We start from the raw sequence: 53,117 nt of genomic DNA, 5'->3' as shown, positions 1-53,117 counted from the left end.
GACAGCCAGCGTCCACTTCGGACGATGTCCTTCCTCGTCGGGTATCCCGCACCGGTCGCGCCGCGTCCTGGCGGTCTCGGTGACCGCCTCCACGTCGACCTCGATCTCGGCCCGCTCGCCGGCCGCGGCGGCTCGTGGCGCGTTCTTCAGTGTCTTGCGTCGCTTGGCTTTAGCCGCCTTGACCGCAGCCGGACCGGCCTTGGAGGTGTCCCAGGACTCCGGCAGGAACAACCGCCAGCCCAGCGGACAGGAGGCGGTGTCGGTGACCGCGTGCACACTGACCCCGATCTGGCAGTTGGCGACCTTGCCCAGGGTCCCGGAGTACTGCCGGGCCACACCCGGTGAACTCGTGCCGTCTTTGGGGAAGCCGCTGTCGTCGACCGCCCAGGCCACCGGACCGATCGCCTCCACCGCACGCCGGGCCAGTCGCACTCGCACCGCGTCGGTGTCCCAGGTCGAGGTGGTCACGAACTGCTGCAGCCCTTGGTGATCCACTCCCAGACGTTCCGCCATCGGCTGCATCGACTTGCGCTGCCCGTCCAGCAGCAACCCACGCAGATACGTCTCACCCTTGGCCCGTTGATCGGACCGGGCCAAGGGCTCGAACACCTCCGCCGCGAAGGCCTCCAGGCGTTGCCGCACATGAGCAAGCTCATCAGGGGTCACCGGGACAGTGAATCGCCCAGCCTGTCCCGCGCCCCTACGACACGCCGAGACCTAACAAAGCACTACTAGCGGGTGAGACGGTGCCGCGCGGCCGCGAGGTACGTCGCCGCCGGCATGCCCGCGAACAACTGCAGCTCCTGCGGCACCACGGTTTCCTCGTCGAGGAAGCGCAACGCGGGCTCTGCCGTGCGGTAGCGGAACAACGCGCCGAACGCCCGCTCCAGCTGCGCCGGTTCGCGGGTGACGACGTCGAGCAGCACGCCGTCGAACAGCCTGAACCTCGCCGGTGCCCGCGGCAGGTCGAACGGGTGGCCGTGCCGCCGCATCGACTCCGCGATCGCCGCGCTGTCCCGCTGCACGCGCTCGTAGGCGAAGCCCGTCGAGGCTTTCAGCAGCCCGCCCCGTGCGCCGATCGTCAGCACGTGGTCGTGCTGCCGCGTTGGCGGTGCCGCGCGCAACGGCAGGACCGCGTGTTCTTCCCGGTCGATCTCGTAGTGGCCCGTGCCGGCGACCTCCTCCAGGTATTCGGCGAGCGCCTCTTTCTGCGCGGTCTCGTCCGGTGGCGTTCCCGCAGCGACGAAGGAGGTGTGCTCGACCAACGCGTGATGAGCGTCGTCGGGCAGCACGTAGACGAAGCTCGCCCCGTGCGCCTGCGAGGTGCGGAAGTCGAACAGCGTCGGGATCTCCGGGTCGAACGCCGCTCGTTCGCTCGCCACCCGCCAGCCGCGGAACACGAGCTCGCCGTCGGGTGGCGACTCCTCCTCCGGCCCGATCACGCTGTCGAACACCCACCTGGCGCGCAGGAAACGTCCGTCCACGGTCAGTCCGCCGTCGGTGAAACCGTCGACGTGTCCGTGCTCGTACGTGAAGTGCCGCAGCGGATCGGTGTACCTCCGGACCACAGCGGCGAGGTCGGCGCCCCGCACAACGCGGTAGCGGTACCTGCCGAGCCGCAGCACGGTGGTGCGGCCGTTCACGTGCACACGGATCTTGTCGAACCACCTGCTGGCCGCCGCGTCGAGCAGACCAGGCCTCGAACTCCACGACGCCCACGTCGTGGTGTCCAGCGGACGACTGCCGTCATCGATCACGACCACGGGATGCCGGTGGTCCGCGACAGCGAGGTGCGCCGCGAGACTCAGCCCGCTCATCCCTCCGCCGGCGATCACGATGCGCGTCATCCCACCACTCTCATCGCCGGCCGGTCGCACGGGAAACGGCATTGCGCCCGCCGATGTGAGGACCTTCGTCCCTGCGCGCGCCAACGCCGTTGTCGCACCGTTGAGCCATGAGCACCAAGCAGACGACCAGCACGTGGACGACCTGGTTCCTCTGGGTGACCGCCGGCGAGTTCGCCGGTTTCCTCGCCCCCGCGATCACCGGCGCGCTGACGTCGTACGAACCGTTGCTCGTTCTCGCGGGCATCACCGAGGGCGCGGTGCTCGGTGCGGCGCAGTGGCTCGTCCTGCGCCGCTCCCTTCGCGAGCTCAAGCCGGGAGACTGGATCGGCGTCACCGCCTTGGCGGCGGGGTTCGCCTGGGCCGTCGCCATGCTCGCCGTGCACTACGGCGAACCACTTCGCACGTTGCCGCTCGGGGTGCTGCTTCCGCTCGCGACGGTGGCCGGCGCGGGAGTCCTGCTGTCCATCGGCATCGGCCAGTGGCTCGTGCTCCGCCACCACGTCGGCCGGGCGTTCACGTGGGTGTGGGCCAACGCGGTGGCCTGGTGCGGCGGGCTGATCGTGTTCACGGCGTTCACCACTCCCCTGTGGCAACCCGGCCAGCAGACCGCGCTCATCGTCGGAATCGGCGCCGTAGGCGGTCTGCTGATGGCGGCCACGATGGCCGCGATCACCGGCGCCGCTCTGGTCCGCCTCCTGGCCCGGAAGCTGACATGACTGCCGCGCCGGCCACCGCCGCGACCGCCCGGCTGAGGCCGCTGTGGACGAGCCTGGCCACCTGGTCGCTGGCGGGCGTGCTCGTGGCCGCCACGCTCTACGGACTGCTCTCCGAACGCGCCTACCGGCTGGACCGCGTGCTGCAGCTCGAATCGATGGCCCAGGACGTTCTCACCCTGGCGATCGTCCCGGTGTTCGTCTGGGCGGGCCACCGCGGTCGCACGGGCTCGCTACCAGCACACCTGCTGTGGCTCGGGCTGCTCGGCTACGTCGCCTACACCTACGTCATCTACGCCTTCGGGGTGCCGCACAACTCGACGTTCCTCCTCTACGTGGTCGCGGTGATGTTTTCGCTGGCCGCACTCGTCGACGGCATCCCGCGCATCGAGGTTCGCCGGGTATCGCTCGGCCGACACGTGCGCACGGGCTGGTTCCTGATCGTCATCGGTGTCGCGTTCGCCGGCCTGTGGCTCTCCGACATCGTGCCCAGCATCGGCGGCGGCCTTCCCGCCACGATCGGGATCGGTGAGCTGCCGTACCCGGTCTACGTGCTCGACCTGGCGATCGCACTGCCCGCGATCACCGCCACCGGTGTCGCGCTCGTCCGAGGTCACGTGGCCGCACCGGTGCTCGGTGCCGTCGTGCTCATCAAGATTCTGACGCTCGGCCTCGCCATCTGGGCCATGGCGATCGCGTTGCTCCTCCACGACCAACGTCCCGACTGGCCGGTCGCGGGCTTGTTCGCCGTCGTGATCGCCGTCTGCACAACGATCCTGTGGCGCGGCGTCCGGCAACTCGCCGACCCGGCTCCGGGCTGGCTGCGCCCCGCGCTCTGGGAGTGACCCGGGACCTTCGGCGCCCGCACGACAGGTCCGCGGCCCCTGCGTACCGGCGACCACGACGAGAAGCATGAAGCCGGGACGAACCCCTGACGCAGCAGAGGAAGGCGCAGCTTCGATGACGGCGACAGCGCAACTCACGACCAACACCGCCTGGCGCGGATTCCGGGACGGGCCGTGGTGCGACCAGATCGACGTGCGCGGATTCATCCAAGCCAACTACTCCCCCTACGACGGCGACGCCGGGTTCCTGGCCGGCCCGACGCCGCGCACGACCGCGTTGTGGCGGCGGCTCAGCGAGATGTTCGTCGAGGAACGCGCCCGCGGCGTCCACGACGTCGACGCGCACACGCCGTCGTCGATCACCGCGCACGAACCCGGCTACATCGACCGCGACCACGAGATCGTCGTGGGACTGCAGACCGACGCTCCGCTCAAGCGCGCGATCATGCCCCAGGGCGGGCTGCGCATCGTCGAGTCCGGTCTCAGGACCTACGGCTACGAGCTCGATCCTCAGGTGCGGGAAATCTTCACCCGCTACCGCAAGACCCACAACGACGGTGTCTTCGACGCCTACACCGCCGAGATCCTCCGCGCCCGCAAGGCAGGCATCATCACCGGGCTCCCCGACGCCTACGGGCGCGGCCGGATCATCGGTGACTACCGCCGTGTTCCGCTCTACGGCATCGATCGGCTGGTCGCCGCGAAGAAGGCAGAACGCGCGGCCCTCGACGAACTGTGGTCCACCGAGGACGTGATCAGGGATCGCGAGGAGGTCGCCGAGCAGCTCCGTGCGCTCGAAGAGCTCCGGCAGATGGCCGCTTCCCACGGTTTCGACATCTCAGGGCCGGCCACCACTGGCCGCGAAGCCGTTCAGTGGCTCTACTTCGCCTATCTCGCCGCGGTGAAGGAGCAGAACGGTGCCGCCATGTCGCTGGGCCGCACCTCGACGTTCCTCGACGTCTACCTCCAGCGCGACCTCGACGAGGGCCGGCTGACCGAGAGCGGGGCTCAGGAACTCGTCGACGACCTCGTGATCAAGCTGCGGATCGTGCGGTTCCTCCGCACACCGGAGTACGACCAGCTGTTCTCCGGCGACCCGACGTGGGTCACCGAGTCCATCGGCGGCATGGGCTGCGACGGTCGCCCGCTGGTCACCCGCACGAGCTTCAGGTTCCTCCAGACCCTGAACAACCTCGGCCCCGCGCCCGAGCCCAACCTGACCGTGCTCTGGTCCCCGCGCCTGCCGGAGGGCTTCAAACGGTTCTGCGCCAAGGTCTCCATCGACACGAGCTCCATCCAGTACGAGAACGACGAGCTGATCCGGCCGCATTTCAACGACGACACCGCCATCGCCTGCTGCGTCTCCGCCATGCGCGTCGGCAAGCAGATGCAGTTGTTCGGAGCCCGGGTCAACCTCGCCAAGGCCCTGCTCTACGCGATCAACGGCGGCCGTGACGAGGTGTCCGGCGTGCAGGTGACGCCGGCCTTCCCACCGATCTCCTCCGAGTACCTCGACCCCGCCGAGGTCCGCGCCGCGTTCGACCGGATGACCGACTGGCTGGCCAAGACCTACGTCGAAGCGCTGAACATCATCCACTTCATGCACGACAAGTACGCCTACGAACGCATCGAGATGGCGCTGCACGACCACCCCGTCCAACGCCTGCTCGGCTGCGGCATCGCCGGGCTCTCGGTCGTGGCCGACAGCCTCTCGGCGATCGAACACGCCCGCGTGCGCGTGATCCGCGACGAGACCGGCCTCGCCGTCGACTACGCCGTCGAAGGTGACTTCCCGAAGTACGGCAACAACGACGACCGCGCCGACGCCATCGCGGTGGAACTCGTCGAGTCCTTCATGAAGAAGGTCCGGCGGCATCCCGCTCACCGCGGCGCCGTGCACACCCAGTCCGTCCTCACGATCACGTCGAACGTCGTCTACGGCAAGCACACCGGCAACACCCCCGACGGCCGGCGCGCGGGCGAACCGTTCGCACCCGGCGCCAACCCGATGAACGGCCGCGACAAGCACGGCCTCGTCGCTGCGGCCCTGTCCGTCGCCAAACTCCCCTACGAGCAGGCGCAGGACGGTATTTCGCTGACCGCGAGCATCACACCGGCCGGCCTCGGACAGACCGCGGACGAGCAGGTGACCAACCTCGTCGGCGTGCTCGACGCGTACACCGACGCCGGCGGCTTCCACCTCAACGCCAACGTCCTCAACCGCGAAACCCTGCTCGACGCCATGGCACACCCGGAAAACCACCCGCAGCTCACGATCCGGGTGTCGGGCTACGCGGTGAACTTCATCCGGCTCACGCCCGAACAGCAACGCGACGTCATCAACCGCACCTTCCACGAGTCGCTGTGAGCACCACCGGCTCCGTCCACTCCTGGGACGTCTCGACCGCGGTCGACGGACCGGGCACCCGTTTCGTGCTCTTCCTGAGCGGGTGCCCGCTGCGTTGCCTGTACTGCCAGAACCCCGACACCTGGCACATGCGCGACGGCCACCGCATGACCGTCGACGACGTGACGGCGGAGATGGCCAAGTACCGCCGGTTCATCGAGGTCGCCGGCGGCGGCATGACCATCAGCGGCGGAGAACCGTTGCTGCAGACCGACTTCACGGCCGCCGTGTTCCACCGCGCCAAGGAACTCGGCTTTCACACCGCCCTCGACACCTCAGGATTCCTCGGCGCGCGAGCGACCGATGAGCTCCTCTCCGACACCGACCTCGTGCTGCTCGACATCAAGTCCTGGGACCCGGTCGTCTACCGGCACGTCACCGGCGGCGAGGTCACACCGACGCTGGAGTTCGCCCGCAGGTTGTCGGCCGCGGGCAAGCCGATGTGGATCCGGTTCGTCCTCGTTCCCGGCCACACCGACGCGGTCGACAACGTCGAGGGCATCGCGTCTTTCGTCAGCACCCTCGACACCGTTGAGCGCGTGGAGGTCCTCCCGTTCCACAAACTCGGCGCGCCGAAGTACGCCGGGCTCGGCATCCCGTTTCCCCTGGAGAACGTGCCCACGCCGGACACCGCGCTGATCCAGCGGGTTCGCCACCAGTTCTCCTCCTGCGGAGTGCCGGTGCACTGACGTCCGACGACGAGGAGTTCCGTTGATCGACCGGGCAAGTTCCGACGACGTGATGTCGCTGGACTCGGGCATGCAGGTCGGCGCGGTGATCGTGCTCGAACGAGATCCCGGCACTGTCGAATCCCTGCTCGCGGAACGCATCCGCACTGTTCCGCGACTGCGCCGGCGGCTGGTCGCGACACCGTTCGGATGCGGCCGTCCCATCTGGGTCGACGACACCGAGTTCGACATCGCCAAGCACGTGCACCAGGTGGTCTGCCCCGATCCCGGCGATGAGGCAGCGCTGCTTGGCATCGCCTCTTCCTTGGTGACCCGTCCGTTGCCCCTCTCGTCACCGCTCTGGTCCGCGACGCTGGTCACCGGACTGGCGGAGAACAGAGCGGCGCTGGTCCTGGTGTTCCACCACGTGCTGTCCGACGGCATCGGCGGCCTCGCCGTGCTGGCCAACCTGGTCGACGGAGCACCTCCCACCGAGACCGCGGCGTTTCCCGCTCCCGCGCCCACCCGCCGTGAGCTGGCCGCGGACGCGTGGCTGAGGCTGCCTCGGCACTTCTCGCTTCCCGGACTGCAGCGGCCGTCACTCGGCGCGCGCAGCTCCCTGAACCAACCGACCGGTCCACGACGGCAGCAGACCATGGCACGAGCGAGCGTCTCCCGGTTGCACACCGCCGCACACCGCTGCGGAGGCACGGTCAACGACGCCTTGCTCACCGCGGTCACGGGCGCGCTGGGCACGGTGCTGGCCAAACGCGGTGAGAACATCGAGGAACTGGTCGTCTCGATTCCCGTCTCGACGCGCCGCTCGACCACAGCCGCTCACCTCGGCAACAGCACCGGCGTCATGCCCGTCGCGCTGCCGACCGGGGGTGATCACTGGTCACGACTGACCCGCATCGCCGCCATCACCAGGTCGCACAAGAAATCAGTCACGTCAGCCACCCCGATCTTCCGCGCGTTGAAGGCGTTCGGAGTGGCGGACTGGTTCATGAACCACCAGCGCATGGTGAACACCGTCGTGACCAACGTGCACGGGCCCGATCACCCCATGCACCTGGGCGGCGCGACGATCACCGGCCTCATCCCGTTGTCCGCCACCACCGGCAACGTGACCGTGGCGTTCGCAGCCCTCTCCTACAACGACACGTTCACCGTCACGGTGGTCGCCGACCCCGATCACGTACCCGACCTGCCCGAACTGACCCAGGCACTGGAGGTGGAACTCGACCTGCTCGGAATCCCCGCCTCGCCCTGACGGCGCCGGGCAGAGGGGGCTTGACGCGTTGGCTAATCATGATAGCTTTTAGCTAATCCCATTAGCCAAGCGACCGCGTGGAGACAGTGATGACCGAGTTCCTGAACGTCGACGGCGGGACGATCGCGTACGAGGTGACCGGCACCGGGCCTCTGGTCGTTCTCGCCCACGGCATGGGAGACAGCCGCAAGGCCTACCGGTTCCTCGCCCCCGCGCTGGTAGAAGCAGGATTCCGGGTCGCCGCAACGGATCTGCGCGGCCACGGCGAGTCCAGTGCCGGCTGGTCCTCCTGCACCCGCACCGATCTCGCGCAGGACCTGATCGCCCTGGTGAAGCACCTCGGCGGGCCCGCCGTGCTCGTCGGCCACTCCATCTCCGGCGGCGCGGTCACGATCGCCGCGGCGAAGGCACCGGAACTGGTCACCGCACTGGTCGAACTCGCGCCGTTCACCCGCAAGCAGCAGGTTCGGCTGTCCGACTTGCGGGTGAGCGGCTACCGCCGCGGCATGACTCGCCTGCTGGGCACCGCCGTTCTCGGCAGCACCAACCAGTGGGCCAAGTACCTGGACATCGCCTACCCCGGCGCCAAGCCGGCGGACTGGGACGCCCGGCTGGCGGAGATCACCGCGATGCTGAGCGAGCCCGCACGCATGAAGGTCCTCCAGGCGATGGGCAAGACCTCCCCCGCCGACGCCGGCGAGCAGCTGGCCAACGTCACCTGCCCGGTACTCGTCGTCCAGGGAACGCAGGATCCCGACTGGGCCTCGCCGCAGGCGGAGGGTGAGGCCGTCATCGCCGATCTCCCGGCCGGCCTGGGCAAGCTGGAGATGATCGAGGGTGCCGGGCACTACCCGCACGTCCAGTTCCCCCAGCAGACTCTCGCCGCGATCCTGACGTTCCTGGCCGATGTCCGTGCCTAGGTCGGGCCTGCAGACGGACACGATCACCGCAGCCGGTGCCGCACTGGCCGACGAGATCGGCTTCACCGAGCTGACCATGGGCAGGCTGGCGGAACGACTCGGAGTGCGCACCCCGTCCCTGTACAAGCACATCGCCGGCCAGGACGACCTCAACCGCCGGATCGCGGCCCTGGCCCACACCGAGATCGCCGACGCCATCGGCACGGCCACCCAGGGCCGCGCGGGACGCGACGCGCTGGCAGCCGCCGCACACGCGCTCCGCGACTTCGTGCTCACCCACCCCGGCCGCTACGCCGCCACTCTCGGGCTGACCCCGATCGGTCCCGGCGACCCGGTCGCGATCGCCGCCTCACGCGGACTCGGTCCCTTCGAAGCCGTCCTCCGGGGATACGACATCTCTCCGGAGACGATGACCCACGCACTGCGTGCGCTGCGCAGCCTCTTCCACGGCTTCGCGGACCTCCAGGCCACCGGCGGCTTCCAGTGGTCCACCGACGTCGGCGAGAGCTTCGAGTGGCTCATCGACCTGATCGACCAAGGCCTCCGCCAAGCCGCGTGACAGGTCCGGCCGACGTCATCCGGAGTGCGTTCCACCGACCCAGCCGGGCGTCAGGGGAAGCCGGCCGGATCGGTGTGCGGCACGCTGGTCGACCACCCACTGTTCGATCTTGTCGACAGACCGGGAGACGGGCTCGTCGGTGGTGTCGACGACGTGGGTGCTCCACCGCGGATCGCCTGCTGTCCAGTCGATCCAGCGGTGCCAGGCCATGTCCGGGGCACTGCCGTTGGTGATGGCCTCGGGGAGGTGCCGAGGATCTCGGGCGTGTCCGCGGTGCCAGGCGGCCCAGCCCAGGAACGCGTCGACCGCCTTGGAGTCCCACCGGCCGGAGTCGCGGTGAGCGAGCCGGGCACGCCGGATCTCGTCGTCCACATCGACCAGACAGAGCGCGATCCCGTCCACCTCCGGTGCGGAGGGAGCCGCCAGGACCTCGCCCAGTGGGGACTGTCCGGTCAGCAGCAGGTCCAGTCCGCGTTCCTGGTACTCGAGTGCGCGGCGCACCCACAGCTCGGTGTTGCGGTGGCGCCAGTGCGGGTCGGGGTCCCGCGGCACACCGACCTCGTCGAAATCGTGGACGACGACGTCGCGGAGCCGGTCTGCCACGGCAAAGGCGAGTGTGGACTTGCCCGAACAACTCGACCCCGTCAACTTCAGCAGCACATCGCCAGGGTTACACGGTCTGGGCGCTCGGCACACCCGACTTTCCCGTGTCGACGCCACCGGTGTAGCCGAGCCGTCCCTTGGTGACGACGATGACGACGAGGCTCAGCACGCCGAGGCCGAGCACGGGGCCCCAGAGCAGTTCTTCGCCGGCATCGGGGAAGAACTCGGCGAAGGCGACGGACTGGAAGTTGTTGATCGAGCAGTGCAGCAGCATGACCAGGGGCAGGCTCTGGCGTCCCTTGTTGTAGACCAGGGTGATCAGGAAGCTCATCTCCATGGCCATGACGGCGAAGCGGACGAGCGTTTCGGCGGTGACGTCGGGGCCTCCCCAGGGGGTGAGGAACAGCGGCAGGTGCCAGATGATCCACAGGGTGCCGAGGACGAACGTGGCGATCATCGGCTGGTGGCGCTGCTGGAGGCGGCTGAGGGCGAAGTCACGCCAGCCGGGTTCCTCGGCGAGGCCGGTCGTGAAGAACTGCAGCACCAGCATCGGCACGTAGACGGCCAGCAGCATCAGCGAGGGCGCCCGGAAGCCTTCGCCGTCCGTCACCGCCAGAGTGCCGAGCAGCACTGCCACGGGGACGGCGAACAGAGCGAACGCGTACCACAGGACGCCGGCGCGGAACTGGAAGAGCCGCTTGCGCCACCGCCGGAGACCTTCGCGGCCCTCGGTAACGGCGGTGACGGTGAACGCGGCGGTCAGCGGGCCGAGGTACGCGCCGGGCAGGATCGCGGTGAGCTGGTTGCCCATCAACAGGTCCGGGTACCGGAACTGCAGGACGCCGAACCCGTCCAGCGACAGGATGTAGGGCACCCAGGCCAGCCAGCTGATGCCGTTGGCCAGGGTGAAGAACGTGATCAGCGGGAAGCGCTGGACCAGCGCCTGCCAGCCGCTGGAAGCGATGCGGCCCGAGTCCGCGACAGGGATCGAAGTCATGGTCGGAAGACTAGGAATCGATCTTGCCGGAGTCAGTGCAGTCAAGGGCCGTTCTCGGGGTGGAGCCTGCTCTACCGCGCGTCTCGCTTGGTGAACGTGATCACGGTGACCGCGAACGTGATCACGAGCCACGCAGCCATCACCGCACCCCCTTCCCCCGCGGAGAGGACACCCGGCCGGTAGAGGCTCGCCCCCGCGCGGTCCGGGAGGTACTCGGCGACGTCCGTGGCCGCCGCCAGCAGTGGGGACACCACGAACACCAACGTCACCAACGTCGCGACGGCGCCGACGACGCTGCGCAGCAACACGGCGACGGCGAGGGCGAGGAGTCCGATCACGACCAGGTAGACGGTGGTGCCGGGTAGCGCGGCGCCAGGCTCCTCAGCGGCCACTGTGGACAGTGCGACGGTGAGCAGCGTCGTCGGGGTGGCGACGGCGAGGTAGGCGAGGACCTTTACGGACAACAACAATGGCCGGTTCGGGACACTCAACAGGCTGGTGCGGAGCTGGCTTCCGCTGTACTCACCCGCCGCGGTCAGGATGCCGAGCAGGATGAGGCCGAGCCGGCCGTACTCCACCGCGCGGAATCCCGCTGCCAGAGCCAGAGCCGGTGTGGCGAGGACCGTGATCGCAACAGTGCTGTGCACCGCAGGCAGTGTGGCCAGCTTGCGCAGCTCGGCAGCGAAGACGTGGCGAAGGGCGTTGCTCATGATGCCTCCCGCTCACGCGTCGCGGCGGACGAAGGTGACCACGCCCACCACCAGACCGAGCACGGTCCACGCCGTCAGCACAATTGCTCCCACCACCGGTGGAAGTTGTTCTGTGAACGCGGTTCCGCGTGCGAACAGGGGCATTCCGGCGGCGTCGGGGAGGAACTTCGCCCACGACGTGACCTTGGACAGCAGGAGTGACACGGACACCAGCGAGCCGTTGACGATGAGCACGATCAGGGGGACGACGCCGCTGCGCGTGATGGTGGTGACAGCGAAGGCGATCAGCGCCGTGCAGACGCAGTAGAAGACGGCGCCGGGCAGTCGCCAGCCGAGTTCGCCGACGACCTGCCACGGCGAACGCCCGAACTGGCCGAGCAGTGCCTGCCCCACGGCGATCCCCGTGAAGATCGTGGCGGACGAGAGCAGCACGGTCACGAGCGTGAGCGCACCGGCCTTCGCCACGAGCAGCGAGCCTCGCCGGGGGACGCTGGTCAGCGTGGCCAGGATCTGCCTGCCGCCACCGACATCGCCCGCATTGGCGGTGTACTCGCTGCTCATGATGACGACACCGAGCACGATGCCGGCGATCACCGCGAACATCACGGCCTCGAACCCGCCCTCGGCGACGGCCCGGTGGTCCAGCAGACTGGTGTCACCCGCGGCGAGACGGGTGCGCAGGGAGTTCCCGTTCAGCGCGGCTATCGCCGGTGCCGCGACGAAGCACAGTCCCGCGGCGACGAGCGACGCGCGGAGCGAGACGAGTTTGCGCAGCTCGGCACTCAGGTGCCTCATCGGTCCTCCCCGCCGGTGAGCGCGAAGAAGGCGTCCTCCAGGGACGCGTGTCCCTCACTCACCTCAGCTGTTGTTCCACTGTGGACGATCGAGCCGTTGTTGATCACAACCAGGTCGTCGGCGGTGCTCGCCAACTCGGTCATCAGGTGACTCGACAGCAGCACAGTCCGGCCGTCCGCCGCGAAGGACCGCAGAAACTCGCGCAACCAGCGAATGCCATGTGGGTCAAGACCGTTCACCGGCTCGTCCAGCACCAGCACCTCCGGTTCACCCAGCAAGGCGGTGGCCAGTCCCAGTCGCTGGTTCATGCCCAGTGAGAACCCGCCAACCCGCTTGCGGCCGATGTCGCCGAGTCCGACGAGGTCCAGCACCTCCGGCACGCGAGTCCTCGAGATGCCGTTGCTCGCCGCCACCCACGACAGGTGCCCGCGCGCGGTCCGCGACGGGTGTGCGCCACTGCCTTCCAGCAGCGAACCCACGGTTCGCAGCGGGTTCCGCCACGCCCGGTACGGCTTGCCGCCGATGAGTGCGGTGCCCGAATCGGCCGAGTCGAGACCGAGCAGGATGCGCAGAGTGGACGACTTGCCGGCGCCGTTGGGACCGAGGAAACCGGTGACGCGCCCGGCTCTCGCGGTGAAGCTGACACCCCGCACGGCCACCTTCTGGCCGTGCCGCTTGACCAGGTGGGAGACTTCGATCATGTCCCCAGCCTGCGGGCGCACCGTGCCGGAGTGCATCAGCCAAAGGTTGACACCTATCGCCGGAGCGTGTGCACGAACCCGGACTCGTAGGCGAGGATCACCAACTGGGTGCGGTCACGGACGCCCAGTTTGTCGAAGAGGCGGCTCAGGTACGTCTTCACCGTGGCCCTGCTGAGAAACAGCGCGGTGGCGATCTCGTCGTTCGACATGCCCTCCACGACCGCCGCCACCACGTCGTGTTCGCGGTCGGTCAACTCCGCGAAGCGCGCCAAGTCGGGTTCCGCGCGGTGCCGCTTGGCGAACTCCGCGATCACCCGGCCTGTGACCTCGGGCGCCAGCAGCGAATGTCCGTTGTGGACGGTCTGGATCGCCTGCAGGATCTCCTCCGGACCGGCGTTCTTCAGCAGAAACCCGGAGGCACCGGCGCGCAACGCCTCGTAGACGTACTCGTCGAGGTCGAACGTCGTCAGGATCAGCACCCGCACCGCTGCCGGCGGCGCGCACACCACACGGGTGGCCTCGAGTCCGTCCAGCACCGGCATTCGGACGTCCATCAGCACCACGTCGGGGCACAGCCGGTGCACGGCGCTGATCGCTTCCGCGCCGTCACGCACCTCGCCGACCAGCACGAGCGATCCGTCGGAGGCGACCAGCTCGCACAACGAACCACGCAGCACCTCGTCGTCCTCGGCGACGAGGACCCTGATCCGCCCGCTCACGCGCCCGGCTCCGGAAGCACCGCGCGCAGCGTGAATCCGCCCTGCTCGCGTACACCGAACGTCAGCTCTCCACCGAGTGATTCCACCCGTTCCCGCAGCCCGATCAGCCCGAACCCCTTCTCGTGGTGACGTGTCTCGACCAGTGTTCCACCATCGTCGATGACCTCGACGATCACCGTGCCGTCCATCGCGTCCACGGTCACCTGGCAACGGCAGCCCGGGGCGTGCCGGGCCGCGTTCGTCAGCCCCTCCTGCACGATCCGGTACACCGCCAGCCCGGTGCCGGTCGGCAAGCCGTCCGCGCCGCGCACGGTGAGAGCCACCTCGATGCCGGCGGCGCGCATCCGCTGGGCCAAGGCGGCGAGGTCCTTCATTCCTGGCTGTGGCCGCCGTTCGGCAGGCGTGCCGGGGTCTCTGACCGTGCCGAGCACCGCACGCAGATCGGCCATCGCGTCCTTGCTCGCCCGCTCGATGCGGGTCAGCCGGTTCCGCAGCTTCTCCGCGTCACCCGCGTCGACGTGGGCTGACACCCCGGCGGTCACCGCGATCGTGCCGAGCGAGTGTGACACGACGTCGTGCACTTCCCGCGCCACCCGCAACCGTTCCTCCAGCACCGCACGAGCGCTCTCGGCCCGTCCGGCGTGCGCGGCCTCCTGGCGCTCCCGCCGGACCGCCTCACCGAGCCGCCAGGTGCCGGCCAGGACCAGCAGGCTCACGATGACGTACCGCAGGACGTCCTGCCGTTCGGTGACCCCGATCGACAGCATTGCGGCCACTGTCAATCCGAGTGCGACCGACGTGGCCCGCGACATCCTGGAACTGCCGTGCGCGACCGCCACCGGGTACAGCGTCCACGCCGCGGCCACGAACGGATCCCAGGTCACGCCGAGAAGCGCTCCCGCCAGGGTCGTCGCCGCGACCATCCCGAACGCCACGACCGGCCACCGCGACCGGAGCAGCACCCCGGCGACGACCAACACGGCCAATGCACTCGGCGGTGCGCCGCGAGGCAGCCAGAACACCAGTACACAGAGCCCCGCGACTCCCGCGTCGACCAGCAGCCTGGAGAACACCACCCGACCGAGCTTACGGAGCGACGGATGTGCCGGGGGCCTCACAGTCACAGGCGTCGACAGCGACTGTGAGGCCCCTCAGGCCCTACTTCACCGCGTAGGCCCTGGTGATCGTCTCCGTCACCGAGTTGCCCAGGACGTCGGTGGCCGTCGCGCGCAACGACGCGAAGCCCGCCGGTCCCGCGGGAATCTCCAGCTTCCCTCCGGAGACCTCGACACGGCGCCACGTGACGCCGTCGTCGAAGGAAACCTCCACGCCGATCGACCGCACACGCGCGGCCTGTGCACCGGGCTGATGTGCGACGGACACCGTGCCGCTCACCGCACCGTGCGCGGTGTTGCGATCGTCGAGGTTCAGCGCGTACCTGATGTCGAGCAACGGCAACGCCGTCCGCTCAGCCGTGCTGGACCGCGAGTGGAACCTCCACTCCGAGCGCACCGCGGGAGACAGTGCCGGGTCGAGGTTTCCGAGCGGCCGCTTGGCCTCGGCGGTGAGGGTGAACCACCCCGGACCGGAAGGCACCTCGTACGTCCCGAGCGCGGGCCGGTCACCGCGGGCTATCTCCTTGCCGTTGCGCGACAACACGGTCGTCCCGGTGTGCAACGGGGTGAAGAAGCTGGCGGTGGCGGGATCGCTGTCGGAGAACATCGGGATCGTCAGGCTGATCCGGTCGCGCGTGCGGTACGCCCACGGCAGCGGTTTGCCGTCCTGTCGCGAGATCGGCGGCGTGGTCAGCTCCGGCCCGAACGGCGCGGCGAAGACGCGGGAGGTCCGCTTCTCCCCCGCCTCGAGCTGCACCGGCAACGTGATCTCCGCGTGCAACTGGTCCTCGTTGTCCAGGTGTGCGCCGGTGTCGGCCAACTGCACCCCGACACCGGGCGTGATGTAGTCGGTGCGGCGCTGCGGCCACTTCGACTCCACCTCCGCCCCCGCACGCATCAGCCCGAGACTCCATGACGCGAACCCGAAGCGGTACGTCCTCGGCGGCATGGTGTCGATCAGCCTGCGTTCGATCCGGCCGAGGCCCGCCCTGGCGAACTTGAAGTCGTACCCGCCGGGCAGACCACCCTTGACCTCTCGACCGAGGAAGTAGGACACCGGGCTGTTCGCGCGCACGGACAGCGTGGCCTGCACGGTCCGTTGCGCCATCAGATCCTGCACGCGGCGCAGCTCCGCCGCGTTGTAGACGAGGCCGGTCGGCAACTCGGGTTCGGCGTCCGGGTCGGAGTCGCTGGTGGGCATGAAGAAGGAGAGCACCGCCCGCGCGCCCTTCTGCTTCAGCAGCTTCACGCCGTCCATCAGCTGCTCCCCCGGCGGGTACACCGGGTCGTCCCAGTTCTTCGGTGTGATCACCGCGATCGCGCCGGAAACGTCACCGGCGGCCTCGATCGACGCCCGGTCCGCCTCACCGACGCCGACCAGCCGGCCGGTGTGCGTGCCGGTGAAGTCGTTGGTCCACGGGAAGTACGTGTCCCCGAGCTCGAAGCCTCCGGTCCCGGTCACCGTCGTCAGCGCCCACGGGTGGTTCCAGTAGCTGAGGCTCGTCAACGTCAGGCCGCGCATCCGAGGGCCCGCGACGCTGTACAGGCGGGCGCTTTCCCTGGGCACACCACCGCGCAGAATGCCCGCGAACTCCATCGGCCCGGACTCGTCGGGGTCGGACATGAGCCCGATCCCGCCACCGAGCTGCGGCCGCGCGTCCGGGTCGTCCACGCCGACCGTGATCGGCTTTCCGGCTGCGGTGTTCGCGTCGACGTTGGTGTCCTTGGAGATCTCCACGCGCTGGGCGAACATCGTGTCGTTGCCCGCCGTGTCCACGATGAGCCCGAACACCCGGTACGGGCCGTTCGCCACGGTGAGGGTCACCGAGTCTGTTGAGGTGGAAGTGAAGTCCGCGTACGCCTGGCCGGTGCGTTCGTTCTGCGCGATGACCAGCGCCTGGAACGTCTCGCCGGACCTCGGTGGGACCTTCACGGTCAACGTCCGCCGCTCGCCGTTGAACTGGCCGGTCACCGGAGTGTTCAGCACCACGTCGCCGCCACGCGCGCGCAGAACTCCGGTGACATCGCCCGCCGGTTGCGCGGACGGACGCGCGGTCACGGTGACCACCGCCGAACCGCCTGCCGGAACGGTCACCGACTTCGCCACCGAGAGAACGTCCTCGCGGTCGACTTCCAGGTCCAGCGCGAGAGTGACCGGAGTGCTCCCGGAGTTGACGTAGGTGATCTCGCGGGTCGCCTCGGCCGTGCCCCACACCGCGCCGAACCCGGCCACTCCCTCGGCCCGCACCTGTTGCGCGACAACGCGGGCGATGTCGAGCCGGCCCGCGCCCTGGGCCAGCGTGGAGATGCCCGGCAGGCGCTGGGACGACCCGATCAGGGCGCTCTTGATCTGCTCGCCGGTCCAGTCCGGGTGTTGCTGCGCGAGGATCGCGGCGGCACCGGCGACGTGCGGGGACGCCATCGAGGTGCCGGAGAGCTGCGCGTACCTGTCGCCCACCGCGTACTCCGGGAACGTTCCGGCAGCCCGCGCCGCGACGATGTCCGTGCCCGGCGCGGCGATCTCCGGTTTCAGCCCGAAGTCACCTCGCCTCGGTCCCTGGCTGGAGGTGGTGCTCAGCTCGTCCCGCTTGGTCACGTTGGCCACGGTGAGCGCCCGGTCCGCGGCAGCGGGCGAGCTCACGGACTCACGCGCGCCGTTGTTGCCCGCCGCGACGACGAACAACGCGCCACTGGACTCGGAGAGCTGGTTCACCGCTTGGGACATCAGATCCGTGCCGTCGGTGACGCTGCCGCCGATGCTCATGTTGATCACGTCGGCGCCCTGCTCGACGGCCCACCGCATGCCGTTGAGGATCCAGTCCTCCCTGCCGCCGTACTGGCCGAGCACCTTGCCGACCAGCAGCCGGGCGCCGGGTGCGACGCCCTGGTAGCGCCCCTGCGACGCCGCGCCGCTGCCCGCGATGGTGGCGGCCACGTGGGTGCCGTGCCCGTCCGTGTCCTGCACGCCCTCACCGGTGAAGTCCGCGGAAGAGTCCACAACGGACTTCAGATCCGGGTGTTCCCGGTCGTACCCGCTGTCCAGCACCGCGACCTTCACCCCGTCGCCGCGCAACCCCGACTGCCACGCCTTCGGAGCGCCGATCTGCCGCACGCTCTCGTCGAGCACGGGCCGGACGCGGCCGTTGAGCCAGATCTTCTCCTGTGCGGCCGCGACACCGGCCGAGCCGCGCTCACGCCAGCGTTGCGCCGCCTCGGTCTTCGGGATGTCGACCGCCGTGACGCCCGCAGTCAGGATTCGCGCGACGGAGTTCGTCACGATCGTCGGCACGGTGGGCTCGTGCCGGTCGTCGTAGTCCTGCTGGACGAGCCCGGTCACGTCGAACAGCCGCTGGTCCAGCTTGCCCGCCTCGAGATCCGCGACGGCGTCCTCCGGCACCACGTGGTCGTGGCCGTCGAGCCGGTAGCGCCAGGTGCGCAGTCGCTCCCGGCCTTTCGCCATCCGCACGGACGAGACCCGGTCACCCGCCACGACCACCTGGTCGCCGGTGATCAGCGTGACGACTCCAGGCGTGGCCGCGGCTTGCGGCGCACCCTCACTCGCCGTCGCTGGCGTCGCCACCACGACGGAGAGCAGGAGCGCGGCCGCCAACGCCGCGCTTCGTTTTCTGTACATGCGCATCCTTCGAGCGGGATCGATGAGTCCCCGAACGTAGGGGCGCGCGCCGCACCGTGTCTGCGATCTTCATGACCTCTTCACAACCGGGATTTTCGCCGCTCACAACGAAATCGAGTCGCCGGTCCGGGGCACGGCCCTGGTCATCACTCGCCGCGCGATGGCCAGGGCGAGGCGCTTCGGTGCCAGCTTGCCGAACACGAAGGCGGTCAGCTTGTTCGCGTAGCCGTCGACGACGGACGGTCGATTGCCTGACAGAGCGCGGAACACGGTGGTCGCGACCGCCTCGGCGGTCCGCGTGCCGCGAGCGTTCATCGGCGTCTTCGTGGGACCGGGGCTGACCGCCACCACCCGGACTCCAGTGCCCCGGGTCTCCGCCCACAGCGCCTGGGTGAACGAGAGGACGTACGCCTTGGTCGCCGCGTACACCGCCAGGTGCGGCGCGGGCACGTACGCCCCGGTGCTCGCGATGTTGACGACAGCCCCGTGTCCGCGGGCGACCATCGCGGGCATCAGGAGAGCGGTGAGTTCGGTCAACGCGGTGACGTTGACGTCGATCAAGGACCGGTACCGGGCCGGGTCACCGTCGAGCACCGGCCCTCGCACGCTGACCCCGGCGTTGTTGACCAGCACCTCCACCTCGATCTCCTCGTCGGCCAACGTCTTCGCCAGCCGCGTCGGCGCGTCCGCGGTGGCGAGGTCGAGAGGGAGGGCGCGCACGGTCACTCCGTGGCGCCGGCTCAGCCGCGCGGCCTCTTCCTCGAGCTTGTCGGCACTGCGGGCGACCAGGACGAGGTGCACGCCGTGGGCGGCCAGCCGTTCGGCGATCGCCGACCCGATGCCGGTGGAGGCACCGGTGACGACGGCGAACCTGTCGCGCATCTGCGCTGCTGTGATCATGACATCGACGCTAAACCTTGACGTCCATGTCAAGGTCAAGGTGGACTGGGGCATGCGCATCGGAGAGTTGAGCAAGGCGACCGGCGTCAGCAGCCGGGCACTGCGCTACTACGAACAACAGGGCCTGCTCTCCAGTGAGCGCCAGCCCAACGGGTACCGCGAGTACGCTCCCGAGTCGATCAAGATCGTCGCGTTCATCCAGGACCTGTTCCAGGCCGGCCTGTCCTCCGACGTGGTCCGCGAGATCCTGCCCTGCGCCCGAGACGAGCACCCGCCCGGCGACTGCGCCGCACTCCTGACGCGCGTCCGGCAGGTCCGTGACGAACTCGTGCGACAGGAACAACACATCGCCGAGCGTCGCCGGCGACTGGACGCCTATCTCAACGAGGGCTACGAGGTACCGAGGCGCAGCTTCACTTGACCCGTGCGGAAACCTCGTCCAGTGCGGCCGTCTCCTCCGCGGTGAGCTCGAACTCCGCCGACGCCAGCAACGCCGAGACCTGTTCGACGGTACGTGCGCTCGCGATCGGGGCCACGACACCAGGACGCCCGCGCAACCAGGCGATCGCCACCGTCGACATGTCCACTCCCCTGGCGGACGCGATGTCCTCGACCGCCTTCACCACAGCGAGCCCTTCCTCGGTGAAGTACCGGCTGGCGACAACGCGACGGACGATCTCGCCGAACTCCTGCCTGTTCCTGCGGTTCTTGCCGGTGAGGAAAGCGCCGATCAGCTGGAAGTACGGCAAAGCCTTGCGATGAACGCCGACCTGGCGGTACTTCCCGGTGAGGAAACCGCTCGCCAGGGCGAAGTACGGCACCGCCACCATCCCCTCGTCGGCCAGCACGGGAGCGATCTCGCGCTCGTAGCGGCGACGCGTCACGAGGTTGTAGTCCGGCTGCACGACCGTCGGCGGCTCGTACCCCTCACGGCGGGCGATGTCGAGCCACTCCTTGATCCTCGGCGCGGTGTAGTTCGACAAGGCGACCACACGGATCTTGCCCGCCTTGTGCAGCGCGTCGAACGCACCGGCGGTCTCGGCAAGTGGCGTCTTGGGGTCGTCGAAGTGCGCGTAGTAGACATCGATGTGGTCGGTCCCCAGCCGGACCAGCGAGGCCTCCAGGGCCGCCTTGACGTTACCGGCGGCCAGGCCCTTGAACTCGGGGTGCCGGCTCACCTTGGTACCGATGACCAGGCTGTCGCGATTGCCGCGGGCGGCCAGCCAGGAACCGATGATCGTCTCGGATTCTCCACCGGAGTTGCCCGGCACGTCCGCGGTGTAGCTGTCCGCGGTGTCGATGAAGTTCCCACCACCGGCGACGAACGCGTCCAGCACCCGGTGTGAGCCCTTCTCGTCACTGGTCCAGCCGAACGTGTTCCCACCGAGGACCAGCGGGAACACTTCGAAGCCGGAGCGGCCGAGCCGTGCCATTGAAGATCCTTCCGTTGGGAACAAGGAAATCGGGCGTCCCCGAAGAACTTCTTGACCTTGACGCCAACGTCATACCTTAACGTTCGAGGCATGACGTCCGCGCCCTTGAGAAGAAGTGCCTTGGCTGCCCGATGACCGCGCTGGCGGCAGTCCACGGCGTCCTTCCCCCGCACACCTACGCTCAGGCCCAGATCACCGACCAGCTGACGCGAATGTTCCAGCCCGACAAGGCATCGCGTGCCCTGCTGAACCGCTTCCACGCCAGCACGCGGGTCGCCACCCGTCACCTGGCCCTGCCGATCGAGGAGTACGTCGGGCTCGACGGCTTCACCGCCGCGAACGACGCCTTCCTGACCGCGGCGGTGGACCTCGGCTGTGATGCGGTGCTGGGTGCCCTGTCCGCGGCCGGGCTCGAGCCGGCCGACGTGGACGTCGTGATGTCCACGACCACCACCGGAATCGCGGTGCCTTCCCTCGACGCCCGCATCGCGACGCGGATCGGCATGCGGGCCGACGTCAAACGGGTACCGCTCCTCGGACTCGGCTGCGTCGGCGGCGCGGCCGGGGTGGCCCGCCTGCACGACATCCTCCTCGGCGCACCCGGTTCCGCAGTGGTGCTGGTGGCCGTGGAGCTGAGCTCGCTGACCCTGCAGCGCCAGGACCTCAGCGCCGCCAACATGATCGCCTCCGGCCCGTTCGGCGACGGCGCCGCCGCCGTGGTGGCGGTCGGCGTGGATCACCCCCTCGCCGCGACAGGCCCTCACGTCGTGGACACCGCGAGCCACCTGTACCCGGGTTCCGAACGGGCGATGGGCTGGGACGTCGGCAGCACGGGGTTCCGGATGGTCCTCGGCCCGGAAGTGCCAGGCCTCGTGCGGGCGCACCTGGCCGACGACGTGCGCGACCTCCTGTCACCGCACGCGTTGGCGATCGACGACATCTCCCACTGGATCTGCCACCCCGGCGGGCCGAAGGTGATCGACGCCGTCCAGGAGGCGCTCGGCCTGGACCACGACCACCTCGCGATGACGTGGAACTCGCTCAACCGGGTCGGCAACCTGTCGTCCGCCTCGGTGCTGCACGTGTTCGCCGACACGCTCACCCAACGACCCCCGAGGTCCGGGGACTGGGGTGTGCTGATGGCGATGGGACCCGGCTTCTGCTCGGAACTGGTGCTGCTGCGCTGGTGAGGCCCGCTGTCGGCACTACCGGTCGAGCAGTTCCAGGAACCGCTCGAGCATCATGCTCTGGTACTCCTCCTGGCTCCACCCGCAGTCCCGCACCAGCAACGTGTAGGTGCTGTGCTGGGCGGTGACCCAGCACAGGTCGACCGTGCGGTCGACGTCGTCGGGAAGCCGGCAGAGTCCCCACTCCACCAGGCGGTGGATCAGGCGGCGGCCTTCCTCCCGCATGTCCTCGATCCTCTTGCGGTAGGCGACCGCGAGCGCCGGGTCGGTGTTCGCGCCCTCCACGAAGGCCGACCACATGCCGGCGCTGCGCTGGTTGGCGTCCGTCAGCGTCGCGGAGACGAGCGCGAGAGCGTCGGCGAGCGTTCCTCCCAGCGGTGGCGTGGCGAGTTCCGGACGTGCGTACAGAGCTGTGCCGTCGGTCGTTCCGCTCAACGTGATCTCCAGCGCCCGGAGGAACACGTCGGACTTGCCCCCAACCGTGTAGATCGTGTCCATGGAGACGCCGGCGACGGTGGCGAGCTGGCGCATCGACGTCGCCGCATACCCCTGTTCGGAGAAGAGAGGTATCGCGGCCAGGCAGATCTGGACTTTCGTCTGCTCAGCCCGGTTCTCCCGCGATGGCGAGCGATAGGTGCGGGCCACATCTCTCCTTTCGCCCCTTACGAGATAGTCTAAGGCGAAATTGACCGGAACACCGTTCTGTCGAATTCAGGAGAGAGCAACTCGTGAGTCGTGTTGTCGTGGCCGCCAGTCCGCTGGCGGGCCACACGTTCCCGATGATCCAGATCGCCGGCGAGCTCGTCACCGCCGGACATGACGTCACCTTCGTCGGCGGTGAGCGGTTCGCCGACCACGTCGCGCAGGTGGGTGCCACCCTGCGGCCCCTGACCGGGAAGGCCGCCTACGACGACCGCCGGATGGCCGAGTTCTTCCCTGAGCGGTCCACGCTCTCCCCCGGTCCCGAGATGCTCACCTGGGACATCTCGCACGTCTTCGGCGACGCCATCCCCGACCAGCACGCGCTGATTCAGGAGTTGCTGGCCGAGGACCCGGACGCGGTGGTCGTCGCCGAACTGATGTTCCTCGGCGGTCTGCCGTCGCTGCACGGTGCCGGTGTCCGGCCGCGTCGCTGGATCGGCGTCGGCATCTCGCCGCTCTACTACCCCAGTGACGACACCACGCCGTTCGGCCCGGCGCCGGCTGTTCCGGGTAGCGACCAGGTGGAGGCGAACCGCGCGATGAACGCCGGGCTCGCGGCCGCGCTGTCCGGTGCGGCCGAGTACCTGCAGCGCGTGGTCGACGGCCTGGGCGCGACCGGGTTCACGATGCCGAACTACTTCTCCACGATGTACACCGAGCCGGACGACGTGCTGCAGCTGACCGTGCCGGAGTTCGAGTTCCCCCGCTCCGACCTGCCGGAGAACCTGGTGCGGTTCGTCGGGCCGCTGCCGCCGGTCGCCCCGGAGGGCTGGACCGAACCCGCCTGGTGGCCCGAGCTGGACGGCGACCGCCCGGTCGTCGTGGTGACGCAGGGCACGCTGGCCAACGACGACCTCTCCGAACTGGTCGAGCCGGCGCTGGCCGCGTTCGACGGCGAAGACATGCTGGTGGTCGCGGCGTTAGGACGCCCGCCCGTCGCGCTGAAGTGGCCCGTGCCGGCGAACGCCGTCATCGAGGAGTTCGTGCCGTTCGACCGGTTGTTGCCGCGTGCGGACGTGTTCGTCACCAACGGCGGCTACGGCGCCACGCAGCAGGCGCTCGCCGCGGGCGTTCCGGTCGTGGTGGCAGGCCAGACCGAGGACAAACCCGCGATCGCCGCACGGGTCGGATTACTCGGCCTCGGCATCGACCTGCGAACCCAGCGTCCGGCGCCGGACGAGGTGGCCGGCGCCGTCCGGCAGATCCTGACGACACCGTCCTATCGGGACAGGGCCGCCGAACTCTCACGGGCGTACGAGAAGGTCGACGGTCTGCGGCTGATCACGGACGTCGTCGCGGAAGCGTTCCGGAAGTGAGAGGCAGGCGGGCGAGGCCATCCGGTCTCGCCCGCCGCACAGCGTTCGCTTCTCGGTTCAGCACTGCTGTTCCCACTCGAGTTCCTCCCAGCGCCTGGCGGCGATGGCCTCGCGGGTTCCGACGGCCAGGTTCAACGTGAACAGGGTCTCGTCGACACCGTTTCCCGCGATTTGGACCAGCAACACGAGCCCGTCCTGGTCGGGCGGCACCTGCCATTGCCTCGAGAACCCACCGATCTGCGCGACGGCGTTTGGTGCGGGTCCACTGTGGATGCTGTTCAGGACCGCCTCCACGAAGCCTTCCAGAACCTCGTCGCGGCCCGGTGCGCTGTCGCCGAACGCACTCGTCGCCGGGGCGCAGTCCCAGTCGTGGTCGATGGTCAACCCGGCCACCGCGTACAACGAGTGCGGTTCGTGGGGGACGATTTCCTGGTCGTCCATGTCCGCCGGCGGAACGCGCTCTGTCGTGGGGATCCCCGCGGGAACGTGGAGCACCGCGGAGCGCTCGGGTTCGTACCGGAAGCTGGTGAAGAACACCAGGTGCCCGTCCGGCGGCAGGTCGATGTCGAGCCAGCCGCCGGGCAGGGCCGCGCAGTCCACGGCCAACGCGAACGGTTCCGCCCCGGCCGGCCATTCGACGCCCTCCGGCAGCGAAGGCAGTCCACCTGTTCGCCCGGCAGGACGACCTGGCGACTCGATGCCGCTCGGCAGGTCCTCGTGCCGCACCAGGAGAACAGAAGGACGCAGCAGCCCGCTCAACTCCTGCGCCACGCCAGGGGGAACGCCGTGCCGTTCGGCCAGTCCTGCGATGACGTGCTCACCGACGAAGCTCACTGCGTGATCTTGCCAGTTGCGTGATCACGCGGTCCACGTCCTCCGCACTTCTGTCCACTTGGGACTGAACCGGGCCTCGCGGCGTTTCCCCGCCGGCGAGCTGTCGCACGGACCCGATGCGAACCCGTCCCTGTTATCGCTAACAGCGCTCGTGCCGAGCAGTCGCCCGACTACGGACCCGGACCGTTCGAGGCCGAATACCACCATTCAGCAGAGGTCCAGCCGCCGATAGAGGCAACTTTCCGGAAAGAAGGTCTTGAGCTGCACGGACGGGCACTGTTAGCGTTCACACCCCCTCGACCCCACGATGGAGTGGACCGATGAACACTGCTGTTCCGAGGCGGTTCGTCCGCAGACTGGCTGTGGTCGCGTTGGCGGTCGCCACCGCATTCGCAGGCCTGGTGGTGGTGATGCCGACGGCGCACGCGTCGCCGGCCGTGCAGTTCACGAACTCGTTGGCGGAACAGCGGGCGGACCCGCACGTCTTCAAGCACACCGACGGCTTCTACTACTTCACCGCGACGGTGCCGGAGTACGACCGGATCGTGCTGCGCCGTGCGACCACGATCCAGGGACTGGCGAGCGCGCCGGAGACGGTGATCTGGCGCAAGCACGCCACCGGCGAGATGGGCGCGCACATCTGGGCGCCGGAGATCCACTTCATCAACGGCAAGTGGTACGTCTACTTCACCGCCGGGCGGTCCGACGACAAGTGGCGCATCCGCATGTACGTGCTGGAGACCGCCGATCCCAACCCGCTCACCGGTACCTGGGTGGAGCGCGGGCGGATCGTCACGCCGTGGGACACGTTCTCGCTCGACGAGACCACGTTCGTGGCGAACGGCGTGCGGTACCTGAGCTGGGCGCAGGCCGAACCCGGCGGTGACTCCAGCATCTACCTCGCGCGGATGGGCGCCGACCCGTGGACGATCACCGGGACGGTGACGAAGCTGACGGCGCCGACGCTGACCTGGGAAACCCGCGGGGCCAGGGTCAACGAGGGACCGGCGGTGATCCAGCGCGACGGCCGGATCTTCCTGACCTACTCCGCCAGCGCGACCGACGCGAACTACTGCCTCGGCATGCTCTCCGCGTCGTCGACGGCCGACCTGCTCAACCCGTCGTCGTGGACCAAGAGTCAGAACCCGGTGTTCGCCAGCAACTCCGCGACGAGCCAGTACGGCCCCGGCCACAACTCGTTCACGGTGTCCGAGGACGGGCAGAGCGACATCCTCGTCTACCACGACCGCGGCTACCGCGACATCGCCGGTGACCCGCTCGCCAATCCCGACCGCCGCACCCGCGCGCAAAAGGTCTACTGGAACGCCGACGGCACGCCGAACTTCGGCATCCCGGTCGCCGACGGCGTCACCCCGGTGCGGCTCAAGTCGTACAACTTCCCGGACCGGTTCGTGCGGCACTGGGAGTACCGGGCCAAGGTCGAGGCAGGCGTCAACCCGTTGGCGGACTCGCAGTTCCGGATCGTGACCGGCCTCAACGGCTCCGGCACGGTGTCGCTGGAGTCGACCAACTTCCCCGGCTACTACCTGCGGCACCGCAACTACGAGTTCTGGGTCGAACGCAACGACGGCAGCGCGCTGTTCCGCAACGACGCCAGCTTCTTCCAGCGCGCGGGCCTGGCCGACAGTTCGGCGGTGTCGTTCGAGTCGCAGAACTTCCCCGGCCGCTACCTGCGCCACAACGGCACCACCGTCAACCTGACCACCGCGACCGACACCGTCGCCCGCGCCGACTCCACGTTCATCCTGGAGTGACGGTCCGCCTGTCGTAACCGAACCTCGGTGGCCGGGCGGTGGTCAGCCCGGCCACCGCCCTCCCGCGCCCTGGTGGTGCGACGTTGCCGGTGGAACTCGCGGTCAGGCGGGCGCATCGTGGTGCCCTGCTGAGCGTGAACCACGCCGCCACCGTTGCGTGACGCCGCCACTGGACCGTGGAGCCGGTCAAGCCTGTCCCCGTGTCGTGCAACGCGGTCGTGCGAGCCCGCACGAGTCCGAAACCCTGCGGCCCCCGGAGTGATCATGATGTCTTCCCGGCCCCGTCCAGCCTCGCGGCGTCTGCTGTCGCTCGTCGCGAGCTTCCTCGTAGCGCTGTCGTCGGTCCTGATCGGCCAGGGTGTCGCAGTCGCGGCGCCCGGCCCGTCGTTCGTCAACCCCGTCGTGCCTCTGCCGAACAGCGCGGACCCCACACTGGTCACCTACAACGGCGCGTACTACTACGTCGCGACGACGTGGACGTCGGACGTCGTGATGCGCAAGTCGACCACGATCGCCGCCCTGCGCAGCGCGCCGGAGCAGCGGGTCTTCACGGCGACCCAGAACGACGGCTGCTGCACGATGTGGGCGCCGCACCTCGAGCAGATCAACAACCGTTGGTACATCTACTACTCGGTGCAGCCGAAGGCGGGGTTCGGCGAGCGCCGCACGCACGTCCTGGAGAGCGCGGGCAGTGACCCGTTGGGGCCGTACACCTACCGCGGCATCCTCAACCTGATGCCCAACGGCGGCTGGGCGATCGACGGCGCGGTGCTCAAGCTCAACGGCGTCAACTACTTCCACTTCTCCGCGTTCGGCTCGGACGGTCTGCAGTCGCTGTTCATCGCACCGATGGACACGCCGTGGTCGGTCTCGGCGTTCGGCACCCGCATCTCCGCGCCCACGCTGGCCTGGGAGCGGCAGGAGGGCAACGTCAACGAGGGGTCGTTCGCGTTGCAGCGCAACGGCCGCACGTTCCTGACCTACTCGGCCAGCGCGTGCTGGGGCCCCAACTACAAGCTGGGCATGCTGGAGTACACGGGCGGCGACCCGCTGGCAGCGAGCTCCTGGTCGAAGTTCCAGAACCCGATCTTCGAGCGCAACGACGCGAACGGCGTGTTCGGCCCCGGCCACCACTCGTTCTTCACCTCGCCGGACGGCTCCGAGACGTGGATCGCCTACCACGCCAACGACTCGGCGTCGCAGGGCTGCGGCACGACCCGCACCACCCGCGTCCAGAAGATCTCGTGGAACGCCGACGGCACGCCGAACCTCGGCACCCCGGTCTCCACCTCCACCGTGCTGCAAGGCCCCTCGGGTGAGACCGGCGGTCCGGTGGCACGTGTGCACATCAAAAACCGGCACAGCGCGTTGTGCCTGGACGACTACAACTTCGGCCTCAAGCCCGGCGCCGAGGTCCGGCAGTGGACCTGCAACACCGCGGCCGTGCAGGACTGGTACCTCACGCCGAAGGGCGACGGTTACTACGAGATCTTCAACGGCTACAACGGATTGTGCTTGGACAACAAGGACTTCGCGACCGCTCCGGGCTCGCCGGTGCAGCAGTACACGTGCAACGGCCTCGCGGTCCAGCAGTGGCGGCTGAGTACCACCAACGGCCGCACCACGCTGGTCAACAAGCACAGCGGGCTGTGCCTGGACAACTACAACTGGGGCACGCAGCCCGGCGCCGAGGTCCGGCAGTGGACCTGCAACGGCCTGGCCGTCCAGCAGTGGGACCTCGCCTGATGCGGACACGGCAGCACGGATCGCGAGAGGAAACGATCATGGTGAGACTTCTCCGGCTGGCCGTCTGCTGGCTCGTCGCAACAGGGCTCGCGGTGAGCGTCGGCGCCGCTCCCGCACAGGCAGCCGATGCCGCCTACGTCATGGGGTACTTCAAGGAGTCGCAGAACGGCTCGGGCAACGTCAACGCCGTCCACCTCGCCGTCAGCGACGACGGTCTGGAGTGGACTCCGCTCAACGACAACAACGCCGTCCTCACACCGACCGCGGGCACCAAGGGCATCCGCGACCCGTTCATCACCCGGCTCAACAACGGCACGTGGGTCGTGCTCGCGACCGACATCCCGGTCGGCGGCTCGTTCACCAAACCCAACCAGAACATCCACGTCTGGACCTCCCCGGATCTGGTGAACTGGTCGGCCGACCGGCTGCTCAACGTCAACTCGACCAACACCACCTCCTTCAGCTGGGCGCCCGCGCTCCACTGGGACCCCTCGCGCAACGCCTACGGCATCACGTTCTCCACCGTCCCTCCAGGCGGCTCGCACGCGGTGATCTCCGTCGCCTACACCACCGACTTCGTCACCGCGACCACGCCGGTCGTGTTCTTCGACCCCGGCACGTCCGTCATCGACTCCCACGTGATCACCAACGTCAACGGGATGAACTACCTGTACTACCGCAACGACGCGACGACCGGGATCATCGGCGCCCGCTCGACGTCGCTGCAGCCGGGCAGCTTCACCCGCTACAGCGGCGCGATCGGCGACAACCGGTGCACCGAGGCGCCGACGCTGGTCAAGTCGCTGACCGCGGGCCAGTGGTGGCTGTGGGCCGACACCTACTGCCCCAACGCCAAGTTCGACCTGTGGGAGGGCGACCTCGCCGCGGCGACGTGGACGAAGGTCGGCCGCCAGTCCTACACCGCGCCGTTGAACGGCAAGCACAACACGATCCACCCGATCTCCGCGGCCGACCGCGACCGCCTGCTCGCCCGCTACGGCGGCACGAGCTGGAACCGGGTCAAGTCGCTCAACTTCCCCGGCCGCTACGTCAGGCACGCGGACTCCGTCGGCCGCATCGACGAGCTGCCGTTCGAGCCGTACCAGGACTCGCAGTGGCGGCTGCGGGCCGGCCTCTCCGATCCGAACGCGGTGTCGTTCGAGTCGGTCAACAAGCCCGGCTACTTCCTGCGGCACCAGGGTTTCGAGGTCAAGCTCATGCAGAACGACGGGACCTCGATCTTCGCCGCCGACGCCACGTTCACCGAGGTCGCCGGCCTCGCTGACGCCTCCTGGTCGTCGTTCCGCTCGGTCAACTACCCGACCCGCTACCTGCGGCACTCGGCCTACGTGCTGCGCATCGACGAGATCACGACCGCGACCGGCCGTGCCGACGCGACCTTCCGCGTCGTGTACTGACACCACGAACGCCGGTCAGCGCTGCCGCCGTCCGGTGGCAGCGCTGACCGGCACAGATGATCAATCCGACTGCGGGCGGCGGGACCGAGCGGAGCCGATTGAGACGCGATCTGGCGTGGAAGCGCTTCCCTGCTAGCTTCGAGTGAGAGTGAATCACTCGAAACGGAGCAGCCTATGCCGGCTCTTTGGGGTGTCTCGTTCGATGCCGCGGCCATGTCCGGCGTGGTGGTCGAGTTTCTCAAAACCGCCAGATCCTTCGCTGACCAGGGCTATCGCGTTCATCTCGACCTCGGCTACGACATCAAGGCCGACAAGGGAAGATTCTTCGAGCCGTATCGGAACGAACGCGTGCCGGACTGGGTCACGCTCGACCGCGTCGACGGCATTGCGCGCATTGCGGGATATGACCAGGAATTCGTTGCGGCGACACTGGAAGCCGTGCGCCGCGACGAGGTGCCCGAGACCGATCGCATCGCCGAAGAACTCGCCGACGCGATCGTGCGCACCTGGGAAGACCGCGGTGTCGCACTCGTCGTGGTCGAGAACGGCACGTTGCCGGAGAACGTCGCGTACACGAAAGCGCTCTACCTGGCGATCGCCAGGTACGGTGCGGCGCACGAGCTCGGCCGCTACGTGCTGTGGCGCGACCACGACCTGATGTGGCAGAGCGAGCCGGCCAAGTACGGCAGCTTCCCCTACCCCGCCACGCCTCCGATGGTGAACTCGCCGCACATCCACTACTTCGCGTTGCACGAGGACGCGAGACGGCGCACGCTGGAGTGGATGCCGCAGCTGCGCAACCTCGACCTGCTGCCGAACACCTTCACCGAACCGAGCCGCCCTGCCCGGCCTGATTTCCTCGCCCACCACGGCATCGCGCCGGGCACCAGGATCATCGCCAGGTTCACGCGGATCATTCCGCAGAAGCGTCTCGATCGCGACCTGCACCTGGCGGCCCAGTTGCCGGGCACCTGTCTGTTCATCGCCGGCGACACCGAGGAGGATCCGGCCGAGACCAGGAAACTCCGTGCGCTCGCCGAAGAGCTCCGGGTGCATGTCGTCTTCGGGGGCGTGCTGGAGCCGTGCGAGTCGGCCGGTCCGGGGTTCTCGGTGCGCGACCTGCTGGCACACGCCGACGTCGTGTCCTTCCTGACGTCGTACGACTACGAGAGCTTCGGCAATCCCATCGGCGAGGCGATCGCGGCCGGCGTGCCGTACATCACGAGCCGCTACGCCCTGTACGACACGGTGTACGCGGGCTACGAGGCCCCGGTGCTCGACATCCTGTCCCACGACCTGCCGACGCCCGAGTTCGTCCGGCAGGTCCACGAGCTCATGACGAACGCGGAGAGGCGGGCGGACGTGGTGGCGCACAACAGGCGGGTCGGCACGCACAGCCGCGAGACCGCGAACGACCTGGTGGGCAGGTTGTTCCCGCCCGCGATGGGGCCCGACGTCCGGCTCAGCGTGGTGCTGCCGGTGTTCGACGAGGCCGCGAACATCGAGGACGTGCTGCTGTCCCTGCGCGACCAGCAGGACATCGATCCCGGCAGCTACGAGATCGTGCTGGTGGACAACAACTCCACGGACGACACGGTCGAGATCGCGCGCAGGTTCGCCGAGCGCTCGCCGGTCGCCGTCCACGTGATCAGCGAACGCGAGCAGGGGGTGGCATGTGCGCGCCGAGCCGGCATGGAGTTCGCGGTGCGCAGAAGCCGCAACCGCAAGGACCCCGGCGAGCGCTTCTACCTGGTGTCGGCTGACGCGGACTGCCGGGTCGACGGCCGTTGGCTCACCGAACTTCTCGCTGTCATGGAGAGGGACAAGGCCGCGATCGGTGTGTGCGACTACTACTACAACGCCGAGCACTTCGTTGGCAGGCCAAGACTTTGGAACGCCATCCAGCGCACGTTGCGGTGCCGCGCGGTGACCTTCTCGTTGTTCGGCGGGTTTCCCGACGGCAAGGGCTTCGCGGTCGAGCGCGAAGCCTACGAGGACGTCGGTGGCATCGAGATCTTCTACCAGCTGCGGAACGGCAGGTTCGTCAACCACCTGTCCGACGACTGGGACTTCGGCATCAAGGTCGCGAGCTCCGGTCACGACATCACCTACGCTCCGAAGTCGCGGGTCGAGATCAACCCGCGGCGCGTGAACCACGCGATCGACGAGGTCATCTCCGGCCGCGCGTACGGCAACGACGGCATCATCGTCATGCGAGACATCCGGCCCGAGGCGCCGCCGACGACCGCCGACCTCACCGAGGCGGAGGCGCAGCAGGCCTGGGAGTTCTCGATCAAGGACTTCACCCCGAAGAACACGATCCTCCCCGTGCTGCTGACCCCGTCCCTGCTGGACGAGGACGCCGTGATCGCGTTCTTCGGCGAGGGCCTGGCGGCCAGGCTGCGCACGCGGATCGCGGAGATCAAGACCGAGATGAGCGTCGTCGACTTCCTGCCCATCCACTCCTACAAGACGCCGTCGTACCGGCTCTACTTCGAGTTCTCCGACGAGATCTTCGCCCGGCTGCGCGCCACCGTCGGCGAGGACATCGGCTACCCACCGCCGCTGCCGGAGTGCTTCGACGCGGTGCCGGAGGACAGGTTCGCCGAGTTCGTGAAGTACTACTGCGAGGACCGCGAGTCCGGGGAGGCGCACAACTACTTCGGCAACGGAGGCGTGTTCTGATGGACAGTGTTCTGACGCACGAAGAACCGAGGGTGTGGGCGGCCCTGCAAAACCCCGCCAACGCACACCTGCTCGACTACGTCACCGAGGACCCGTTCGGGGCGCACGTGTTCCCCGGCAACGTCCCCGGCTACCGCGTCGACGACTTCCTCACCGATCTGAGCGACCAACTCACGGGGACGGCACCGATCCACCTCTGGTCGTACATCCCGACGTGCGCCTACAAGTGCCGTTTCTGCCAATACCCGGTCGTGCTCGTCAAAGGCGGCCGCGCCGAGGAGAAGCTGTCGCAGTGGGTGGACTGGAACATCAGGGAGGCCGAGCTCTGGCTGCGGCGGGTGCCGGAGCTGAAGAACGCCCCGGTCGGTGAGTTCAACGTCTTCGGCGGCACGCCGTCGTTGTTGCCGGAGAAGGACATCCGCCGGCTCCTCGACTTCTACCGGGAGAACTTCGGGTTCACGGCGGACACGACGATCCGCTTCGAGGGCGATCCGAGCACGTTCACCCCGGCGAAGCTGGAAGCGTTGCGGGAACTGGGCTGCACCAAGCTTTCCAGCGGCGTGCAGTCGTTCGACGACGACGTCCTGCGGGAGTGCGGGCGCGAGCACACGGCGCAGATGTGCGTCGACTTCGTGCGCAACGCCCAGATCGCGGGCTTCGAGTGGATCAGCATCGACCTGATGTACGGCCTGCTGGACCAGACCGTCGACAGCGTGAAGCGCGACCTCGACGTGGTGCTGGAGAACGAGATCACCGCCGTGGTGTGCACCAAGCTGCACCTGAAGTCCTACGCCGAGATCAGAACCGGCGTGGCCGGGGAACAGCCCGCGCCGTGGCAGTTGCCGCGGTACCGCGAGAAGCTCGTGCGCGACGGGCACTTCTGGCCGTCGCTGCGGCAGCAGTACCGGATGCGCGAGGTGCTCACCGACGGCCTGCGCGCCGCCGGCTACACCGAGCACCCCACGATGTACTTCGCCCGTGACGGCCTCGGCCCGGAGAAGTGGAAGTCCATCATGGTGGACCAGGACAAGCAGGAGGCCGAGGTCGCGATCGGCCTGGGCGGCAGTTCCAGCTGCCGCGCCTCCGAGGCGATCACCGATGTGAACTGGAAGAACTACGCCCAAGCCGTCGAGGCGGGCCGCGTGCCGCTCGGTTCGGCAACCGGATTCGACGCCACCGCGCAGGAGGCGAGGGCGGTCAAGATGGCGCTGTCGACCCTGCAGCCGGTGCGTTCGGACCTGCACCGCGCCCGGTACGGCAGGTCGCTGCACGACAGCCCGTGGCGCGAGAAGTTCGGCTCGCTGGCCGAACGCGGTCTCATCTCGGTCGACCCCGGCGGAGTCTCGCTGACCGAGGACGGTGAGGTCCTGGTGGAAGCGATCATCAACACGGAACTCTGACACCACGACACCCGCGCGGTCGTCGCCCGGAGGCGCGCCGCGCTGCACTGCCAGTCCTCCCAGCTCGAGTCCTCGCTCGCGGGCAGGCTGCCACCAGCCGAGTTCGCCGAGGCGTTCGGCGTCGAGGACTTCATCCGGGCGCGGGACACCACCGGGTCACCCGTCCCGGAAACCGACCTCTTCGCGGGGCTCGGGTAGTGCGGGGCGACCGGACACGCTGACCTCAGTTGAGGAACTGGAAGCGGGACCACGTCCTCCCAACTGCGAACGTCCGGACTATCGGGAACCCGCCACAGGGCGCGACTTGTAGAAGGACTCCGCCAGGTAGGCGGCCTCGTGCGGCTGGTAGGGCTCCTCCAGGTAGGCGGCCTCGTCCTCGTCGAGTTCGACATCCACCGCGGCAACCGCGTCGGCCAGCTGCGCCGGCTTGGTGACCCCGACGATGGGCGAGGTCACCACCGGGTTGCGCATGACCCAGGCCAGGGCGACCTGGGCCGGGGACAGACCCCGCTCGCCCGCGATCTCGTGAACCCGCTCAGCCACTGCCTGGTCCTCGACGCGGTAGAGGATCTTGCCACCCTCATCGGTCCCGGCACGCGCCGTGGCGGTGTCCCGGCCTCGCGTCAGCCTGCCGCGCGCCAGCGGGCTCCACGGGATCACGCCGATGCCCTGGTCGGCGCAGAGCGGAAGCATCTCCCGCTCCACTTCTCGATGGATGAGGTTGTAGTGGTCCTGCATCGACACGAACCGCGTCCAGCCGTTCAGGTCGGCCAGGTACAGGGCCTTGGCGAACTGCCAGGCGTGCATGGAAGAGGCTCCGAGGTAGCGGACCTTCCCGGACCTGACCGCGTCGTGCAACGCCTCGAGGGTCTCCTCGATCGGGGTGTCGTAGTCCCAGCGGTGGATCTGGTACAGGTCGATGTAGTCGGTCCCCAGTCGCTGCAAGGAGGCGTCGAGCTCGGCGAAGATCGCCTTGCGAGACAGCCCGGCGCCGTTCGGGCCGGGGCGCATCCGCATCCACACCTTGGTGGACACAACGACCTCCTCGCGCCGGGCGAAGTCCTTGACCGCCTGGCCGACGATCTCCTCGCTGCTTCCGGCGCTGTACCCGTTGGCCGTGTCGAGGAAGTTGACGCCGCCCTCGAGGGCCTGCTTGATGATGTCCCGGCTGGCGTCCACGCCCAGCGACCAGGGCTCGCCGCCCCGACCCGGCTCGCCGAAGCTCATGCAGCCGAGCGCGATGGCCGAGACTTCCAGTCCGGTCGTTCCGAGTTTGGCGTATCGCATGCTTCCGAACCTATGAGCTAGAGCGCGCTCTAACGCAATACGCGCGCTTCACGCCGGCGCGACCGGATGTGGCAGGACGCGGAGCAGGTGCTGAGCAGCTCGCCAGGACCAGTCATCACGGACGGCCTCCGCTCCGAGTGCCGTGAACGTCCGCTTCTGCCGAATTGCGGATGCCGGGAGAGGGCCGGATGGCACATGATCCACGGGTGCGCGAAGTAAGTGGGTGGATCTTCGAGGACCACTTGGCCAGGGTCGTCGAGTACATCGCCATGCTCGTTCGCTACGAGTGGAGCGACCTCGACGACGGCGCGCTCGAAGCCGGCATTGCGTCGACCAACGCTGATCTGCCACGTGGCACCTGGTTCGAGTACCCGGTCGTGGGCACCCCGGACCTCGACCTCCGGATCGCGCGCGATCATGACGGCGGCACCCTGAGCATGATCATCAGTGGCGAGTTCGACACCGTGCTGGCAGCCCGGTTCGAAACGTTGCTGGATCTCCACTGACGGCCGGCGAAACGCCCTCTTCTGCCGCGAGTCGGGCGTTGCGATACCTGTCCTTGAGACCGATCGCCGGGTCAGCTTGCGTTCAAGAAGCTCTGAGCGCGCAACTGAGACCTCTCAGTCCAGCTGTGGCCGGGGGCGCCATGGCTTGGTCAGAACAGATCGGCATGCACTCCTGGCGCGTCCGCTACCGCACCGGCGGCGGGCACACCGCCTCGATCTCCGGCTTCACCACACAACGTGCCGCCGACAACTACGCCGCCGACATCGAGACCGGTCAACGCCGCAACACCTGGCTCGACCCCGCCCGAGGTCGCCACCATCGTCAAGGTCCTGTCGATGATCTTCACCGACGCCCGGCGTTCACGTACATGTCCCTGCGGAACACGCTGAAAGAGTGACGCCGGTCACTTCACCCGGTCGTCCGGGGACGCGAGCGGCGTCCCCGGACAACAACTAGCGTGAACCGGATCGAGGAACGCAGAGCACAACAGGCGCAACGCGCTCCGGACGTTGACGACACACGTCCCGACCTCGCCAACGCGGAGCCGACCGCCGCGTTCGCCAGGCTGTTCGACACGTACGCCCGTGCCCTGCACGGTTATCTGGCGGGCCGGGTCGGCGTCGACATCGCCGACGACCTGGTCGCGGAGACGTTCCTGGTGGCTCTCCGCAGGCGCGCGAGCTACGACCCCGAGCAGTCCCCCGTCCGCGGCTGGCTGTACGGAATCGCCACCAACCTGGCGCGCAACCACGTCCGCACGGAGATACGCGGCTACCGGGCTACCGCTCGCGTGCACGCCCTTCGGGAGGCGGGCGTCGAGCACGACGCGCAGACCGTCGACCGCCTGGACGCCCAACGGTCGTCCAGGCACCTGGCCGACGGGCTGGCCTCGCTCACCGAGCAGGAACGTGACGTCTTGCTGCTGACGTCGTGGGCCGGGCTGGAGCCGATCGAGGTGGCGGCCGCTCTCGGCATGCCGGCAAGCACTGTCCGGTCACGTCTGCACCGGGTGCGCCACAAGCTCCAAGCACATCTCCGCACCGCTCAAGAGGAGAACCGCGATGACTGAGCGCGGCGACCACAACCCCGATCGTCAACTCGACGAGGCGCTCGCCTCGTTGCACCTGGAGGCACGCATGTCCACCCGATCACTCGACGACGCCCGCGCGAAGCTGATGCGGGAAGCGTCCGCGCAGGGTGCCCCGGCGGCCAAGTCGCCCTTTCGCCGTCGTGGCCTGGTCGTCGGCGTGGCGGCAGCGGCGGCGGCCGCGGTCGTGGGAGGCGTCGCCGCCCTCGGCGGGGGCGGCGGAGCACCGGCACCGCCCGTGGCCCAGCCGACCACCGCACAGCAGCCCACCAAGCGCGACGTGTCGCTCCTCTCGGCGTCCAAGGTCCTGAACGACGCGGCGGACAAGATCACCGCCAAGGACCCGGAACTGAAGTCGGGCCAGTACCGGTACGTCGAGGTCAAGGGCTCCTACCTGCGCGGATTCCAGATGGGGACCCCGCAGGGAGTCGTGAGCGCCCCGGCCGGCTACACCTACCTCGCCGACGTGACCTACCAGACCTGGATCCCGGCGGACGTGACGCAGGAGTGGCTGGAGAAGCGCGTCCCCGGTTCCGCGAAGCTGATCGGCAGTTCCATGCCCGCGGCCGAGGTGCCCGCGTACCAGCCGGCGGACACCGACAAGGGCGAGCGGCGCGGCGCGTGCGGCGACTTCTTCCCCAAGTCCCAGCCGAAGAAGGTGTGCGGCGACGCCACCGACTCGGGGCAGCCCGCGTTCTACGCGAACCTGCCGCGCGATCCCGACCAGTTGCTGGCGTGGCTGAAGAACTACACCTCCCAGCGCGGCTCGTCCCCGAGCACGATGTTCCACTTCGGCATCCAGTTCCTGAACTCCGGGATCATGCCGGCCGACCTGCGCAGCCCCCTCCTGCGTGCGATGTCGAAGATCGACGGCGTGAAGGTCGTCGAGGAGGCGACCACCCCGGACGGGCGCAAGGGCCTCGCACTCGGCCTGGACAGCGACCAGGAGCGCCGCGATCTGATCGTGGACCCGGACAAGGGCGAGATCATCGGCGAGCGGACCGTCGCGAAGGCGCAGGCGGACTATCCGTGGATCAAGCCCGGCACCGTGACCGGCAGCGTTTCCGTGACGACGAAGATCGCCGACGCCATCGGCGTGGTCCCGGCGAGTTAGCCGGGGAACACGTTCGGCGGCAACGGCGGAGCCGGCGGTCGTGGCCCTGCTCGCACTCCACTGGTGATGATCCTCTTGATCGCCCTGGGTTCGAGGAAGGCCCCCGGCACCACGCCGAGGGCCTTCGCAGGTCGAGCTACTTGCAGTTGTGGGCCGCGCTGACCGCCGAACCGACGGTGATGTCGACCAGGTTGCCCGCCACGCCCGGCACGACGATGTGCACGGCGTTCTCGACCAGCCCGAAGTCGGCGCCGGTCACCGGCGCCTGCTCGTTGACGACGATCCGTCCGCCTCCCGGCAGCGGGATGCTGCTGTTCGGTTCGGTCGGCACGGCCACCCGCGCGCCGTCGATCTCGAGCGTCATCCTCGCCGAGCCGCTGGCCCCGGTGCAGGAGCTTGTCGACGTCGCGGTCAGGCCCTCGATGTCGATCACCGACAGTCCTGGCAGGCCGACGTGCACCTTGTCGACCCGCACGGTCGACGTCATCGTGCCGGGGTTCAGGGTGGTGACGACCTCGGGACACAACGCGTCGGCGTTCAGGACGAGGACGCCGACCGACACCGTGCACGGGGTGGTGGTCCGCGAGGCCTTCGCGGTGCGGATCCGCCCGGTGTCCGGAGTCGGCCCGATCTGCAGCGGCACCAACGGCAGGTTCACCGCCGCGGTCAGCCCGGTGGCTTGCCCGGTGTAGTGCTGCAACCGGGCCTGGGCCGTGTCGCTGGACGGCAGGTAGAACGCGTCGCCGCCGAAGCTCGCCGAGACGGGAACCGTCGCGGTGTCGTTCAACGGCTGATCCACGACCGGGATGACGCACTGCGCGGCACCGGCGGTGTCGGTGGTCGCCTCGCACGCCTGCTGCGTCGTTCCCTCTCCCAGCGTCAGGCGCAGCGCACGGCCCGCGACGGCCGCGCCCCCGCTTTCGGTCAGCACACCGGAGAGCTGAGCCGGTTCTCCGGTGGCGACGCGCCGGACACCGGTGTAGGCGAGCTTCGTCTCCGCCTTGGTGATGGTGAAGACCGCGCTGGTCGAGCTGGGCAGGTAGTCAGGAGTGCCCGCGTAGCTGACGTTCATGGTCGCCTGACCGGGCGTGTCCGTGATCCTGATCGGGCAGGACGCCCTGCCCGCGGAGTTCACCCCGGCCACGCAGCGGTTGCCACCGAGAGTGAAGGTGACCAGGCCGTTGCCGACGGGTTGCCCGCCCGCGTTGACCTGGGCCGAGGCCGTGAAGATGCCGTGGTACGGCGCAGTGGCCGGGCCGGTGTAGCTGACGCTGGTCGCCTTCTTCACCGGTGGTTGCGGCGGCTCCTCCGGTCCCGGCGTGAGCAGCGCGTAGTACGGGTAGAACGTGTCGGCGAGCTGGGCCCGGCTCGTTCCCGAGTTCGCATCGATGATCTTCTGCTTGCAGTCGGGGTCCAGCCGGGTGTCGCAGTTCCAGTAGAAGCCCTGCGCGTACGGGACCTCCAGCCTGTACTGACCGCTGTCCAGAGTCGTGCAGTCCTTCGCACCGGTCCGCCAGTGGAAGACGAAGTTCTGCTTGTGCACGCCGTAGTTCGCGAACATGACCTGTCCCTTGGGCACCTTCGCCTTGAAGGGAGCGGTGACGCTGTAGGTCATGTCGGTGACAACGCCCTTGTTGATCGCCTCGGAGCCGGTCGCCTTCAACGCCTTGAAGCTGAACTCGACGCCCAGTGTCGTGGTCGTCTGAGCGGTGACGTGTTCGCCCTCGCCCCTCGTCACCGTCCACTCCCACGGGCCGGCGATGCCCTCAGGACTCTGCTGGGTGTCCTGGATCTTCGTCCAGGTGTCGTCGAGCACCTGGTCGATCTCCATCCTCAACGGATCGGGAGTGCACGCACCGTCCACCCCGCGGGCGTCCCAGCCCTGCCGGTCCAGGCCGATCGGCGGACCGGTCCGCACCGAATGCGGGTCGAGCGCGGTCAGCACCAGGATGGTCTTCCGGTTCCCGATGTAGCCGTCGCTGCTGCCCCAGTTCTGGTACGGGCTTCCGTCGCACAGCTTGGTGTAGACGTCCCCCTGTTCGTTGCTGTCCAGACACATGCCCGTCTGGATGCTCACCAGCGTGCCGTTCAGGGAATGCCACTGCTGGTAGTAATTGCCGGGACCGCACGCGTTGAGATAGACGTGCCCGTTGTAATCGCTGTCCAGACAGTGGTGGTACTCACGGTCGGCAATGGTGGCGACCGTCGCGCTGCCGAGCGCACTCGCCCCGAAATCGCTCGGAGCGGCGACCGCTGCAGCCGGTTGAACAACTGTCAGACCGGCAGTCAATGCCAGTAGCGCCGTCAAGACCGCAGCCTTGAACCGGCGTTTCCCCCAATTCACTTTTCACAACCCCCCGGTAGTGGCGATATTCGCCAACCCAACGTACTACTACTTCGGTCTTCGATCGAACGACTTCGCGAGATCTCCCACTCGGCTAGGCTGCCGAAGCCGTTGCGCACGACACCGGGGGAACAAATGACGGAACCTCACGTTCCAGGGGTTGCCGGTCGGCCGCGTGGGCGCGCGCTGATCGCGTGGCTCGCAACCGCGGCCGTCGTCGTGGTCGGCGCCGCTCTCGCCTTGGCCTACCAGCCGTGGCTGAATCCGTGGTGGCCGACGAGGCACGAAGCGGCGGCGCTACCTCCCTCGTGTCCGGATCTGCCGGGCGTACCAGCACCTCACACCGGTCTGCCGACGCCGACCTCCGGCGAGAACTTCGTCGGTGCCGACTGTCAGTGGGGCAGCGCGGAATCCAACGACTTTCCCCCTTTGACCGCGCGATACTCGTTGTTCCAGCGGAACGGCGATCACGGTGGCATCGAAGAAGCACAGCGCGATGCCGCGACGCGGATCACCCGATTTCAGGGGTCTGCGGGCTACACACTCGGTGCGGACACACCGGTGAGCGGAGTCGGCGACGAGGCGAGAATCACCGGCCACGGAAGCCTGGTGATTCTCGTCGCTCGAAAGGCCAACGTGGTGCTGACTCTGGAGTACAACGCTTCCGGCAAAACCGACAACGCTCAGATTCAAGCCGTTACCACGTCGTCCGCTCGCGCGTTGCTCGATTTGGTCAGTTTGTCCTAGACGAAAACGCGACCCCGACGCCGGCAACTCGCGCCCACCCTGTAGCCGCGTTCGGCGAACTCGGCTCTGCAACGCACTCTCATGCCGCCGGAGAACGCCGCCGCACCCCGTTTTCCGCGGATGAACACCCGACGTGGTCCAGCGGTACCAGGACGTCGAGGCGTCCGTTCTAGGGTGGGCGGATGAAGGTTCTGTCCATCCAGTCCGTCGTCGCCCACGGCCACGTCGGCAACTCCGCCGCCGTGTTCCCGCTGCAGCGCCTCGGGGTCGAGGTCGTCCCGATCCCCACGGTGAACTTCTCCAACCACACCGGGTACGGCGCGTGGCGCGGTCCGCTCCTGCCGCCGTCGGACGTTGCCGAGATCCTGCTCGGGGTGGAGGAACGCGGAGTGTTCCCGCAGGTCGACGCCGTGCTGTCCGGCTACCAGGGCGGCACGGGCATCGCCGATGTGATCATCGACGCGGTGAGCCGGGTGAAGGCCGCGAACCCGGCGGCGCTCTACGCGTGCGACCCGGTGATGGGCAACGCCAAGTCCGGCTGCTTCGTCGCGCCGGAGATCCCCGTGCTGCTGCGCGACCGGGTCGTGCCGGTGGCCGACATCATCACCCCGAACCAGTTCGAGCTGGGCTTCCTCACCGGCACCGAGCCCGCGAGTGTCGAGGAGACGCTGGCGTCGGCCGACCTCGCCCGCGCGATGGGACCGTCGACCGTGCTGGTCACGAGCGTCGAGCGGCCCGACCGGGAGGAGGGCACGGTCGAGATGCTCGTCGTGGACACCGCCGGGTCGTGGCTCGTGAGCACCCCGCAACTGCCGTTCAAGGCGAACGGGTCCGGCGACGTCACGGCCGCGCTGTTCACCGCCCACTACGCCCAGACCAACGATGCGGCGCTCGCGCTGGAACGCACCGCGTCGAGCGTCTTCGACCTGATCGACCTGACCTACCGCTCCGGTGAGCGCGAGCTGCGGCTCGTGCAGGCCCAGGACTGCTACGCAACACCGCGGATGCAGTTCAAGGCCGAGCAGGTGCGCTGAACCCGAGTCGCTCAGGACGACGCAGGCGCCGTCGCCGGTCTTCGGCGTGGACAACGACTTCGTCGGCGCCCTCGTCAGACGTTTGTCACTGCTACGGCCTGGCTTCCTCGGCGGTGTCCGGATCGGATCGGGACTTGCCGCGGGTGGTCCGCCGGAGTGGCCGTTCCTGGAGCAGGAACGCGAGAGCGCACCCGATCACCGCGGCACCGAGTGCGGTCAGCAGCACGGCGTGCAGCGCCTGGGCGAAGTGGGTGAGCAGTTCTGTGCGTGCGGGCTCGGACAGCGCGTCCAGTTCGGCGCGGTTGATCGTGGTGCTGTGGTGCCCGACGTCGCGCAGGGAGCCGCTCACGGTTCCGCTGGAAGTACTGCCCACCAACGAAGTCGCGAACACCGTGCCCAGCACGGCAAGCCCCAGTGAGCCGCCCATCGTGCGGCTGAAGGTCGTTGTCGAGGTCGTCACTCCCAGGTCTCTGGACTCGGCGGCGTTCTGCGCCGCGAGCATCATGACCGGGCTCGTCATACCGAGGCCCGCTCCGCACAGGGCCAGCCCCAGCAACTGGAACCAGGCCGGCGTGCTGATGCCGAGCTGGGCCAGGAGAAGCACTCCGACGAGCAGGGTGAGGGTTCCGGCGATGGGAAAGACGCGGTACCTGCCCAGTTTGGTGATCGCCCTGCCGCACACGAAGGCGGTCACGGCCATGACGAACATCATCGGCGCCATCCGCAGTCCCGCGGCGACGGGAGAGGCACCGTGGACCAGTTGCAGGTAGAGCGGCATGAACGTGGAGATGCCGAGTGTGACGAACCCCTGGGTGAAGACGAGGAGAGCGACCACCCTGATCACCGGATTGGCGAACAACCGCAGTGGCATCAACGGTTCAGCGGTCTTGCGTTGAACCTGGACGAACACCACGAGCAGCACCGCGGCGGCCAGTGACATGACGACGATCGGAGCGGACGTCCACCTGTAGGTGGTTCCGCCCCAGCCCGCGATGAGGACCAGCAGGCTCACCGCGCCGGACAGCAACACGATGCCCCACCAGTCGATGACCGGACTCCGGCCGCTGCTCTCACCGCGGTCGAGCCGGATCGCGATCACGATCATCGCGGCCGCGATGACGGGCAGGTTGAGGTAGAAGATCCAGCGCCAGCCGACGGTGGAGGCGGCCAGACCGCCGATGAGCGGGCCGGAGACCGTCGCCAGTGCGAACGCGGCCTGCATGAAGCCCTGGTACCGGCCGCGTTCGGCGGGCGAGATCAGGTCACCGATGATCGCCTGCGAGAGCACCATGATCCCCGCCGCTCCCACGCCCTGCAGCGCACGGCACGCGATCAGCTGGGGCATCGACTGGGCCAGACCGCACAACACCGATCCCACCAGGAACGTGAGCAGGGCGATCTGCATCAACGTCTTGCGGGGAAAGATGTCCGCGAGTTTGCCGATGATCGGGGTGCTGACGCAGATGGCGAGGACGAAGGCGTTCACCACCCACGAAAGCTGTGTGAGGCCTCCGACGTCACCGACGATCGACGGTAGCGCGGTGGCCACGACGGTCTGGTCGAGCGCCGCGGCCAGCATCGCCAGCATCAGGCCGGAGAAAACGGCCAGAACCGACCTGTCGAGGGGCTCACGTGGCACGGACTCAGTGGAGCTCGGAGATCCGGACACGGTCCACCTTTCCGTTGGCGTTCAACGGCAGTGAGGGCAGTTCGATCAACCTAGCAGGCACCATGTGTTCGGGAAGGACACGGACGAGGTGGCCTCTGAGCTCGGCCGTTCCGATCGGGTTGCGGACCGCGACGCAGGCGGTGAGTCTCCGCGCCTCCCCCTCCCCCTCGACGATCACCACGGCGTCGCGGACCAGTTCGTGCCCGCGCAGCACCGCTTCGATCTCACCGAGCTCGATTCGATATCCGCGGAGCTTCGTCTGACCGTCCGCTCTTCCGAGGAACTCGATCTGCCCGTCAGAGGTCCAGCGGGCGAGGTCACCGGTTCGGTACAACCTCCCGCCGGCGCACCACGGATCCGCGACGAACCGTTCCGCGGTCAGCGACGGGCGGTTGACGTAGCCGAGAGCCAGTCCACCACCGCCGATGTGCAGTTCCCCCACCTCTCCCGGTGCTACTCGTCGATGCCCGTCGAGGATCCGGACGAGGGTGTTCGCGAGTGGCCTCCCGATCGGCAGCGCCGCCGAGGCCGCGGACACCCGGTCGACGACGTGAGCGGTGCTGAACGTGGTCGCCTCGGTGGGCCCGTACGCGTTGAGCAGACGCTGCGGTGGTCCCGCCTCCAGCAGTGCCAACGAAATGCCCGCGTCCATCACGTCGCCGCCGACGAGCAGGTTGCGCAGTCCCCCCAGCGAATCCGGAGACTCGGTGGCGTGCAGGTGGAACACCGCGGCGGTGAGGAACAACGACGTAGTCGGTCCCGACGACCAGGCGGGTGATCGCGCGGTGCGGGACGGCGATGCCCTTCGGCGTCCCGGTCGAACCGGACGTGTACATCACGTACGCCGCGTCCACGGCGGTCGCGCCGGGCGCGAGGTCACGAGGTTGTTCCTCACCCAGTGGCGCATTGAGCACCGCGTCCACTTCGGACAGCCGGAGTGCCTCGGGAAAGCCCTCCACGTCCTCTGCCAGGACCAAGCCCGCCCCGGAGTCCCGCACCATGAACAGGTTCCGCTCGTGCGGATTGCTCTCGTCCAACGGCAGATAGGCGCCGCCCGCCTGAAGGATCGCGAGGAACACCACAATCATCCGCAGCGACGGCCGGTCGAGCACCGCCACCACGCTGCCCCTGCGGACTCTTCTGACAACGGCAGGGCGCTCGGGGAGAAGGCCTCCGCGAACAGGGCGCAGCTGTTCCCCGGCATGTCCGAGGCCGACCTGATCGCGACCTTCCAGGCCTACCTGGGAGACCGGCTCCTGCGCGGTATGAGCTCGGTCCTGCACAGGAGGTTTCCTGGGCGCACCCCGAACCTGGTGCTCAGCGGAGGCTGCGCGCTCAACATCAAGTGGAACAACCGGTTGCGGTCGAGCGGCTTGTTCGCCGACGTCTGGGTCCCGCCGTTCCCCAACGACGCGGGTGCCGCGATCGGAACCGCCAGCTGCGAGATGTTCGGGCAGGACGGCCGGCTCCACCTCGACTGGAACGTCTACAGCGGCCCGGGGCTGGTCGCTTCGCCGACGCCTCCCGGCTGGGAGAAAAGGCCGTGCGACGAGCGTGAACTCGCCGAACTGCTGCACACGACGGGCGAACCGGTGGTCGTCCTGTCCGGCCGTGCCGAGATCGGCCCGCGCGCACTCGGCAACCGCAGCATCCTGGCGACGGCGACGAGCCGCTCGGCCTGACGCGGGCGCGGAGTTGGGCAGGAACCGAGGGTGGATGGGCTGTCGGTGCGGTAGCGGGCGATGACGTCGGTGAGAACCTCCCCCGGGGTTCCGGCGGCGAACACCCACCGCCGTTCCTTTCAGGCGGCATTTCCGGCGAATCGTCCACCGGACTTGCGAGCGAGAGTCTCAGCGCACGGTTGCAGGTCGCTGACACGCTCGCCCGCGGGCCGGTGCTCAGGCGAGCAGGAAGTACCTCAGCCACAGGTAGGGCGCTGCCAGAAGGATGGAGAGCCCGGCGACGATCGCGCCGTAGCGGGTGAACTTCCAGAAGCTGATCGGGGTGCCGTTGCGCGCGGCGAGACCGAGCACGACGACGTTCGCGCTCGCGCCGACCGCCGTCGCGTTCCCGCCGAGGTCCGCACCGAGCGCGAGGGCCCACCACATCGACTGGGATTGCGGCGAGTCTCCCTGTGCGGCAACGATTTCACCGACGATCGGGGCCATCGTCGCCACGTACGGGATGTTGTCCACAATGGCCGACAACAGTGCCGAGACGACCAGCAGTGCCATGACCGCGAGGAGCGGGTCTCCGCCGGCGGCGCTGGCGAGGGCGTGGGACACCTCGTCGATGACGCCGGTCTTGACGAGCGCGCCGACCATGACGAACAAACCCATGAAGAAGACCAGGGTCTCCCACTCGACGTCAGCTATGGCGTCCTCGGTGGTGACCTTCGAGATCAGCACGAGCAGCCCGGCGCCGAGCAGTGCCACCACGGACGGCTCGACGTGCAGTGCGCTGTGCAGCACGAAACCGATCAGGACGAGACCCAGGACGATCAGGCTCTGCACGAGCAGGGTGCGGTTGCGGATGGCCTCGCGTTCGGACAGCGCCATGACCTCGGCGACGCGGTCCTCGTGGTACTGGAAGGAATCGCGGAACAGCCAGCGGCACACGACCACGAACGCGATCATCAGGACCACGATGAACGGCGCCAGGTGGAGCAGGAAGTCGTTGAAGGACAGACCGGCGCGGCTGGCGATGATGATGTTCGGCGGGTCACCGATGAGCGTTGCCGTGCCACCGATGTTGGACGCGAGCACCTCGGCGATCAGGAACGGGATCGGGTTGAGGCCGAGCCGGTCGCACACCAGGAACGTCACGGGGGCGATCAGCAGCACGGTGGTGACGTTGTCCAGCGCGGCCGACGCGGTCGCGGTGATGACGACGAACATCGCGAGCACCGCATAGGGCTTTCCCCTGGCGCGCTTGGCCGCGGCGATGGCGAGGTACTCGAACAGGCCGGTCTGCTTGATCACCCCGACGATGATCATCATGCCGAGCAGGAGGAACACGACGTTCCAGTCCACGCCTGCATCCAGGGAGTGGAAGGCCGTCTCGCCGTCGGTGAGCCGCAGCGCCAGCATCAGGGCCGCGCCGCCGAGAGCAGCCGCGACGCGGTGCACGCGTTCGGTCGCGATCAGGATGTACGCGCCGACGAAGACGCCGACCGAGAGGAACTGGGCGATCGTCACGTTTGCGGCCCCGCGGGCGCGAGGAGCACCTCGAGCAGGTGCGAGGTCGTGACGACGCCGTGGATGGTGTCCTTGTCGCTGACGATCACCAGCGGGGAGTGCAGTCGGGCCATGGTGGCGGCGCACTCGATCACGGTGGCGTCGCCGGACACCATGGGTATCTCGTAGCGTTTCTCCTTCGGTGGCAGCAGTTCTTTGACCGTGCGACCGGCGAGCTTGTTCACGCACGCCTCGGCGCCGCCGCGTTCGTCGAAGACGCGGGCGAGCGACGGGTCCTCCTGCACGTAGGCGGGGATGAGGAAGCGCAGCACCTGCGAGCCGGGCAGCACGGTCACCGGTTTGCCGTCGGCGTCGACGACCACCACCCCTGGCCGGCGTTGCCCGGCGATGAGCTGGGCGGCGGTCAGCGCGTCGTCGGTCAGGGCGACCAGCGGGTAGTCCTCGGCGAGGTCACGGGCACGCACAACAGGCTCCTTCAACGAAAGTGGACATGACCGCCGCCACGGTCGGCGCTACCATCCGGTCATGTCCGGTCTGGTCGTGGCCTTGGTGCTCATCGGGGCGTTCGTGCTGGCCGCGTTGGCGGTGCGGGCGATCGGTCGCCGCTGACCCGCGAGTGGGGCCATGGGGTTCTCCTGATCTTGCGGACGGCGAGGACACTCGCCGACCAGGCTTCCCGGCACACCGCGGCCAGACTAACCCGTGATCGGCCCGCCCACCCGCTCAACCTGATCAGGTCCCCGGCCGGATGCCGGGTTTGCCGGTGGGCAGGTCGTCCGGTGGCTCGACGCTCAGCGCTTTCGCCACCGGCACGTCGGTCGAGGAGTGCAACACGATCGACAACGCGATGGTGATCGCGACGAGGTCGAAGACGTGCTCGCCCTCCGGTATCCCGGCCTGCAGCACGAGAAGTCCGTAGACGACCGAGGCGAAGCCCTTGGGCCCGAACCACGCGGCGACGGATCGTTCGCGGGCCGGTAGCGGGGTGCGCAGCAGCGACAGGATCATCGCCGCCGGTCGTACGAGCAGGATCGCGATGACCGCGACCGCCCAGTCCCCCGCGCTCAGGTGCGAGATGCGTTCCGGGGTGATCAGCGCGCCGAACACGAGCAGCGCGGCGAACTTGGTGATCTCCGAGATCAGGTCGCCGAAGTGCTCGAAGTGTTCTGCCGCGACACGGTCCAGGGTGGCGATGGTCGATCCCGCGGCGAACGCGGCCAGGTAGGGGTTGGCGTGGGTGAGATGACAGGCCGCGTAGAGGATCACCGCAATCGCCAGCGGCCCGAGTGCCTGCAGGCGGGGCTCGGCGGTGAACAGGCGCAACCGCCACGCCAGCACCACGACGGCCGGGAGGACGACACCGATCGCGAGACCGGCGGCGAGTTCGATGCCGATGGTGAGGAAGTCGGTGCCGCGGTTGGCGGCGGTCGCCAGGAAGATCAGCACGAACGGCAGCGCGAGGCCGTCGTTGAGACCGGACTCGACGTTGAGCAACCGCCGAAGCCGCATCGGCACGTCGGTGCGCCCGACGATGGCGGAGGCGAACACCGGGTCGGTCGGCGAGAGGATCGCGCCGATCAGGAACGAGGTCGTCCAGTCCAGGCCGGTGAGGAAGTGCGCCGGCACGGCGATGCCGACCATGGTCAGCGGCATGGCCAGGCCGAGCGCCCGCCCGGACAGCCGCCAGCCTTCCTTCAGGTCCGGCAGGCCGGCGCGCTGACCGTCGGTGAAGAGCACCGCGAACAGGGCGAGATCTGCGAGACCGGTGACGAAGGAGCTGGTGGACGGGATGTCCACGAGCCCGACGTGGCCGATGAGTGCCCCAGCGGCGAGGAACATCAGCGCCGTGGACAGGATCGTGCGTGCGGCGAGACCCGACAGCGAGACGCTGATCAGCAGGACCACACCGAACGCCAGCACCAGCGCCATCGACGAACTCCGTCCAGCTCGGCCCAGCCCGTCACGGGTCCGTGACGAGCGTTGCCGACCAGACTTCCCGGCGCTCCGAGCGCAAAGATGCCGCAAAGACGGGCTCACGGCAATCCGAAAACCTGGACGTGGACTGAACGTGCCTGACCTGCGGTCAAAGCCGTCGCGCGGCTCCGGGAGAGATCAGGCTGGGCACTGGTCCTGATCGGCTGCGCCATCGGCGGGTTCGTCGCTGAAGGGATCGCGGACCTGGTGCGCTACAACCGGTCCAAGCGCTGAGCACCGTTTTAACGGTCGTCTCAGGTTCGCTCGATAGGAAGTAGGCATCGCCGGGCGACGCGGGTCTCGGCCTCGCCGCTGTGGCACGCCGCGGCACGGTCAGCGCCGGCCCGCACCGGATGGCGGTTGGACCGACTACGCGCCCTGAAAGGCAGCAGTTCATGATCTCTGTGCTCGTGGTGGACGCCCAGCCGCTGCAACGCTTCGGGTTCCGCATGCTGCTGGAGAGCACTCCCGACACCGAGATCGTCGGCGAGGCCGAGAACGGCGCCGAGGCCGTTCGGTGGACCACCGAGCTGCATCCCGACGTGGTGCTGATGGACATCCGCGTGCCGGGCGTCGACGGGATCGAGGCCACCCGGCGCATCGTCGCCGCCGGTGGGCGTTCACGGATCCTGCTGACCACGTTCGACGTGGACCGGTACGCGCTCGCCGCGCTGCGGGCCGGGGCCAGCGGTTTCCTGTTGAAGAACATCCGCCCGGAGGAGCTGCTCGCCGGCATCCGGGCCGTCGCCGCCGGGGACGCGGTGATCGCGCCGGCGCTGACCCGGCGGCTGCTCGACGCGTTCGCCGACCGGCTCGGCGACGACCTCTGCGGGCCTGTGCGGGAGGATCCCCGGCTGGACTCCCTGACCGGCCGCGAGCGCGAAATCCTCGTCGCCATCGGCCACGGCCTCACCAACGGCGAGATCGCGCAACGGTTCACGCTGGCGGAGTCGACGGTGAAGACCCACGTCGGGCGTGTTCTCGCCAAGATCGGCGCACGGGACCGGGTTCAGGCCGTCATCCTCGCCTACGACCTGAGACTCACCCGGCCGATCTAGTGCCGCACCAGCGGCCCGGTCACGCGGTGGTGACCTGCCCGTCGACGACTCGCACCGGCACCTTGCCCAGGGGTTTGGTCGCGGGGCCACCGGTGACTTGGCCGTTGCCGTCGAAAGTGGAGCCGTGGCACGGACAGCGAAAGCCGGAGCCGGCGGGCGTGACGGGGCAGCCCTGGTGCGTACAGGTGGCGAGGAACGCCATGAAGGTGTCGGCCGAGGGGCGCAACAGGTATGCGGTGGAACCGTCCGGTGTGGTGAACCTCGTCGACGAACCGACGGCGACGGCGGAGACCGCGGCGATCACCGTGTGGGAGTTCGGGTCCGCCGGGCTCGGTTCCGGGTTGGCGGTGCGACGGGTGAGGGCGACGGCGCCGAGGGCAGCGGTCGCCGCTGTGATCAGGCCGCCCCAGAGCAGAACGCGTCGCTCGACGCCGTCTGGGGTGGCGTCCGGCCGGCGACGACGTATCGCGGCGCGCAGGCGGTCCGTCGTGGAGAACAGCCCTGCGTCGCCGGCAATCAGCAACGGGGTCCAGGCGGCTGCGAAAACGATGTCGGCACCGAAGTAGTACGGACGGGTCGTCCAGCTCACGGTGAGGAAGAAACTCAGCGCGAGGAGAAACCCGCCGAGTGCGGCGACGCGGGCGAACAGTCCGAGCAGAGTGCCCAGCCCGACAGCGACCTCTCCCAAGGCGATGGCCAGGCCGGTGACGGTCGGGTGCTCGGCCGCGAACGACACCAGCGGGCCGATCGGGGAGGTCGTCGCGGCGTGCAGCATCTGCGCGTGGACGCCGAGAGGCGAAGTCTGGTCCAGGTAGTGGGTGTCGAGGATTTTGGAGAGGCCTGCGCAGAGGAACGTGCCGCCGAGGAAGACGCGCAGCGGCAGGAGTGTCCAGATCGGTGTCCGCGGTGGCGCATCGGCCCGTGGCGTTGTTTCGCCAGGGGAAGGCTTGAGGGACAACAGAAGACGCCTTTCTTCGAAGTTGAACGACGGCACCGCCACGACGCCGCACGGGTGCGGACGTGTGTGAGCTCAGAGCTGTTTTCGGCTTGTCGACCTCAGCGAGCTCACACACGTCCGACGCTTCGTCAGGACTTGCGGGGAGAGACCGTCATGATGCCCGTGCACATCTCGTCACTGGTGCCGTCGCCCCACACCACGTAGCGCGGCGGCAGTTTCTTCAGCTGCGGCAACTGTTTGCGCAGCGCCGCGTCGTGCGTGCACGTCACCCGCAGCGTGTCCCCCGGACCGATCTCCACCGGCGACGGCAGCTTCACCAGCCGCTGGTTGTCGAAGTCGAACTGCGGCACGTCCAGCACGACCTTGGCGTTCGGCTTGCCGGGGTTGAGCTCGACCTTGATGGCCCGCCCGAGCAGGTGCATGTGGCCGAAACCGGCGAACAGCGTCATCGGTGCTTCCACCTCGTGGTCGCAGATCTGGGTGTTCCCGGGCTTCGGCGCGCTCTGGCCGCACTCCTCCACCTGCCGGTCCGCGGTCTCACCGACCTCCTGCCCGAACCGCTTCGTCACGTCCGCGATCGAGGCCGCCCGGTCGCAGAGCGGACCCGACTCGTCTGCGGCGCAAGGCAGATCGGTCGGCGCGTCGAGCGGCAACGTGTCGAGCTCCCGGGTCTGCGGCGTGCCGTCCTTCAGCCGCAGCCGCAACGCAGAGCGGTCCGACCCGGCCGGCTTGCCGTCGGTCGCGAGCAGGTTGTAGTGCATCTGGAGAACGATCAGGCTGCCCGGCTCCAGCTTGAAGCCGGCGTCCTCGTCGAACAGCGTCTCCGAGGCACCAGGCGCCCAGGTGTCCACCCACGCCGCTTCGCCCTTTTCCACTTCGGCGCCGTTCACGCCGGTCCCGCCGAAACACTGCCAGCCGAGGCCGGGGGTCCTCGCGTCCTGCTCGTGCACCGCGGCAGCGCCGCCCGGCGGCACCGCGTACACGATGGCGTGGTGCGCGAGGGCGATGTTCTGCGGCGTGACCTGGGTCCCGGTCAGGAACGCCGCCTTGGTCAGGCCCGGATCGATCACCTGGCACCGGTACTCGTCCGTGCCGCCACCCTCCGGCGGTGCGGGCGTGTAGGCCTCCGCCATCTTCAGGTCGACGAACCGCTCGCCGGCGCGCAGCGGCTGCGGCGGAGCCGATGACTGGCCGTGCGCGTTGTGCCCGCCTGTCGGGACGGGCGCCGCACCGTTGCCGGTGTTCGACCCGCAGGCGACGACAGCGAACGCCGTCGCCAGCGCCACGGTGGCCGCCCCGAACCTCCACAGTGGACCATCAGGTTTTCTCATGACCTGAACGCTAGGCCGGATTCCGTCCCGTTTCGTCCTACCGCGGTCGTCATCTTCGAGAGAGTGGTGGTACCACGGTACTTCTCTGCGGCCCGACCGTCACTGGACGTCCACAGTGGAGTTCGCCGCGACCGGGAGGTCGACCCGCAGCAGTGCGCCACCGCGGGCGGAACGGGCGACGCTGGCCCGGCCGCCGTGCGCGTCGACGACCCGCTGCACGATCGACAGCCCCAGACCGGATCCCGGCAACGCCCTGGCACTGTCGGCGCGGTAGAACCGGTCGAACACCCGCGGCACGTCGGCGGCGTCGATGCCCGGCCCGGCGTCGTCGACCTCGAGCACCGCCGACGCGCCGCGAGCACGGAGCCGGACCTGGACCGGCTGGTCCGCGGGGGACCACTTGCCGGCGTTGTCGACGAGGTTGAGCACCGCCCGTTGAAGCGCTGCGGGACGCCCGCTCACCCACACGGAGGTCACGTCGAGCGCGACCTCGACGTCAGGCGCGCGGGAACGCGCCAGGGTCGCGGCGGCCACCACCACGTCGGCGAAGTCGAGCAGTTCGGTGTTCTCGTCACTGATGTCACCGCGCGCCAGGTCGGTCAGCTCGGCGGCGAGGGTGCTCAACTCGGCCACCTGGGCGCCGAGATCGTTGAGCAGCCGGGTCCGGCTCTCCGCCGGCAGTCCGCTGTCCAGGGTGCCGCGCCGATCGAGCCGGATCAGCAGCTCGATGTTGAGGCGCAGGCTGGTGAGCGGTGTCTTGAGCTCGTGGGCGGCGTCCTCGGCGAGCAGCTGCTGGGCCCGCCGGGAGTCCCGGAGCGCGGCGAGCATGTCGTTGATCGACTGGATCAGCCGCCGGATCTCCCCACCGCCCTCGTCCGGGATGTCGGCGTCGAGATCCCGGGTGTGCG

At 68.6% G+C, this 53,117-nt stretch carries 47 protein-coding genes and 1 pseudogene (1 of these 48 only partly in view); 23 read left to right on the top strand and 25 right to left on the bottom strand.

All coding sequences use genetic code 11. The annotated features are described in order from the left end of the window. Positions 1–666 (bottom strand): IS701 family transposase (locus tag AOM45_RS22740; protein WP_236703798.1); only part of this gene is annotated, 666 nt, incomplete at its 3' end. A 65-nt stretch (positions 667–731) separates the two neighbouring features. Continuing rightward, the gene (locus AOM45_RS22735; RefSeq protein ID WP_156093577.1) at positions 732–1,847 is read right to left on the bottom strand and encodes a lycopene cyclase family protein; all 1,116 of its coding nucleotides are present in this window, start codon (positions 1,845–1,847) and stop codon (positions 732–734) included. A gap of 107 nt (positions 1,848–1,954) precedes the next feature. Between AOM45_RS22735 and AOM45_RS22730 the strand changes: the two genes are divergently transcribed. The 7 genes from AOM45_RS22730 (at position 1,955) to AOM45_RS22700 (ending at position 9,232) form a co-directional block, all read left to right on the top strand. Further along, positions 1,955–2,563 carry a hypothetical protein gene (locus AOM45_RS22730; protein ID WP_051782797.1) on the top strand — a complete coding sequence of 203 codons (609 nt, stop codon included), beginning with the start codon at positions 1,955–1,957 and terminating at the stop codon, positions 2,561–2,563. Then, a complete protein-coding gene (locus tag AOM45_RS22725) occupies positions 2,560–3,405 on the top strand; it encodes a hypothetical protein (protein ID WP_030465430.1) in 846 nt (281 codons plus the stop codon). The genes AOM45_RS22730 and AOM45_RS22725 overlap by 4 nt, the downstream gene beginning before the upstream one ends. A gap of 115 nt (positions 3,406–3,520) precedes the next feature. Beyond that, positions 3,521–5,773, top strand: a complete 2,253-nt coding sequence (gene pflB, locus AOM45_RS22720) for a formate C-acetyltransferase (RefSeq protein ID WP_030465429.1) — start codon at positions 3,521–3,523, stop codon at positions 5,771–5,773. Next, on the top strand, positions 5,770–6,501 hold the full coding sequence (gene pflA / locus AOM45_RS22715) for a pyruvate formate-lyase-activating protein (protein WP_030465428.1): 732 nt from the start codon (positions 5,770–5,772) through the stop codon (positions 6,499–6,501). Before pflB ends, pflA begins: the two co-directional genes overlap by 4 nt. 22 nt (positions 6,502–6,523) lie before the next feature. Then, positions 6,524–7,753 carry a wax ester/triacylglycerol synthase domain-containing protein gene (locus tag AOM45_RS22710; protein WP_051782796.1) on the top strand — a complete coding sequence of 410 codons (1,230 nt, stop codon included), beginning with the start codon at positions 6,524–6,526 and terminating at the stop codon, positions 7,751–7,753. A gap of 89 nt (positions 7,754–7,842) precedes the next feature. Further along, positions 7,843–8,673, top strand: a complete 831-nt coding sequence (locus AOM45_RS22705; protein ID WP_030465426.1) for an alpha/beta fold hydrolase — start codon at positions 7,843–7,845, stop codon at positions 8,671–8,673. Beyond that, the gene (locus AOM45_RS22700; RefSeq protein WP_201780043.1) at positions 8,660–9,232 is read left to right on the top strand and encodes a TetR/AcrR family transcriptional regulator; all 573 of its coding nucleotides are present in this window, start codon (positions 8,660–8,662) and stop codon (positions 9,230–9,232) included. The genes AOM45_RS22705 and AOM45_RS22700 overlap by 14 nt, the downstream gene beginning before the upstream one ends. Before the next feature lie 15 nt (positions 9,233–9,247). On the opposite strand, the gene AOM45_RS22695 is transcribed toward AOM45_RS22700, so the two are convergent. The 9 genes from AOM45_RS22695 to AOM45_RS22655 form a co-directional block, all read right to left on the bottom strand. Next, positions 9,248–9,835, bottom strand: a complete 588-nt coding sequence (locus AOM45_RS22695) for a hypothetical protein (RefSeq protein ID WP_201780042.1) — start codon at positions 9,833–9,835, stop codon at positions 9,248–9,250. 67 nt (positions 9,836–9,902) lie between these two features. Further along, complete coding sequence (locus AOM45_RS22690; RefSeq protein ID WP_051782795.1) at positions 9,903–10,832, bottom strand: CPBP family intramembrane glutamic endopeptidase; 930 nt, start codon at positions 10,830–10,832, stop codon at positions 9,903–9,905. A 71-nt stretch (positions 10,833–10,903) separates the two neighbouring features. Next, a complete protein-coding gene (locus AOM45_RS22685; protein ID WP_030465422.1) occupies positions 10,904–11,542 on the bottom strand; it encodes a hypothetical protein in 639 nt (212 codons plus the stop codon). Positions 11,543–11,554: 12 nt separating this feature from the next. Further along, positions 11,555–12,337 carry an ABC transporter permease gene (locus AOM45_RS22680; protein WP_030465421.1) on the bottom strand — a complete coding sequence of 261 codons (783 nt, stop codon included), beginning with the start codon at positions 12,335–12,337 and terminating at the stop codon, positions 11,555–11,557. Then, positions 12,334–13,038 (bottom strand): ABC transporter ATP-binding protein, encoded by a 705-nt coding sequence (locus AOM45_RS22675; protein ID WP_030465420.1) that lies wholly within the window; start codon positions 13,036–13,038, stop codon positions 12,334–12,336. Before AOM45_RS22675 ends, AOM45_RS22680 begins: the two co-directional genes overlap by 4 nt. A gap of 53 nt (positions 13,039–13,091) precedes the next feature. Continuing rightward, a complete protein-coding gene (locus AOM45_RS22670; RefSeq protein ID WP_030465419.1) occupies positions 13,092–13,757 on the bottom strand; it encodes a response regulator transcription factor in 666 nt (221 codons plus the stop codon). Continuing rightward, on the bottom strand, positions 13,754–14,833 hold the full coding sequence (locus AOM45_RS22665; protein WP_051782794.1) for a sensor histidine kinase: 1,080 nt from the start codon (positions 14,831–14,833) through the stop codon (positions 13,754–13,756). Before AOM45_RS22665 ends, AOM45_RS22670 begins: the two co-directional genes overlap by 4 nt. An 82-nt stretch (positions 14,834–14,915) precedes the next feature. Then, on the bottom strand, positions 14,916–18,506 hold the full coding sequence (locus AOM45_RS53650; RefSeq protein ID WP_162185607.1) for a S8 family peptidase: 3,591 nt from the start codon (positions 18,504–18,506) through the stop codon (positions 14,916–14,918). Positions 18,507–18,608: 102 nt separating this feature from the next. After that, positions 18,609–19,406 (bottom strand): SDR family NAD(P)-dependent oxidoreductase, encoded by a 798-nt coding sequence (locus AOM45_RS22655; protein WP_035909013.1) that lies wholly within the window; start codon positions 19,404–19,406, stop codon positions 18,609–18,611. 52 nt (positions 19,407–19,458) lie between these two features. Here AOM45_RS22655 and AOM45_RS22650 point away from each other — a divergent pair, with 52 nt between their 5' ends. Further along, a complete protein-coding gene (locus tag AOM45_RS22650) occupies positions 19,459–19,827 on the top strand; it encodes a MerR family transcriptional regulator (protein WP_030465415.1) in 369 nt (122 codons plus the stop codon). Here the strand turns inward: AOM45_RS22650 and AOM45_RS22645 are convergent. Next, positions 19,820–20,839 (bottom strand): aldo/keto reductase, encoded by a 1,020-nt coding sequence (locus tag AOM45_RS22645; RefSeq protein WP_030465414.1) that lies wholly within the window; start codon positions 20,837–20,839, stop codon positions 19,820–19,822. The two genes, AOM45_RS22650 and AOM45_RS22645, sit on opposite strands and share 8 nt — an antisense overlap. A gap of 131 nt (positions 20,840–20,970) precedes the next feature. On the opposite strand from AOM45_RS22645, the gene AOM45_RS22640 reads away from it, so the two are divergent. Beyond that, a complete protein-coding gene (locus AOM45_RS22640; protein WP_030465413.1) occupies positions 20,971–22,029 on the top strand; it encodes a type III polyketide synthase in 1,059 nt (352 codons plus the stop codon). A gap of 15 nt (positions 22,030–22,044) precedes the next feature. Here the strand turns inward: AOM45_RS22640 and AOM45_RS22635 are convergent, their stop codons facing one another. Continuing rightward, complete coding sequence (locus tag AOM45_RS22635) at positions 22,045–22,671, bottom strand: TetR/AcrR family transcriptional regulator (RefSeq protein ID WP_051782793.1); 627 nt, start codon at positions 22,669–22,671, stop codon at positions 22,045–22,047. An 83-nt stretch (positions 22,672–22,754) separates the two neighbouring features. Here AOM45_RS22635 and AOM45_RS22630 point away from each other — a divergent pair, with 83 nt between their 5' ends. After that, positions 22,755–24,044, top strand: a complete 1,290-nt coding sequence (locus AOM45_RS22630; protein WP_030465411.1) for a glycosyltransferase — start codon at positions 22,755–22,757, stop codon at positions 24,042–24,044. A gap of 57 nt (positions 24,045–24,101) precedes the next feature. Here the strand turns inward: AOM45_RS22630 and AOM45_RS22625 are convergent, their stop codons facing one another. Beyond that, positions 24,102–24,878 carry a DUF1963 domain-containing protein gene (locus tag AOM45_RS22625; RefSeq protein WP_201780041.1) on the bottom strand — a complete coding sequence of 259 codons (777 nt, stop codon included), beginning with the start codon at positions 24,876–24,878 and terminating at the stop codon, positions 24,102–24,104. A 320-nt stretch (positions 24,879–25,198) separates the two neighbouring features. Here AOM45_RS22625 and AOM45_RS22620 point away from each other — a divergent pair, with 320 nt between their 5' ends. The 5 genes from AOM45_RS22620 (at position 25,199) to AOM45_RS22600 (ending at position 33,902) form a co-directional block, all read left to right on the top strand. Beyond that, positions 25,199–26,653, top strand: coding sequence for a family 43 glycosylhydrolase (locus AOM45_RS22620; protein WP_035909010.1), 1,455 nt, complete (start codon positions 25,199–25,201; stop codon positions 26,651–26,653). Positions 26,654–26,917: 264 nt separating this feature from the next. After that, a complete protein-coding gene (locus AOM45_RS22615; RefSeq protein WP_030465408.1) occupies positions 26,918–28,399 on the top strand; it encodes a family 43 glycosylhydrolase in 1,482 nt (493 codons plus the stop codon). 38 nt (positions 28,400–28,437) lie between these two features. Beyond that, positions 28,438–29,817 (top strand): glycoside hydrolase family 43 protein, encoded by a 1,380-nt coding sequence (locus tag AOM45_RS22610; protein ID WP_051782791.1) that lies wholly within the window; start codon positions 28,438–28,440, stop codon positions 29,815–29,817. A gap of 174 nt (positions 29,818–29,991) precedes the next feature. Further along, on the top strand, positions 29,992–32,502 hold the full coding sequence (locus tag AOM45_RS22605; RefSeq protein ID WP_030465406.1) for a glycosyltransferase: 2,511 nt from the start codon (positions 29,992–29,994) through the stop codon (positions 32,500–32,502). Then, entirely contained in the window at positions 32,502–33,902 is a 1,401-nt protein-coding gene (locus AOM45_RS22600) for a radical SAM protein (RefSeq protein WP_030465405.1), read from the top strand. The genes AOM45_RS22605 and AOM45_RS22600 overlap by 1 nt, the downstream gene beginning before the upstream one ends. A 276-nt stretch (positions 33,903–34,178) precedes the next feature. Here the strand turns inward: AOM45_RS22600 and AOM45_RS22595 are convergent, their stop codons facing one another. Beyond that, complete coding sequence (locus AOM45_RS22595; protein WP_030465404.1) at positions 34,179–35,189, bottom strand: aldo/keto reductase; 1,011 nt, start codon at positions 35,187–35,189, stop codon at positions 34,179–34,181. 206 nt (positions 35,190–35,395) lie between these two features. Here AOM45_RS22595 and AOM45_RS22590 point away from each other — a divergent pair, with 206 nt between their 5' ends. From AOM45_RS22590 to AOM45_RS22575, 4 genes are all read left to right on the top strand, one after another. Beyond that, the gene (locus AOM45_RS22590) at positions 35,396–35,695 is read left to right on the top strand and encodes a hypothetical protein (RefSeq protein ID WP_030465403.1); all 300 of its coding nucleotides are present in this window, start codon (positions 35,396–35,398) and stop codon (positions 35,693–35,695) included. A 140-nt stretch (positions 35,696–35,835) separates the two neighbouring features. Beyond that, positions 35,836–36,093, top strand: a complete 258-nt coding sequence (locus tag AOM45_RS22585; protein ID WP_030465402.1) for a hypothetical protein — start codon at positions 35,836–35,838, stop codon at positions 36,091–36,093. A 60-nt stretch (positions 36,094–36,153) separates the two neighbouring features. Continuing rightward, positions 36,154–36,765, top strand: coding sequence for an RNA polymerase sigma factor (locus AOM45_RS22580; RefSeq protein WP_308202570.1), 612 nt, complete (start codon positions 36,154–36,156; stop codon positions 36,763–36,765). Beyond that, the gene (locus tag AOM45_RS22575; RefSeq protein ID WP_051782790.1) at positions 36,758–37,897 is read left to right on the top strand and encodes a CU044_5270 family protein; all 1,140 of its coding nucleotides are present in this window, start codon (positions 36,758–36,760) and stop codon (positions 37,895–37,897) included. The genes AOM45_RS22580 and AOM45_RS22575 overlap by 8 nt, the downstream gene beginning before the upstream one ends. Before the next feature lie 136 nt (positions 37,898–38,033). Here the strand turns inward: AOM45_RS22575 and AOM45_RS22570 are convergent, their stop codons facing one another. Further along, positions 38,034–40,205 carry a choice-of-anchor P family protein gene (locus tag AOM45_RS22570; protein ID WP_162185606.1) on the bottom strand — a complete coding sequence of 724 codons (2,172 nt, stop codon included), beginning with the start codon at positions 40,203–40,205 and terminating at the stop codon, positions 38,034–38,036. Positions 40,206–40,376: 171 nt separating this feature from the next. On the opposite strand from AOM45_RS22570, the gene AOM45_RS22565 reads away from it, so the two are divergent. Together AOM45_RS22565 and pdxY are read left to right on the top strand one after the other, a co-directional pair. Further along, complete coding sequence (locus AOM45_RS22565; RefSeq protein WP_030465398.1) at positions 40,377–40,988, top strand: hypothetical protein; 612 nt, start codon at positions 40,377–40,379, stop codon at positions 40,986–40,988. A gap of 182 nt (positions 40,989–41,170) precedes the next feature. Continuing rightward, a complete protein-coding gene (gene pdxY / locus AOM45_RS22560; RefSeq protein WP_030465397.1) occupies positions 41,171–42,022 on the top strand; it encodes a pyridoxal kinase PdxY in 852 nt (283 codons plus the stop codon). 91 nt (positions 42,023–42,113) lie between these two features. Here the strand turns inward: pdxY and AOM45_RS22555 are convergent, their stop codons facing one another. From AOM45_RS22555 to AOM45_RS53840, 3 genes and pseudogenes are all read right to left on the bottom strand, one after another. Continuing rightward, a complete protein-coding gene (locus AOM45_RS22555; RefSeq protein ID WP_035909006.1) occupies positions 42,114–43,661 on the bottom strand; it encodes an MDR family MFS transporter in 1,548 nt (515 codons plus the stop codon). Positions 43,662–43,665: 4 nt separating this feature from the next. Beyond that, positions 43,666–44,436, bottom strand: a complete 771-nt coding sequence (locus AOM45_RS22550) for an AMP-binding protein (protein ID WP_030465395.1) — start codon at positions 44,434–44,436, stop codon at positions 43,666–43,668. 66 nt (positions 44,437–44,502) lie between these two features. Then, positions 44,503–44,779: pseudogene (locus AOM45_RS53840) on the bottom strand (AMP-binding protein); the annotation flags it as partial. Between AOM45_RS53840 and AOM45_RS22545 the strand changes: the two are divergent. Further along, positions 44,708–45,373, top strand: a complete 666-nt coding sequence (locus AOM45_RS22545; RefSeq protein WP_030465394.1) for a carbamoyltransferase N-terminal domain-containing protein — start codon at positions 44,708–44,710, stop codon at positions 45,371–45,373. The pseudogene AOM45_RS53840 and the gene AOM45_RS22545 sit on opposite strands and share 72 nt — an antisense overlap. 216 nt (positions 45,374–45,589) lie before the next feature. Here AOM45_RS22545 and AOM45_RS22540 read toward each other — a convergent pair whose 3' ends face one another. The 3 genes from AOM45_RS22540 to AOM45_RS22530 form a co-directional block, all read right to left on the bottom strand. Then, positions 45,590–46,882 carry an ArsB/NhaD family transporter gene (locus AOM45_RS22540; protein ID WP_201780049.1) on the bottom strand — a complete coding sequence of 431 codons (1,293 nt, stop codon included), beginning with the start codon at positions 46,880–46,882 and terminating at the stop codon, positions 45,590–45,592. A 2-nt stretch (positions 46,883–46,884) separates the two neighbouring features. After that, on the bottom strand, positions 46,885–47,352 hold the full coding sequence (locus AOM45_RS22535) for a CBS domain-containing protein (RefSeq protein ID WP_030465392.1): 468 nt from the start codon (positions 47,350–47,352) through the stop codon (positions 46,885–46,887). 268 nt (positions 47,353–47,620) lie between these two features. Beyond that, complete coding sequence (locus AOM45_RS22530) at positions 47,621–48,817, bottom strand: cation:proton antiporter (RefSeq protein WP_030465391.1); 1,197 nt, start codon at positions 48,815–48,817, stop codon at positions 47,621–47,623. Positions 48,818–49,257: 440 nt separating this feature from the next. Here AOM45_RS22530 and AOM45_RS22525 point away from each other — a divergent pair, with 440 nt between their 5' ends. After that, entirely contained in the window at positions 49,258–49,920 is a 663-nt protein-coding gene (locus AOM45_RS22525; RefSeq protein ID WP_030465390.1) for a response regulator, read from the top strand. 19 nt (positions 49,921–49,939) lie between these two features. Here AOM45_RS22525 and AOM45_RS22520 read toward each other — a convergent pair whose 3' ends face one another. The 3 genes from AOM45_RS22520 to AOM45_RS22510 all read right to left on the bottom strand — a co-directional run. Next, positions 49,940–50,878, bottom strand: a complete 939-nt coding sequence (locus AOM45_RS22520; protein WP_162185605.1) for a Rieske 2Fe-2S domain-containing protein — start codon at positions 50,876–50,878, stop codon at positions 49,940–49,942. A 128-nt stretch (positions 50,879–51,006) separates the two neighbouring features. Beyond that, positions 51,007–52,209 (bottom strand): monooxygenase, encoded by a 1,203-nt coding sequence (locus tag AOM45_RS22515; RefSeq protein ID WP_081901834.1) that lies wholly within the window; start codon positions 52,207–52,209, stop codon positions 51,007–51,009. 99 nt (positions 52,210–52,308) lie between these two features. After that, on the bottom strand, positions 52,309–53,117 hold the 3' portion of the coding sequence (locus AOM45_RS22510) for a HAMP domain-containing sensor histidine kinase (protein ID WP_030465387.1). Its footprint extends 601 nt past the window's final position; the window shows 809 of its 1,410 coding nt (coding positions 602–1,410); its start codon lies beyond the right edge, outside the window — the gene reads right to left on this strand; it ends in the stop codon at positions 52,309–52,311.

It is taken from the genome of Lentzea aerocolonigenes, from assembly GCF_000974445.1.
In the GTDB taxonomy this organism is placed as follows: domain Bacteria; phylum Actinomycetota; class Actinomycetes; order Mycobacteriales; family Pseudonocardiaceae; genus Lentzea; species Lentzea aerocolonigenes.
Note: the sequence above shows the minus strand (reverse complement) of the source record. Positions and strands in the feature narration are given on the sequence as shown.

Coding starts and splice junctions, on each gene's coding strand:
- AOM45_RS22680 (WP_030465421.1), bottom strand. CDS start 12,337: ATGAGGCACCTGAGTGCCGAGCTGCGCAAACTCGTCTCGCTCCGCGCG.
- AOM45_RS22530 (WP_030465391.1), bottom strand. CDS start 48,817: ATGGCGCTGGTGCTGGCGTTCGGTGTGGTCCTGCTGATCAGCGTCTCG.
- AOM45_RS22605 (WP_030465406.1), top strand. CDS start 29,992: ATGCCGGCTCTTTGGGGTGTCTCGTTCGATGCCGCGGCCATGTCCGGC.
- AOM45_RS22525 (WP_030465390.1), top strand. CDS start 49,258: ATGATCTCTGTGCTCGTGGTGGACGCCCAGCCGCTGCAACGCTTCGGG.
- AOM45_RS22645 (WP_030465414.1), bottom strand. CDS start 20,839: ATGGCACGGCTCGGCCGCTCCGGCTTCGAAGTGTTCCCGCTGGTCCTC.
- AOM45_RS22730 (WP_051782797.1), top strand. CDS start 1,955: ATGAGCACCAAGCAGACGACCAGCACGTGGACGACCTGGTTCCTCTGG.
- AOM45_RS22690 (WP_051782795.1), bottom strand. CDS start 10,832: ATGACTTCGATCCCTGTCGCGGACTCGGGCCGCATCGCTTCCAGCGGC.
- AOM45_RS22650 (WP_030465415.1), top strand. CDS start 19,459: ATGCGCATCGGAGAGTTGAGCAAGGCGACCGGCGTCAGCAGCCGGGCA.
- AOM45_RS22705 (WP_030465426.1), top strand. CDS start 7,843: ATGACCGAGTTCCTGAACGTCGACGGCGGGACGATCGCGTACGAGGTG.
- AOM45_RS22700 (WP_201780043.1), top strand. CDS start 8,660: ATGTCCGTGCCTAGGTCGGGCCTGCAGACGGACACGATCACCGCAGCC.
- AOM45_RS22515 (WP_081901834.1), bottom strand. CDS start 52,209: ATGAGAAAACCTGATGGTCCACTGTGGAGGTTCGGGGCGGCCACCGTG.
- AOM45_RS22565 (WP_030465398.1), top strand. CDS start 40,377: ATGACGGAACCTCACGTTCCAGGGGTTGCCGGTCGGCCGCGTGGGCGC.
- AOM45_RS53650 (WP_162185607.1), bottom strand. CDS start 18,506: ATGTACAGAAAACGAAGCGCGGCGTTGGCGGCCGCGCTCCTGCTCTCC.
- AOM45_RS22735 (WP_156093577.1), bottom strand. CDS start 1,847: ATGACGCGCATCGTGATCGCCGGCGGAGGGATGAGCGGGCTGAGTCTC.
- AOM45_RS22725 (WP_030465430.1), top strand. CDS start 2,560: ATGACTGCCGCGCCGGCCACCGCCGCGACCGCCCGGCTGAGGCCGCTG.
- AOM45_RS22675 (WP_030465420.1), bottom strand. CDS start 13,038: ATGATCGAAGTCTCCCACCTGGTCAAGCGGCACGGCCAGAAGGTGGCC.
- pflB (WP_030465429.1), top strand. CDS start 3,521: ATGACGGCGACAGCGCAACTCACGACCAACACCGCCTGGCGCGGATTC.
- AOM45_RS22595 (WP_030465404.1), bottom strand. CDS start 35,189: ATGCGATACGCCAAACTCGGAACGACCGGACTGGAAGTCTCGGCCATC.
- AOM45_RS22685 (WP_030465422.1), bottom strand. CDS start 11,542: ATGAGCAACGCCCTTCGCCACGTCTTCGCTGCCGAGCTGCGCAAGCTG.
- AOM45_RS22655 (WP_035909013.1), bottom strand. CDS start 19,406: ATGATCACAGCAGCGCAGATGCGCGACAGGTTCGCCGTCGTCACCGGT.
- AOM45_RS22620 (WP_035909010.1), top strand. CDS start 25,199: ATGAACACTGCTGTTCCGAGGCGGTTCGTCCGCAGACTGGCTGTGGTC.
- AOM45_RS22575 (WP_051782790.1), top strand. CDS start 36,758: ATGACTGAGCGCGGCGACCACAACCCCGATCGTCAACTCGACGAGGCG.
- pdxY (WP_030465397.1), top strand. CDS start 41,171: ATGAAGGTTCTGTCCATCCAGTCCGTCGTCGCCCACGGCCACGTCGGC.
- AOM45_RS22640 (WP_030465413.1), top strand. CDS start 20,971: ATGACCGCGCTGGCGGCAGTCCACGGCGTCCTTCCCCCGCACACCTAC.
- AOM45_RS22615 (WP_030465408.1), top strand. CDS start 26,918: ATGATGTCTTCCCGGCCCCGTCCAGCCTCGCGGCGTCTGCTGTCGCTC.
- AOM45_RS22600 (WP_030465405.1), top strand. CDS start 32,502: ATGGACAGTGTTCTGACGCACGAAGAACCGAGGGTGTGGGCGGCCCTG.
- AOM45_RS22610 (WP_051782791.1), top strand. CDS start 28,438: ATGGTGAGACTTCTCCGGCTGGCCGTCTGCTGGCTCGTCGCAACAGGG.
- AOM45_RS22585 (WP_030465402.1), top strand. CDS start 35,836: ATGGCTTGGTCAGAACAGATCGGCATGCACTCCTGGCGCGTCCGCTAC.